The sequence below is a fragment of the Rhodococcus ruber NBRC 15591 genome (assembly GCF_001894945.1).
In the GTDB taxonomy this organism is placed as follows: domain Bacteria; phylum Actinomycetota; class Actinomycetes; order Mycobacteriales; family Mycobacteriaceae; genus Rhodococcus; species Rhodococcus ruber.
In genome coordinates this window covers 1-57,671 of record NZ_BCXE01000035.1, presented here as the reverse complement: position 1 = coordinate 57,671, position 57,671 = coordinate 1, and the positions used below count along the sequence as shown (strand labels likewise).

The following is a 57,671-nucleotide window of genomic DNA, read 5'->3' as shown; positions in this document are numbered from 1 at the left end:
AGCCGGCCGCCGATCACGACCGCGTTGATGTCGATCGTGGCCATCGCGGGGGCGTCGGCATCGTCGCGGCCCGACAGGTCGCCGAGGTCGCCGGCCGGCAGCCAGCCGAGCCCCGCAGCACCTTCGGGGATCTCGCCGGCGTCGATCCGGCCGAGATAGTTGAAGCTGATCTGCCCGGCGGGCAGCGACCCGAGCACGGCTCCGGCGGCGGGGTCGAGGTAGCGCAGCAACCCGTAGCCGATGCCCTTGTCCGGTACGGCGCGCAGGTTCTCCTTGACGGCCTTGATCGCGGTGCCCGCGGCGCGGCCCCCGGCGAACGCGTCGTCGAGATCCACACCGGACAGATCGAGCCGGACCGGGTACATGGTGGTGAACCAGCCGACGGTGCGGCCGAGGTCCGCGCCGGGGACGACCTCCTCCTCGCGACCGTGCCCCTCGAGCCGGACCAGCGCGGACGGCTCGTCGACGCCCCGGTCGCGGCGCCAGCGGGCGACGGCGAGCGCCAGCGCGGCGAGCAGGGCGTCGTTGACGCCGCCGTGGAACCGTGCGGGCAACGTCGTCAGCAACGCGTCGGTCGTCGCGGGATCGACCTGGATCCGCACCTTGTCCACCGTGGAGGCGAGGTCGACCGCTGGATCGAACGGGCGCGCGCCGAGCAGCGGATCGGGGCCCTCGACGATCGAGCGCCACAGCCCGAGCTCGGCCGAACGGGCCGGGACCGCGGTCTCGGCGAGGGCGTGCGCCCAGCGCCGGAACGACGTGCCGACCGGCTGGAGCTCGGGCCGTCCACCGTTCGACAGCTGCGCCCACGCCGTGACGAGATCCGGGACCAGGATGCGCCAGGAGACGCCGTCGACGACGAGGTGGTGCGCGACGACGACGAGCCGTCCGGTGCGCGCCGCGCCCGGGTCGAGCCACACGAACTGCAGCACGACGCCCTCGGCCGGTCGCAGGCGCGACTCGGCCTCGTCGAGTGCCCGCGCGGCGAGGTCGGCGAGCGCTTGTTCGTCCGTCCCGGCCGCGACCTCGACGCGGGTGACGAGCGCATCGACGTCGACGCTGCCCGGCGGCGTGGTCGACAGCTCCCAGTCACCGGAGTCGTTGCGGCGCAATCGGGCCCGGAGCATGTCGTGACGGTCGAGGACGGCCGTGAGGGTTCCCACGACGCCGTCGCGGTCGATGCCGGCCGGCAGTTCCAGCGCGAGCGTCTGGGTGTAACGATCGAATCGGCCGCCGCGTTCGACCATGTACCGGACGATCGGCGTCAACGGGATGTCGCCGACGCCGCCGCCGGGAAGCTCGGCCAGCGCGGGGGCCGCCGCCTCCGCACCGACGCGCGCGACCTCGGCGAGCCCGGCCACGGTCTTGCGTTCGAACACGTCGCGGGGGGTGAAGACCACACCGCGGGCCTTCGCCCGCGACACCAGCTGGATCGAGACGATGCTGTCGCCTCCGAGCGCGAAGAACGAATCGTCGGCGCCGATCCGTTCCACTCCCAGGACCTCCGCGAAGACCTCCGCGATCGCGATCTCGGCGGCCGTGCCAGGGGCACGGGACTTCTTGTCACCCTTGAATACCGGAGCGGGAAGGGCTTTGCGATCGAGCTTGCCGTTGGCGGTGAGCGGCAACGCCTCGAGCATCACGATCGCGTCGGGAACCATGTAGCCGGTGAGGAACCGGGCCACCGAGTCCAGCACCGCCGCAGGATCGAGGTCCCGGCCCGCGCGCGGCACCACGTAGCCGACGAGACGGTCGCCGGTGCGCTCGTCGGTGCGTACGACCGCGACGGCCTGTGCCACACCGTCGACCCCGGTGAGAGCAGCCTCGATCTCCCCGAGTTCGATGCGGAATCCGCGCAGCTGGACTTGCGAGTCGCTGCGCCCGGCGTACTCGAGCATGCCGTGCGCGTTCCAGCGGGCGATGTCACCGGTCCGGTACATGCGGGTGCCGGGAGCGCCGAACGGATCGGCGACGAATCGGCCGGAGGTGAGGTCGGCGCGTCCCAGGTACCCGCGCGTGAGCTGCGCCCCGCGCACGTACATCTCCCCCGGCACGCCGACCGGGACGGGCTGCAGGCGCGCGTCGAGGACATAGATGCCCAGGCCCGGGATGCCGCGGCCGATCACGCTCGCGGCGAGTGTCGTGTCGGCCGCGGAGAGCGGGAGGTGCGAGACGTGCACGGTGGTCTCGGTGATGCCGTACATGTTGACCAACCGCGGCGCATCCTCGGCGTGCCGGGTGTACCAGCCGGCGAGCTGCCGCAGATCGAGTGCCTCACCGCCGAAGATCACGTACCGCAGCGCCGGGAGGCCGGACTCCCCGCCGCCTTCCGCCGCCGCGCGGTCCGCCTCGGCGAGCTGGTAGAACGCCGACGGTGTCTGGTTGAGCACGGTCACCTGCTCCCGGGCCAGCAGGGCGCGGAAGTCCTCGGGCGAGCGCGAGGTGTAGTGATCGACGACGACGAGCCGGCCGCCGTGGAGCAGCGGTCCCCACAACTCCCACACGGAGAAGTCGAACGCGTAGGAGTGGAACATGGTCCACACGTCGTGCTCGCCGAACTCGAATGCGGGCCAGGTGTTCTCGAACAGTTCCAGTACCGTCCGGTGCGGCACCTGCACGCCCTTGGGGCGGCCGGTGGAACCGGACGTGTAGATGACGTACGCGAGGTTGTCGCCGCGTAGCGGGGCCTGTCGTTCGTCGTCGCCGACCGGCGCGTCCGAGATCGCGGACAACTCGAGAGCCGACACGTCGATCGCCTCGACAGCACTGTCGGGCAATGCTTCCCGGTCGGTGCCCGAGACGAGCACGCAGACGGGGGCGGCGTCGCGGAGCATGAACTCGAGGCGGTCGGCCGGATACGTCAGGTCCAGCGGCAGGTAGGCGCCGCCGGCCTGCAGCACGGCGAGGAGCCCGACGACGAGTTCCTCGGTGCGTGGGAGCGCCACGGCCACGAGGGTGTCCGGTCGTACCCCCCGGTCGATCAGGGTGCGGGCGAGGCGGTTCACGCGCGACGCCAGCTCCCCGTAGGTCAGGCTGCGGCCACCGGCGGTGACGGCGACCGCGTCGGGGGTCCGGTGGGCCTGCGCCTGGAACCGGCCGACGAGAGTCCCGTCGGCGGCGCGAGTGCCCGGCGAATTCCATGCCTCGAGCACGGTGGCGCGTTCCTCGTCCGGCAGGAGCGGGATGTCCCCGACCACGGTGGCCGGGTCGGCGGCTACCGCCGTGAGGACGCGGGTGAAGCGCTGGGCGAAGGACTCCATGGTGCCGGCGTCGAACAGATCGGTCGCATAGGTCAACGCCACGGACAGTCCGTCCGGCTCGCCGTCCTCGGTGACCACGTCCGAGACGGTCACCTGCAGATCGAACTTCGCCTGATCGACGTCGAAGTCGACCGGTTCGACGGTCAGTCCCGGCAGTTCGAGGCGGGTGCGCGCCAGGTTCTGGAAGCTGAGCGCGATCTGGAACAGCGGGTGCCGCGCCTGGGACCGCTCCGGATCGAGGACCTCGACGATGCGCTCGAACGGCACGTCGGCATGCCCGAATGCCTCCAGGTCGGTCTCACGGACGCGCCCGAGCAGCGCGGCGAACGTGTCGCCGGGCCCGACCGGCGTGCGCAGCACCAGGGTGTTGACGAACATGCCGATGACGTCGTCCAGTTCGGCCTCGCCCCGCCCGGCGACGGGCGTACCGATCACGATGTCCTCGGTGCCGGACAGCCGCGCGAGCACGGTGGCCAGCGCCGCGTGGACCACCATGAACAGCGTGACGCCGTGCGCCCGGGCGAGCGCCGCCAGCGCCGCGTGCGTGCCGGCGTCGATGGAGAAGCCCGTCAGGGCACCTCGATTCGACGCGACGGGCGGGCGGGGCCGGTCCGTGGGCAGGTCCAGCTGGTCCGGGATGCCCGACAGCGTTCCGCGCCAGTAGCCGAGTTGCTGCGCGAGCACCGAGCGGGGATCGTCCTCGGCGCCGAGAACCTCCCGCTGCCACAGCGCGTAGTCCGCGTACTGGATCGCCGGCGGCGCCCAGTCGGGTTCCCGGCCGGCGGCCCGGGCGGCATACGCGAGCATCACGTCGCGCGTCAGCGGCCCCATCGAGAATCCGTCACCGCTGATGTGATGCAGCACGACGACGAGCACATGTTCCGGACTGGACAGCCGGAACAGCTTCAGGCGCAACGGGACCCCGGTCGTCACGTCGAACCCGGCACCGATCTCGGCGGCGACCGCGGCAGCGAGGCCGGTCTCGCTCACCGGCTCCGGCTCCAGTCCGGCGGCCGGATCCGCCGTGGGCAGTACGACCTGGCGCGGTACCCCGTCGACCTCCGGATACACCGTGCGCAGCGATTCGTGCCGGAACACCACGTCGTCGATCGCCGCCCGCAACGCCTCGACGTCGAGGTTCCCCCGGAGCCGGATGGCCAGCGGAAGGTTGTTCACCGCGGAATCGGGGTCGAAGCGGTTGAGGAACCACATGCGCTGCTGGGCGAGGGACAGCGGGATGATCTCCGGCCGCGGCCGCGCGCGCAGGGCGACGCGTCGGGTCCGGCCGAACTCGGATTCGAGCCGGGTCGCGAGCGCCTCCACCCCGGGGGTCTCGAACAGCACGCGGACCGCCACCTTGGTGTCGAGTGCCGCACCGAGCCGCGCCGCGACCTGGGTCGCGACGAGCGAGTTGCCACCCAGCGCGAAGAAGTCGTCGTCCAACCCGACGCGGTCGAGGCCGAGCACGTCGGCGAAGACGCCCGCGACGATCTCCTCGACGGGTGTGCGCGGACCGCGGAAGCCACGGGTCTCGAACACCGGCTCCGGCAACGCCTTACGATCCAGCTTGCCGCTCGCGTTGAGGGGGAAGGCATCCAGCACGACAAGCGCCGAGGGCACCATGTACGCGGGGAGGGTCTCGGCGACTGCGCCGAGCAGCTGTGCGGTCTCGACCGTCGCACCCGGCGCGGGGACCACATACCCGACCAACTGCTCACCGGTGACGGTGGGGACGACGAGTGCGACCGCCTGGCCGACCGTGGGCTGGGCGAGCAACGCCGACTCGATCTCCCCCAGCTCGATCCGCTGACCACGGAACTTGACCTGGAAATCGGTACGACCGATGTAGTCGAGAACCTGCTGACCGCTCGCGGTGCGGCGCCACCGGACGAGGTCACCGGTGCGGTACATGCGAGCGCCGGGGGCACCGAGCGGGTCGGCGACGAAGCGATCCGCGGTGAGGTCCGGCCGGCCCACGTAGCCGCGCGCGAGTTGCACTCCGGCGAGGTACAGCTCGCCGGGCACACCGACCGGCACCGGATGCAGCCGGCCGTCGAGGACGTAGACGCGCACGTTCCACTCGGGCACGCCGATGGGCACGCTCTGCTGCTCGTCGCCGGCGGGCCAGTACGTCACCGAGACCGCGGCCTCGGTGGGACCGTACAGATTGTGCACCGCGGCAGCGCAGACGCGACGGAAGGCGTCGACGGTCTCGGGCGGGAGGGCTTCGCCGATCACGAACACGTGCCGCAGCGTCGAGCAGGTGCCGGCCGGCGCATGCGCGGCGAACACGCTCAGCATCGACGGCACGAAGTCCGTCAGCGTCACTCCGTGCCGCGCGATCGTCTCGGCGACGTACACGGGGTCGCGGTGACCGTCGTGGGTGGCGACGACGAGGGCGGCGCCGGCGCGCAAGGGCAGGAACCAGCCCCACAGCGACACGTCGAAGGTGGTGGCGGTCTTCTGCAGATAGACGTCGCCGGCGGCGATCTCGTACTCGTGGGCCATCCACTCGAGCTGGTTGACGATGGCCTCGTGTGAGACGCACACACCCTTGGGGCGTCCCGTGGAGCCGGACGTGAAGATCACGTAGGCGGGGGTGCCGGGACGGATCGGACCGGCCAGCTCGTCGTCCCGGATCGGGTCGGGCGCGTAGCCCCGCAGGTCGAGGTCGTCGACCAGGACGGGGGCGACCGTGCCGGGCAGGTCCGCCGCGTCCGCGCGGGTGCTCAGGACGCACACCGGTTGCGCAGTGGACAGGATGTGCCCGATGCGGTCGGCCGGGTGGTCGGGATCGAGCGGGACGTAGGCGCCGCCCGCCGCGACGACCGCGTAGATCGCGACCGGGAGGTCGATTGAACGCCGGATAGCCAGTGCCACAAGGGTTTCGGGTCCGACACCGAGACCGACGAGATACCGGGCGAGCCGGTTGACGCGCGCGTCGAACTGCGCATAGGTGAGCGTCTCGTCGCCGAAGACGACGGCCGCCGCGTCCGGGCGACGGGCAGCGGCGTCCCGGTACGCGGCCAGCAACCCGGCCGCCCGGACCGGATGCACGGCACGGTCGTTGCCCGCGGCGAGGGCGCGGTGCTCGGCGGTGTCGAGGAGGTCGAGGTCGCCCACCACGCGGTCGGTGCCCGCGGCGAGGGCTGCGAGCAGACGGATCAGGCGCCCGGCGAAACCCTGCACCGTGGACTCGTCGAAAAGGTCGGTCGCATAGGTGAACTGCGCCGACATTCCGGCGGGCTTCCCGGCTTCCTCGCGGGGCGAGACGGTCAGCTGCAGATCGAACTTGGCGACGGCCCCACCGAGGTCGACGGATTCGATCTCGACGTCCGGCAGGGTCACCTCGGCGCGGTCGAGGTTCTGGAAGAACAGCGCCACCTGGAACAGCGGGTGGTGCCCGGCCGATCGCACCGGATCGAGCACCTCCACGAGCCGCTCGAACGGCAGCTCCGCGTTGTCGAATGCCGCGAGGTCGACGTCCCTGACCCGGCCGAGCAGTTCGGCGAACGTGGCGTCGGGCTCCACCCGGGTGCGCAGCACGAGGGTGTTGACGAACATGCCGACGAGATCGTCGAGTGCGCGCTCGCCGCGGCCGGCGACGGGTGTGCCGATCGCGATGTCCGCGGTGCCCGACAGGCGCGACAGCAGTACCGCCAGCGCGGCGTGGACGACCATGAACGCGGACGTGCCGGTCGCCTGGGCGGCGGCTTCGACCGCCTCGTGCAGGGCGGCGTCGACCTCGAAGTCGACGGTGGCGCCGCGGCCCGAGGCCTCCACCGGCCGAGGCCGGTCGGTCGGCAGGTCGAGACGGTCGGGGAGGTCGGCGAGGGCGCCCCGCCAGAACTCGATCTCCCGCGCCGCCGGTGATGCGGGGTCGGACTCGTCACCGAGCACGGCGCGCTGCCAGAGGGCGTAGTCGGCGTACTGCACCGCGAGCGGTTCCCACGCGGGGGCCGCCCCGCCGCTGCGTGCGACGTACGCGGTGACCAGGTCCCGCACGAAGGGGGCGATGGAGGCGCCGTCGGCGGCGATGTGGTGGACGACCACGACGAGGACGTGCTCGTCGTCGGCCGACCGCAGTAGTTCGACCCGCAGCGGCACCTCGGACGTGACGTCGAAGCCGGCCGTCGCGAGCCGGGCGACCGCTGCGGCGATCTCGTCGGGCGCCGTCGGCACCGGGTCGAGCGGGTGCGCCGCCTCCTCCGGCGGCAGGATCAGTTGCGATCCGATGCCGTCGTGCTCGGGATAGACGGTGCGCAGCACCTCGTGCCGTGCCACGACGTCGGCGAGGGCCCGCCGCAGGGCATCGACGTCGAGTGCCCCGCGGACGCGCAGCGCGACGGGGATGTTGTTCGCGGCCGACGCCGGATCGAACCGGTTGAGGAACCACATCCGCTGCTGAGCCAGCGACAGCGGGATCGGATCGGGGCGCGGCCCGGCGACGAGCGGTTGCTGCGCGCCCGCCCCGACGGAGGGTTCGACGAGTGCGGCGAGGCCTTCGACGGTGGACGCCTCGAACAACAGCCGCGCGGGGACCCGGGTGGCGAGGCGTTCCCCGAGGCGGGCGGCCGCGCGGGTGGCGACGAGGGAGTTGCCGCCGAGTTCGAAGAAGTCGTCGTCGAGGCCGGCTCGTTCGGCGCCGAGCAGCTCGGTGAACACCTCTGCCACGGCCTGTTCCGTGGCGGAACGGGGTGCGCGGTATTCGTGCGTGGGCAATTCCGGTTCGGGCAGGGCCGACCGGTCGAGCTTGCCGACCGGGGTCAGCGGGATCCGGTCGAGCGGCACGATCACGGCCGGCACCATGTGGGCCGGCAGCCGGTGGGAGACGAACTCGGTCAGGGCGTCGGGGTCGACGTCCGCACCCGGGACGGGATGGACGTACGACACCAGCCGGGCCTCCCCGGAGGGGGCCTCCCGTCCCACCGTCACCGCGAAGTCGGCATCGGGGTGCGCGGCCAGCGCGGCGTCGATCTCCCCGAGCTCGATCCGGAATCCGCGGATCTTGACCTGGAAGTCGTTGCGCCCCATGTAGATCAGCCCGGCCTCGCCCGATCGGACGAGGTCACCGGTCCGGTACAGGCGGGTGCCGCCGACTCCGGCGACGAACCGCTCGGCGGTCAGCGCGGCGCGTCGATGGTAGCCGCGGGCGAGGCCGGGGCCTTCGAGATACAGCTCCCCCACGACTCCGGCCGGGACCGGGTTGAGTCGCTCGTCCAGCACGTGCGCGGTCATTCCCCGGATTGCCCGGCCGATCGTGACCTGCTCGCCGGGCTGCAGCGCGTGCGAGATGTTGGTCATGATGGTGGTCTCGGTGGGTCCGTAGCCGTTGAAGAATCGGCGGCCGGGTGCCCATCGCGCGACCAGGTCCGGCGGGCACGCCTCGCCGCCCACGACCACCATCGCGAGGGTGTCCAGCCCGGCCGGGTCGACGGACGCCAGCGCCGCGGGCGTGACGAAGGCGTGGGTGACCTGCCGGCTGCGCAGCAGCTCCGCGAGGTCCTCGCCGCCGTACACGGACGGTGGGGCGATGACCATGGTGGAGCCCGCACCGACGGCGAGCAGCAACTCGAGGACGGACGCGTCGAAGCTGGGGGACGCGAAGTGCAGGGTGCGCGAGGCCGGGGTCAGCGCGTAGCGCTCGACCTGTTCGGCGCAGAAGCCCTCCAGTCCGGTGTGGGTGACGACCACGCCCTTGGGCCGGCCCGTGGAACCGGAGGTGTAGATCACGTACGCGGGGTGCTCCGCCCGCAGCGTCCGGACCCGGTCTTCGAGCGCGACGGGTGCCGCGGACTGTTCGGCGAGGGCGGCGCGGGTCTCGGTGGAATCGAGGGCGATCCAGGGCACCGAGCCGGGCAGGTCCGGTACCGAGGCGGTGAGGGTCAGTCCGGCGCGGGCTCCCGAGTCGTCGATCATGTGCCGGACCCGGTCCTCCGGGTAGTTGGGATCGACGGGCACGAACGCGGCGCCGGCCTTGGCGACGGCCCACACCGACAGCACCGACTCGATCGACCGGGTCGACGCGACGGCGACCACGTCCTCCGGTCCGATCCCGCGCCGGATGAGCAGTCGCGCCAGGCGGGAGGAGGCCGAGTCGAGCTCGCCGTAGCTCAGGGTGCGGTCCTCGAACACCACCGCGGCCGCGGCGGGATCACGCTCGACTGCTGCTGCCAGGAGCTGGGGCAGAAGGGCGGCGCGGGGTCCGCGCCTGCGGCTGGGTCGCTGCCGGGCCGGCCGGCGGCCTCGTGAGTCGTCCGGTCGTCGGTCCCCCGAACCGTCGACACTCATCCCCGCGTGCTCCGTCGCCGGTCGTCCTGCGCGTGCACACCCAGCATCATCCACCTCGCGTATCCCTCTTCGTCCCGGCCGTCGCCCCCTGCACACGACAGTGCAGGGCGGCACGCGCCAGCCCCATTAGACCATCGGGGTGTCCGGGGCTTTGTTACGGTCGAAACCGGGGGGTCGGGCGCGGATCACACTCCGCGTCCACCGGGAGGACGACGAGCGGTACGGGTCAGCGGGCACCCTCGATCCAGCGGTCGAGCACGGGACCGATCCGGGCGAGGGCCTCCTGCGACGTCATCTTCCAGTGGGTGGCCTGGACCGATTCGACCGCCAGCGTGCCGGTGACATGCGTCCGCCACTGCGGGGCGCGGGCAGCCGAGGTTCCGTCCTCGCCCGCGGCGAAGAACAGCAGGTCCCCGTCGAAGCGGGCGGGCCGGTGCTCCGCGAGCAGCCGGTAGGACCGGCGCACGCCTTCGAAGATGCGCTCGAGGCGGGGCAGGGTCAGCGCGTCGAACGGGGCCGGCAGGTCGGCGACCAGTTCCAGTGCCTGCTCGGGAGTGAACTGCGCCGGGTCGAGGCCGGCCCCGACGTCGGTTCCGATCGCGCCGAGCAGGTCGGCGACGGTGACCGCGGACGGGACCGTCTCGGTGGGGGCACCCGGTGGGTGCGCGTCGAGCAGGGCGAGGGTGGCGACCTCGTGGCCGTCCGCCCGCAGCCGGACCGCGGCGGCGTGGGCGATGATGCCGCCGAGCGACCAGCCGACCAGATGATAGGGGCCGGCGGGCTGGATCCGCCGGATCCGCTCCACGTACCCCGCGGCCCACGCGTCGATGCTCTCGGGCAGCGGTTCGTCGTCGCTCAGGGCCGGCGACTGCAGACCGTAGAGGGGCCGCTCGGGGTCGAGGTGGCGGGCCAGGCCCGCGAAGCTCCACGACAGACCGATCACCGGATGGATGCAGAACACCGGCTCGGCGGCACCGCCCGGGCGCAACGTCAGCACCGCGTCGAACCCGGCGGTGTGATCACCCGGGTCGCCGGCGGATCCCTCGATCCGGGCGGCGAGGGCTGCGACGGTCGGGGTGAGGAACATCCACTGCAACGACACCGGCAGGTTCGTGCGTTCGCGCAGCCGGGCGATCACCCGCACCGCGCTCAGCGACGTGCCGCCGAGGTCGAAGAAGTCGTCGTCGAGACCGACTCGGAACTCGCCGGCGTCCCCCGCCGGCCCGAGAACCTCGCGGTAGGCGGCGGCGACCTCCGTCTCGAGCGGAGTGCGCGGCGGGCGGTGGTGCCGCGGGGCGATCACCGGCTCGGGGAGCGCCGCACGGTCGAGCTTGCCGTGCGGGTTCAGCGGTAGCGCATCGAGGGTGACGACGCCGGCGGGCACCATGTAGGAGGGCAGGGTCTCGGCGAGCGCCGCGCGGAGGCGGGCCACGTCGATCCGCCCGGCGGCCGGAACCACGAAGGCCACCAGCCGGTCCCCGCCGTGGACGGCGACCGCGGCGTCGCGGACCGACGGCTGGGCGCGCAGCGCGGCCTCGATCTCGCCGAGCTCGATCCGGAACCCGTGCACCTTGACCTGGAAGTCGGCGCGCTCGAGATACTCCAGGGTGCCGCGGCCGGGGTCGTCGCCGTCGATGCGCCAGCGCACCACGTCCCCGGTGCGGTAGAGGCGGGTGCCGGGCGCACCGAAGGGGTTGGCGACGAACCGCTCGGCGGTCAGGCCGGGACGGCCCAGGTATCCGCGGGCGAGCTGCACGCCGGCGAGGTACAGCTCACCGGCCACGCCCGGCGGCACGGGATGCATCCGTTCGTCGAGGACGAACGTCTGGGTGTTGGGGACGGGATCGCCGATGGGCACGGAGGTGTGCGTCGGGGCGGTGACCGCGTGCGCGGTCACCGAGACCGCGGCTTCCGTCGGGCCGTACAGGTTCACCAGGTCCGCCTTCGAGGCGCCGAGCGTGCGTCGCGCCGTCGGGGCGGGCAGTACCTCGCCGATGGCGAGGACGCGGCGCAGGGTGCCGGGCAGCGTGCCGGCCGAGTCCTCGAGCAGCGCCTCGAGCATCGACGGCACCACGTGCAGGATCGTGACCTTCTCGCGGCGGATCAGGTCGTTGAGGTAGGACGGGTCGCGGTGCCCGTCGTGGGCGGCGATCACCAGCCGGGCGCCGCACGTGAGTGCGGACCAGAACTCCCACACCGACAGGTCGAAGGTCGCGGCCGTCTTGAGCAGGACCGCGTCGTCGGGACCGAGATCGTAGTGCGCCCGCTTCCAGGCGATCTGGTTGACGATCGCCTCGTGCGGCACGGCCACGCCCTTCGGGCGTCCGGTCGATCCGGAGGTGTAGATGACGTACGCCGTGTTCGCGGCGCGCAGCGGCGCACGCCGGTCGGTGTCGGCGAGCGGCGCGGGATCGAGGTCGCCCAGGTCGAGGCGGTCGACGTCGAGCACCGTCCGGCCCGCCAGGGCGTCGACCCGGTCGGCGGTGGTCGACAGCACGCACTGCGGGGCCGCCGCGTCGAGGATGTACCGGTTGCGGGCCGCGGGGTGGTCGGGGTCCAGCGGCAGGTAGGCGCCGCCGGCCTTGGCGACGGCGTACATCGCCACCACGAGGTCGACCGAACGCCGGATACAGAGAGCCACTGTGGATTCGGGCCCCACACCCTGGGTCACGAGGTGACGGGCGAGCCGGTTGACGCGCGCGTCGAAGTCCCGATACGTGAGGGTGCCGCCGCGGAACACGAGGGCGGGGGCGTCCGGGGTGGCCGCGACCTGCTCGTCGAACAGGTCGACGAGGGTCCGGCCCGCGGAGAGGTCGGCCTGTTCGGCTTCCCATGCCCGCATCATCTCGGCCAGTTCCGCAGAGTCGTGCAGGTCGATGTCGCCGACGACGGCAGCGGGGTCGTCGACGACCGCCCGGAGTATCCGCAGATACCGCGCGAGCAGACGCCGGACCGACGGTGCGTCGAACAGGTCGGTGGCGTAACCGAATTCGATGTCGAAACCGCCCGGGCCGCCGCCCACGGCGTGATCGACCACCGTGACGTGCAGATCGAAACGCGCTGCGTACGAATCGCTCTCGACCGGAGTGATCCGCAGGCCCGGCAGCTCGAGGGCTTCCCGGGCGAAGTTCTGGTAGGAGAACCCGACCTGGAAGATCGGGTGGCGTGCGGTGGACCGGACCGGATCGAGCACCTCCACGAGGCGTTCGAAGGGGACGTCGGCGTGCGCGAACGCGTGCAGGTCGGTGTCGCGGACCTGCTCGAGCAGTGTCGCGAACGAGTCGGCGGCGTCGACGTCGGTCCGCAGGGCGAGCATGTTGACGAACATGCCGATCAGCCCGTCGAGTTCGGGGGCCGTGCGCCCCGCGACGGGCGTGCCGACGACGACGTCGTGCGTGTTCGACACGCGCGCCAGCAGCACCGCGAGGACGGCGTGCAGCACCATGAAGGGTGTCACGCCGCGCTCGCGGGCGAGTGCGCTGATCGCGTCGTAGGTGGTCTCGTCGACGTGCGCCGAGACCCGGTCCCCCGCATGACCGACGACGGGAGGCCGGGGCCGGTCGGTGGCGAGCTCGAGGTGTTCGGGGATGCCGTCGAGGGCGCGCCGCCAGTAGGCCAGCTGCCGGGCCGTGCCCGACCGGGGATCGTCCTCGTCGCCGAGGGCGTCGAGCTGCCACAGGGTGTAGTCGGCGTACTGGACGGGCAGCGGTTCCCACGCCGGTTCCCGGCCCGTCGAGCGCGCGGTGTAGGCGGTGACGAGGTCCCGGACGAGCGGACCCAGCGACGAGCCGTCGCCCGCGATGTGGTGGAGGACCACGGCGAGCACGTGCTCGTGGTCGGCGAGGCGGAAGAGCCGGACTCGCACGGGAACCTCGCCGGTGACGTCGAACCGCCCTCCCGCGAAGGCCGCGAGCCGGGCCGGGGCGTCGGAGTCGGTCGCGTCCTCCGGCCCGAGGTCGAGCGGGACGTCGCCGACGTCGAGGATGCGCTGCTCACCGACGCCGTCGACCTCGGGGTACACCGTCCGGAGCGTCTCGTGTCGCGCGACGACGTCCCGCACGGCGGCCCGCATCGCGTCGACGTCGAGCCTGCCGGACAACCGGACGGCGAGCGGGATGTTGAACACCGCCGAGTCCGGGTCGAGGCGGTTGAGGAACCACATGCGCTGTTGCGCGGGCGAGAGCGGGATCCGGTCGGGGCGCGGGCGCCGCGGCAGCAGGCCGCGCGCGGCCGTCGGCGCGGCCGCCACCCGGGCTGCGAGCGCCTCGACCGTGGTGGCGTCGAACAGGTCGGCGGCCGACACGGTGACGCCGAGCGCTGCCCTGATCCGGCCGATCACCCGCGTGGCGAGCAGCGAGTTGCCGCCCAGGTCGAAGAAGTCGTCGTGGACCGAGACCCGCTGCACCCCGAGCACGTCGCCGAACGCCTCCGCCACGGCCACCTCCGCGGCGGAGGCCGGCGCCCGGTACGGAGCCGACGCGATCTCGGGCTCGGGCAGAGCCGCCCGGTCGAGCTTGCCCACGGGCGTCAGCGGGATGGTCTCCAACGCGATCACCGACGACGGGATCATGTGGGCCGGCAGCCGCTCGGCGACGAACGCGGTGAGCACGGCGACGTCGATCGCGGAACCGGCGGCGGCGTGCACGTACGTGACGAGACGGGTGTCCCCCGTCGCGCCCCGGTGACCGACGGTGGCGGCGAAGTCGACGGTGGGATGCGCGGCGAACGCCGCGTCGATCTCCCCGAGCTCGATGCGGAAGCCACGCACCTTGACCTGGAAGTCGTTGCGGCCCAGGTACGTGATGCCCTCTCGTGCCGAACGCGGGGACCGTACCAGGTCGCCGGTGCGGTACCGCCGGGCGCCGCCGGGGGCGGCGACGAAACGGGTGGCCGTCAGTCCGGGTCGCTCGTGATACCCGCGGGCGAGGCCGGATCCGGTCAGGTACAGCTCGCCGGCCGTGCCCGCCGGCACGGGCCGCAGGCGGGTGTCGAGGATCCGGGCGGCGACTCCGCGAACGGGCCTGCCGATGGTGACGGGTGCCCCGGGGGCGAGCGGCCCGGAGATGCTGGTCATGATCGTGGTCTCGGTGGGGCCGTACCCGTTGTGGAACCGGCGGCCGGGCGCCCAGCGCGCCACCAGGTCCGGAGGGCACGCCTCGCCGCCGACCACCACCGTCTCCAGATCGTCCAGGCCCGTGGGATCGACCGAGGCGAGGGCGGCCGGCGTCACGAACGCGTGCGTGACCCGTTCCCTCCGCAGCAGCTCGGCCAGGTCGTCGCCGCCGTACACGGACGGCGGAGCGACGACCATCGTCGATCCGGATCCGACGGCGAGCAACAGTTCGAGCACCGATGCGTCGAAGCTGGGGGACGCGAAATGCAGGGTCCGGGCGGCGGGGGTGAGCCGGTAGCGCTCGACCTGCTCGGCACAGAAGTCCGCGAGTCCGGCCTGGGTGACCACCACCCCTTTCGGCCGTCCCGTCGAGCCCGAGGTGTAGATGACGTATGCGGGATGGTCGGGGCGCAGTGGACGTACGCGGTCGACGAAGGTGAGCGGGTCGGCCGGGCAGGCGTCGAGTTCCCTCCGGGTATCGGGCTCGTCCAGGACGAGGGTGTCGAACCCCTCGGGCACGACCCCCCGGTGTGCGACCACCGTGAGTGCGAGACGGGCGTCGGAGTCCGACAGCATGTACCGGACCCGATCGGCTGGATAGAGCGGGTCCACCGGGACGAACGCGGCGCCCGCCTTGGCCACCGCCCAGACGGCGAGAACGGACCGGATCGAGCGGGTGAGAAGCACCGCGACGCGGTCCTCGGGGCCGATGCCCCGCGCAATGAGCAGGCGGGCGAGCCGCGACGATTCGGCGTCGGCCTCCCGGTAGGTGAGGGTGTGTCCCTCCGCCGTGAGGGCGGGCGCTGCGGGGTCGCGTTCGACGGCGGCCGACAGCAGGTGCGGCAGCATCGTCGTGGGCGTCCGGCGCCGGGACGCGCGGAGCTTGCCACGGACGGTTGGGTAGACCACCTTGCTGTCCCCTCCGAATTCCGGATCCGTTGTGCGCGTGCGCATGCCGGGTCCGCTCATCGCCGGGGTAGCACGAACTGCCGCCACATCCGCCCTCCCCGGCGGACGCCGCTTCGCTGTCGTCTCGCGCACCGGAACCCCGACGATTCCCGGCGCAAGAGCACTTCGTCACCATTCCACACGAAAACAAACCGTGCCACCTGTTCGTACGTCCAGTAACTAAGTTACCGGCAGGTAGACCGGCATTCCGGACAGCGCCCGCCCGTGCCCGCGCGGCCCGTGCGGATGCCCGATTCGTCGCACGCCGCAGCGCCGTTCCGGAGTCGCCCCACGCGTGAGCGGCGCCCGCAAGCCTCCGCCTCCCCGCCGGGGCAGACCCGTCACCTGTGGTTTCGGAAAGAGACGCGGAACGCACGGCGGGAGACGCCCGTGTCGATCCGGCAATTCGATCCGGCAGCCTCGGTCGCCACCCGGCCGGTGCCGACACCGTCCCCGGTTCGTCCACCGATTGGACAATTCACTTTCGGCGTCCGACGTGACCTCGGACACAGCGGGCGCGCGCAGGCCACGCCCGCGGAATGCCGCACCCCTACGAGTCAGCGCGCGGCACACCCGCATTCCGGGCAGGAACCGTCCGACGTCCAGCCTGCCAACAGCGGTCCGAGACGAGTACACGCCCTCGGCCCGGTCATCTCCCAGTGCGAGACGGAAAGGTCGTGCCGATGCACCTCGTCCGCGACGTAGGGCGCCCAGTCCCGGCCCGAGTCCGCGTCCGGCCCGGCCTGCGACGCGGCGCCGACGAACAGCATGCGCCCCTCGTACCGGCCCGGAACATGCCCCTCGAGCGCATCGAACGAGCGCTCGATGCTCGTCAGGACGGACGCCGACAGATCCGGGTCGATGTCGTCGGCGAGCACCTCGAGACCGTCCTCGACCCCACCGGGTCCGCCACCGTGGCTCGCATTCAGGGCCACTGCCGCCACCGAGACCGGATCGACCGAGGAGCGCACGGCGTCGGGCAGGGAGGAGTCGAGGAGCACGAGCGAACCGACCTCGAGTCCGGCCCGCTGGAGCTGGACCGCCATCTCGTGCGCGATCACTCCGCCGAGGGACCACCCCACCAGATGGAAGGGACCGTCCGGGTGGACCCGCCGGACCTCCGAGACGTACCGGCCCGCCCAGGACGCGATCGAATCGGGGAGATCCGACTCGCCCGACAGTGCCGGGGACTGCAATCCGTAGACCGGGCGGCCCGGCTCGACGTACCGGGCGAGCGATGCGAAACTCCAGGCGAGCCCGATCACCGGGTGCACGAAGAACACCGGATCGCGCCCCTCGTCGCCCTCGCGCAGCGGCAGCAGCACGGCCAGGGCCGAGTCGGAGCCTCCGCTTGCCGCCGGCTCCTCGTCCGCCGACCGCTCGATCCGGGCCGCCAGGTCGGCCACCGCCGGATGAGCGAACACCCATTCGAGCGGGATCGGACGATCGAGTCGGCGGGTGAGCTCACGGGTCACCCGCACGGCCACGAGGGACGACCCGCCGAGAACGAAGAAGTCGTCGTCGGATCCGACCCGGTCCGCGGCGAGGACGTCCGCGAACACCTGCGCAACCGCGCGCTCGACCGGCGTCGCCGCAGCCCGGTAGGACGCCCGCGCGGGCATCGGCACGGGCAGCGCGCCACGATCGACCTTGCCCGTCGCCCCGACGGGGAGCCGGTCCAGGCGCACGATCGAAGCCGGCACCATGTAGTTCGGCAGTTCGTCCGCGAGCTCGCTGCGTAGGGACGTCGCATCGAAGTCCGATTCGTTCTGTGCAGCAACGACATACGCGACGATCCGCGCGCCGGTCGCCGCGTCCTGATGCACCGTCGCGACCGCGGCCGACACGATGGGCAGGCGCAGCAGCGCGGCCTCGATGTCGCCGAGCTCGATCCGGAATCCGCGAAGCTTGACCTGGGAGTCGCCACGCCCGACGTGCTCGAGGACTCCCTCAGCGGTCCACCGGGCCAGATCGCCGGTGCGGTACAGCCGTCCCCCGGCCCCGAAGGGGTCGGCAACGAACCGGTCCGCGGTCACCCCGGGGCTTCCGCTGTATCCCCGCGCGAGCTGCCGGCCCGCCAGATAGAGCTCACCGGTCACTCCGGTGGGCACGGGGCGCAGCCGCCGGTCGAGTACATAGACGCGGGTGTTCCACTCGGGCACCCCGATCGGCACCTGGTCGGCGTCCGCCGCCGTGACCCGGTGCGCCGTGACCGACACGGCCGCCTCGGTGGGTCCGTACAGGTTGACGAGTTCCGCCCGGCTCGACCGGCGGCACGCCCCGGCGACAGCCCCCGGGAGCGTCTCCCCGATCGAGAGCACCCGTCGCACCGAGGTGGGCAGCTCTCCGCCTGCACCAGAGATCAGGGCGCTCAGCAGGGATGGAACCAGGTACAGCGTCGTGACGGCTTCGCGTTCGACGAGCGCGAGCAGGCGGTCCGGATCGCGGCGGGACTCGGGATCGGCAACCACCAGCCGGCCGCCGCATGTCGTGGCGCCCCAGAACTCCCACACCGACAGGTCGAACGTGGCCACGGTCCGCTGTACCGTCACCTCCCCCGGACCGAACTCGAACTCCGCATGCAGCCAACGCAACTGGTTGACCACCGCGCCGTGGTCCACCGCCACGCCCTTGGGCACACCCGTCGATCCCGACGTGAACAAGATGTAGGCGAGGTTCGCGGGATGCAGCGGCGCAGTCCTGTCCGCGTCGGTCACCGGGGCCGCCGAGTGCTGCGACAGATCCACCCTCGAGACATCGAGAACCCGGACCGGCTCCGGCACCACCTCGCTCGCGACGCCGGCGGATGCCGCGGACACGAGCACCGTCGCCGGCCGCGCCGCCGCGACCATGCGCACCAGCCGTGCGGCCGGAAGCGACGGATCGAGCGGAACGTACGCGCCCCCGGCGGCGGACACCGCGTACATCGCGACGACGAGCTCCACCGATCCGGGAATCAGCAGACCGACCCGGACCTCCGGCCCGACACCCACCGCCACCAGCGCGCGGGCCAGCCGGGCGACGCGGTCGCCGAGCTCACCGTACGTCAACTGCACCCCGTCCCCGACGAGCGCGACCTCGTCCGGGCGTTCGCGTACCTGGCGCCGGAGCAGATCGGGCAAGCAGTCGCCGACCGCACAGTCGCCGCCCGCACGGTCGCCGCCCGGACTGTCGACGCGGGTGTCGTTCGCGGCCTCGAGCAGCGCCTGTCGTTCCCCGTCGACGAGGAGATCGGCGTCGCCGACCGCGCGGTCGGGAGCCGAGACCAGTTCGCCCAGGATCCGGACGAACCGGTCCGCGACGGACGCCGCCGCGTGGCCGTCGAAGAGATCGGTGGCGTACGACAGATGCCCGCCGATCCCCGCCGGCGTCCCGTCCGCCGCGTAGCTGTCACCGACGATCAGGTGCAGGTCGAACTGGGCGATCTCCCCTGTGACGTCGACCCGGGCCGCCGTCAGGCCGGGGAGTTCGAAATCGACCGCTCCGAGGTTCTGGAACGACAGGCCCACCTGGAACAGCGGATGCCGCGCCATGGACCGGGCCGGCGCCAGCGCCTCGACGAGCTGTTCGAACGGGACGTCCGCGTGGGCCAGGGCCTCGAGGTTCTTCTCCCGGGCCTGCGCGAGCAGCGAAGTGAAGGAGGCGGCCGGGTCGACCCGCGTCCGGAACACGAGGGTGTTCACGAACATCCCGATCAGGTCGTCGAGGGCTGCCTCGCCTCGGCCGGCCACCGGGGTGCCCACGGCGACGTCCTCGGTGCCGGACAGCCGGGCCAGCAGCACCGCGAAGGCGGCGTGCACGACGGTGAACGGCGTCGTCCTCGTTGCCGCCGCGAGTGCCGCCACCCTGCCGTGCAGGTCCGCGTCGATCGTGACGGGAACCCGGTCGCCCCGGTAGGACTGAACCGGGGGCCGCGGCCGGGTCGTGGGCACCGGCAACTGGTCGGGCAGACCGGCCAGTTCGTCGGCCCAGAAGGCGAGCTGGCGGGAGACACGCGACGCCGGGTCGGTTTCGCTGCCCAACAGGTCCCGCTGCCACAGGGTGTAGTCCGCGTACTGCACGGGAAGTGGCTGCCACGCAGGTTCGCGGCCCGCCTGGCGCGCGCTGTACGCGTGGGCCAGATCACGGACGAGCGGCGCCACGGAGTATCCGTCCGCTGCGATGTGGTGCACCACGACGAGCAGGACGTGTTCGGCCGGGGACAACCGGAACAGCCGCACGAGGACCGGCACGGACCTGGTGACATCGAACCGGGTCGCCGCCGCCGACCGGACGGCGGCGCGGAGTGCCGGTTCGTCGACGTCCGTCGGGTCCAGGGCGGGCGCACCGGCGCCGGCGGGCAGTATCTGCTGGACCGGCACCCCGTCGACCTCGGGGTAGAAGGTCCGGAGGACCTCGTGGCGGGCGACGACGTCGGCGATCGCCGACTGCAGCGCCGCCCGATCGAGTCGCCCGGTCAGCCGCACAGCCATCGGAATGTTGTAGGCCGCGGCGGTCGCCTCGAACCGGCTGAGGAACCACATCCGCTGCTGGGCGGGCGACAGCGGAATCCGTTCCGGACGCGGCCGGGCGGCCAGGGCGGGCGAGCCGCCGGACCCGATGCGGCGTTCCACGGCTGCCGCCAGCGACTCGATCGTCGACGCCTCGAAGATCACGCGCACGGGGACCGACGCGTGCAGCGCCGCCCCGAGCCGGGCGACGACGCGCGTGGCGATCAGCGAATTCCCGCCGAGCGCGAAGAAGTCGTCGTCGAGACCGAGTCGCTCCGCGCCGAGCACCTCCCCGATCACCGAGGCGACGGTCCTTTCGACCGCGGTGGCGGGCGGGCGGAACTCCCGGACGGCCGGGACGGGTTCGGGCAGGGCTCGGCGATCCACCTTCCCGGAGGTGGTGAGCGGGAGCGTCCCGAGCACGGTCACCACGTCGGGCACCATGTACCGCGGCAGCACGCGTCCCACGGCCGCACGAACGGTGGCACCGTCGACCGCGGCACCGTCCGCCGGCACGACGTACGCGGTGAGCTGCGCACCGTGGGTCCCGTCGTGGACGGTCACGGCGGCCTGCGCGATCTCCGGCTGCGCCAGGAGTGCCGCCTCGATCTCCCCCAGCTCGATTCGCAGGCCGCGCACCTTCACCTGGAAGTCGTTGCGGCCCAGGAATTCGAGGGTTCCGTCCGGCAACCATCGGACCCGGTCGCCGGTGCGGTACATCCGCGCCCCGCCGGGGTGCGCGACGAACCGTTCCGCGGACAGATCCGGTCGGCCGTGGTAGCCACGGGCAAGTTGCACCCCACCGAGATACAGCTCCCCCGGCACCCCGATCGGCACCGGGTTCAGCCGCCCGTCGAGAACGTAGGCGGTGGTGTTGCGGATCGGGTGGCCGATCGGAACGGTGCCGGCATCGCCGCGACGTCCGTCGCACCGCAGCACGGTCGCGGTGACGGTCGCCTCGGTCGGACCGTACGTGTTGTCCAGCAGCGCATCCGAGCGTTCCGCGAATCGTGCCGCGAGCTCGGCGGGCAGCGCCTCGCCACCGACGGACAGATACCTGAGCGTCGCCGGAAGTTCGAGGTCGGGATCCGCGAGGAACAGGGCGAGCATCGTCGGGACGAACTCGAGGATGCCGACGGCCCACTGCCGCGAGAGACGGGCCAGGTAGTCCGGGTCGCGATGGCCTCCCGGTGCCGCGATCACGAGGCGTGCACCGACCTGCAACGGGAAGAACAGCTCCCACACCGACGCGTCGAACGTGACAGGGGTCTTCTGCAGAGCCGTGTCCCCGACGCCGAAGTCGTAGCGTTCGCGCATCCAGGTCATCTGGTTGACGACGGCGCCGTGGGTGACGGCTACCCCCTTGGGCCGGCCCGTCGACCCGGAGGTGTAGAGCACGTAGGCGATGTGCGCCTCGTGCGGCGGCGCCAGCCGCTCGTGGTCGGCGAACTCGGTGACCGGCGTCGGTGCGACGTCCGATTCGTCGACCACGAGCACCGGGACGGATCCGGGGAGCGTGCCCCGGTCGTGCGTCGTGGTCAGTACCAGCACCGGCTCGGCGGTGTCGAGGACGTACGCCGTTCGCTCGGCGGGATGCTCCGGGTCGAGCGGCACGTACCCGCCACCGGCCCGGAGCACCGCATAGATGCCGACCATCATCTCGACCGATCGGCTCATGTGGACACCGACCAGGCGCTCGGGACCGACGCCGCACGCGACGAGACGCCGTGCGAGCCGGTCCACCCGGGAGGCGAACTGCGCGTAGGTCAGCGCGGTGTCCTCGAAGACGACTGCCGTCGCGTCCGGGGTGCGCCGCGCCTGCCGGGTGAACGCGTCCAGGACCGACCGGTCGCCGAGCGGCGCAGCCGTCCGGTTCAGCTCGTCGAGCCGGGCGCGTTCCTCCGCCGTGCACAGGTCGATGCCGCCGACCGCAACGCCCGGATCGGCCGCCGCCACCTCCAGGATCGACACGAGCCTCGCAGCGAACGTCCGCACGGTGCCCTCGTCGAACAGGTCACAGGCGTAGACGACGGACCCGGCTATCCCCTCGCGGCGACCCTGCTCGTCGCGCATCTCGGTCAGGTGGAGCTCGAGGTCGAGTTTGGCGCCGCCCGGGGGCGTTCCGACCGGCGCGATCTGCAGGTCCGGCAGTGCGATCTCGGAGCGGGCGAAGTTGTGCACCACGAGCAGCACCTGGAACAGCGCCGAATGCGCGGTGGACCGGACGGGATCGAGGACCTCCACGAGACGTTCGAGCGGAACGTCGGGGTTGCCGAACGCGGCGAGGTCGACCTCTCGCACGGCGGCGAGGATCTCGGCGAAGGTGGCGTCCGGGTCGATCCGGGTACGCAGCACGAGGGTGTTGCCGAACATCCCCACGAGATCGTCCAGTGCCTCCTCGCCGCGGCCGGCGACCTGTGCCCCGACGGGGATGTCGTCGGTACCGGACAGGCGGGCCAGCAGGACCGCGAGCGCGGCGTGCACGAGCATGAAGAACGTCACCCCGTGGTCCCGCGAGAGCCGATCGAGCCGGGCGGCCGACGACTCGTCCAGTGTGAAGTCGACGCTCGCGCCGCGTCCGGTCTGCACGGCGGGCCGCGGGCGGTCGGTCGGCAGCTCCAGCAGGTCCGGCAGGCCCGCCAGCGCCGTGGTCCAGTAGTGCATCTGACGCGAGAGCAGCGAGTCGGGGTCGTCCTCGGATCCCAGCACATCCTGTTGCCACAGTGCGTAGTCGGCGTACTGGACGGGCAGGGGTTCCCACGCCGGCTCGTCGCCCGCTCTCCGGGCCAGGTACGCGGTGGCCAGGTCCCGGGCCATCGGGGCCCGGGATCCGCCGTCGCCGGCGATGTGGTGGACGACGACGACCAGCACGTGGTCCCGGTCGGTGAGGCGCAGCAGGGCCGCCCGGACGGGTACCGCGGCGGTGACGTCGAAGCCGCGGGAGACGAGTGCGGCGATCCGCGAGGGCAGCTCGTCCTCGGTCACGTCCCGCGGCGCCGGATCGACCGGTACGTCCTCGACCGGCACGATCACCTGGAACGGTCCGGCATCGGAGTCGGGGAAGACGGTGCGCAGCGCCTCGTGCCGGGCGAGCAGGTCGCGCAGTGCCGCCTGCAGGGCGGGCACGTCCAGCTCGCCGGTCAGTCGCAGCACGAGCGGGATGTTGAAGGCGGCGGAGTCCGGGTCGAACCGGTTGAAGAACCACATCCGCCGCTGCGCGAGCGACAGCGGAATCCGCTCGGGGCGCTGCCGGCGCCGCAGGGGCGTCCGGGACGGGACGGCGATGGGGTCCCCCATCCGCGCCGCCAGGGCCGACACCGTGGGCGCCTCGAACAACGTCCGCACCGGCACCCGGACGCCGAGGGCGGCATCGAGCCGCGCGACGACCTGCATCGCGAGCAGCGAGTTGCCGCCGAGCGCGAAGAAGTCGTCGGCGCGGCCGACCCGCTCGAGCCCGAGCACGGCGCCGTACACGTCTGCGACCGCCTGCTCGTCGTCCGTCGCCGGGGCGCAGTACTCGGTCGACTCGGGCTGCGGCACCGGCAGTGCCCGCTTGTCCAGCTTGCCTCCGCCGGTGAGGGGCAGGGCGTCGAGCACGACGACACGGCCGGGCACCATGTGGTGCGGCAGCTTCCCGGCGAGGAACTCGCGCAGGTGTGCAGGGTCGGGCACGGCGCCGGCGGCGCCGACGACGTAACCGACCAGCCTGTCCCCGCCGTGCGGATCGGGGTGCAGCACCGTCGCCGCCTGCGCGACCGACGGATGCCGCTCGAGCGCGGCGTCGATCTCGCCGAGTTCGACCCGGAATCCACGCAGCTTGACCTGGGAGTCGCCGCGCCCGAGGTATTCCAGCTCGGCGACCGCACCGGTGCCGCGCCATCGCACCAGGTCACCGGTTCGGTACATCCGGGTGCCCGGCGTCCCGAACGGATTCGCCACGAACCGCGCGGCCGACAGGCCGCTGCGCCGGTGGTATCCCCGAGCGAGAGCAGTCCCGGCCAGGTACAGCTCGCCCACGACGCCGGTCGGCACCGGCCGCAGCCGGGAGTCGAGCACCAGTGCGGACACTCCCGGGACGGGCCGGCCGACGGTCACCGGACGCCCGGGCTGCAGCCGCGCGAACGAGGAGATGATCGTCGTCTCGGTCGGCCCGTAGCCGTTGAAGTACTTCCGCCCCGGCGCCCACCGTGCCAGCAGGTGCGGCGAGGTCACGTCCCCGCCGACCGATACGGCCTCGAGGCTCTCGAGGCCCGACGGATCGACCGTCCCGAGGACGGCCGGGGTGATGATGGTGTGGCTGACCCGTTCGGCCCGGATCAGTTCCGCCAGTTCCGGCCCGCCGACGATCGTGGACGGCACCACGACCAGCGTCGCACCCTGGGAGAACGCGACCATCCATTCGAGCACCGACGGGTCGAAACTCGGCGAGCACACGTGCAGGAAGCGCGCCCGCGACGTCACGCCGTACAGGGTCACGGCGGTCTCGAGGAGCGGGTCGAGGCCGGCGTGGGTGACCACCACTCCCTTGGGCTGCCCGGTCGACCCCGACGTGTAGATGACGTATGCCGCGTGCTGCGCCGACAGCGGCCGTACGCGCTCGGGCACCCCGGCGGCGGATCGTGCCGCGACGGCCCGCGCGAACTCGGGATCGTCCAGTTCCAGCCGGACCGCGGATCCGGGCAGCGCGGAGGCGTATTCGCCGGAGGTGAGGCACACCGCCGCACCGGAATCGGCGAGCATGTACCGGACCCGGTCCACCGGATAGGACGGGTCCACCGGAAGGTGCGCGGCGCCGGCCTTCGCGACCGCCCACACCCCGAGCACCATCTCGTACGAACGCGGGAACGCCAGGGCCACGACGTCGTCGGGGCCGATGCCGCGTGCGGCCAGCTCCCGCGCGAGCCGCGACGACGACTCGTCGAGTTCGCGGTAGGTGATCGTCCGGTCCCGGTACCGGACGGCCGGCGCCTCGGGGTTGCGGGAGACCGCCGCCGTCAGGATCTCGGCAAGCGTGCGGGCACCGCCCGGCGCGGCGTCCGGGACCCGCGTGAGCCGGGCGGCCTCGTCGCCGGTGAGGAGCGCGAGGTCGCCGACCGGCACGGCCGGCTCCGCCACGGCGCCGGCCAGCAACCGCACGAACCGTCGCGCGAATCCGGCCACCGTCTCGTCGTCGAACAGATCCCGGGCGAAGACGAGCTCCGCCGACATTCCCGCCGGTTCCCCGTCGAGGTCCGTGTGCTCGCGCAGGGTCAGCGACAGGTCGAACTTCGCGGTGGTCACCTCGAACGGCACCGCCGCCAGGCTCAGGCCCGGCAGCTCGAGCCCCGCCGGGGGCAGGTTCTCGAGTGCGAGGGCCACCTGGAACAGCGGGTGCCGCGCGGTCGAACGCTCCGGCGCGAGCAGTTCCACCACCCGCTCGAAGGGGATCTCCGCGTGGGCGAACGCCTCGAGGTCGCTGTCGCGGACTCGTGCGAGGTGGTCCGCGAACCCGGAACCGGGATCGATCCGGGTCCGCAACACCAGGGTGTTGACGAACATGCCGACCATCTCGTCCAGCGCGGCGTCACCGCGGCCGGCGACCGCGGTACCCACGGCGATGTCGTGCGACGACGACATCCGGGCGAGGAACACCGCGAGTGCGGTGTGCAGGACCATGAACAGGGTCGACCCGTTCTGCCGCGCCAGTTCCGCGGCCCGCCGATGCGTCGGAGCATCGATGGCGAAGGCGATCCGGCCGCCGGCGAAGGACTGCACCGGGGGGCGGGCGCGGTCGGTCGGCAGGTGCAACTCCTCGGGCAGATCCGCGAGGACCCGCTGCCAGTACCGCGCCTGCGCCGCGAGTGGACTGCCGGCGTCCCCCTCCGATCCGAGCGCCTCGCGCTGCCACAGCGCGAAGTCCGCGTACTGCAGCGGCAGCGGCTCCCATCCGGGTTCCCCGCCGGCGGCACGCGCGGCATACGCGGTCATCAGATCTCGGGTCAGCGGCGCCATCGACCAACCGTCGGCGCTGATGTGGTGTGCCACGAACACGAGCACGTGCTCGTCGTCCGCGACGCGGAACAGCCGCACCCGGAACGGCACTTCGGCGGTCACGTCGAAACCGGTGGCCACCGCGTCGGCGATCCGGTCCGCCAGATCCGTCGGCCGCACCGACTCCGACACCCAGTCGGGCGTGTACCCGGCGACGGGAACGATCGCCTGGTACGGCAGCCCGTCCCGCTCCGGATACCGGGTCCGCAGGACCTCGTGCCGGGTTGCGATGTCGTACACGGACTCTCGCAGGGCACCGACGTCGAGTCGGCCCGTCAGCCGGATCGCCACCGGGATGTTGTCGGCCGCGGAGGTCGGATCGAACCGATTGAGGAACCACATCCGCTGCTGCGCGAACGACAGCGGCACGTGGTCCGGACGCTCCCGCGGCGTCAACGGAACCGACTGGGCCGCAAGGCTACCCGACTCCAGGTGCGCCGCCAACGCGGCCACGGTCGGCGCCGCGAACACCACCGGCACCGGCACCCGGGTCTCCAGGGCGGCGCCCAGGCGCGCCACCAACCGGGTCGCCAGCAGGGAATTCCCACCCAGCTCGAGGAAGGAATCGTCCAGTCCGACGCGCTCGCGGCCGAGCACCTCGGCGAACACCGACGCGACGGTCTCCTCGACCGGGGTGCGCGGCGCCCGGTATTCCCGTTGGGCGAACACCGGTTCGGGCAGCGCCGCCCGATCGAGCTTGCCCACCGGCGTGAGCGGCACCGCGTCGAGCACCGTCACCAGGGCAGGCACCATGTGGGCGGGCAACGTCTCGGCCAGCCCGGCGAGCACCGCCGGCACCTCCAGCCGGGTTCCGGCCGCCGGCAGCACGTACGAGACCAGTGCCGCCTCCCCGGACGGCAGCACCTTCCCGAGGGTCGCCGCGAACTCGATGTCGGGCCGCGCCGTCAGCGCGGCGTCGATCTCTCCCAGTTCCACCCGGAACCCGCGGATCTTGACCTGGAAATCGCTGCGCCCGAGGTACTCGATCGGACCGTCGGCCGCGCGGCGGACCAGGTCCCCCGTCCGGTACATCCGGGTTCCCGGATCCGACCCGAACGGATCGGCCACGAACCGCTCCGCCGTCAGCCCCGGTCGACGGTGGTAGCCGCGCGCGACCTGAGCGCCGGCCAGATACAGCTCACCGACCACCCCCGGCGGCACCGGCCGCAACCGGCCGTCGAGGACGTACGCTCCCACACCCGGGATCGGGGTGCCGATCGTGATCGGCTCGCCGGTCACCAGCGGCGCGCTGCTGGTGGCCAGGATCGTCGCCTCCGTAGGCCCGTACGCGTTGAAGAACCGCCGGCCGGGAGCCGACCAGCGGTTCACCAGTTCCGGTCCGAACGCCTCCCCGGCTGCCACCACGACCCGCAGGTCCGTCAGCCCCGCGGGATCCACCGAGCTCAGCGCCGCCGGGGTGATGAACACGTGCGTCACCGCAGCGGCAGCCAGGACGTCGGCCAGGTCGGCGCCGCCGCCCACCGATGCCGGCGCCACCACGACCGTCGCACCCGCGGAGAATCCGGTCAGCAACTCGAGCAGGGAGACGTCGAAGCTCGGCGAGCACACGTGCAGCACCCGCGCGTCCGCATCGACCTCGTAGTGCCCGCGCTCGGCGGAGATCACGCCGGCGATGCCGGCGTGCGTGACCGCCACCCCCTTGGGGCGGCCCGTGGAGCCGGACGTGTAGATCATCCACGCGATGTCGAGGCCCTCGAGCGCGCGTGTCCGGTCGGCGTACGAGATCGGATGCCCGGGCAACTGTCGGACCTGCCCGGCCGTCGCCGCGTCGTCGAGCCGCACCTGTTCGACCCCGGCGGGCACGGCGGCGGAGAAGTCGTTCACCGTCAGGCACAGGGCCGCGCCGGAGTCGGCCAGCATGAACTCCACCCGCTCGAACGGGTAGCGCGGATCGACGGGGACGAACGTCGCCCCCGACTTCGCCACCGCCCACAGCGCGAGCACCGACTCCAGGGAACGAGGTATCGCCACCGCGACCGCATCCCCCGGCCCGACGCCGCGACCGATCAGCCACCGTGCCCACCGCGACGACGTCTCGTCCAGTTCCCGGTACGACAGGGAGCCGCCCCCGGCGGCGCACACCACCGCCGGGTGGTCGCCGCGCTGTTCCACCGCAGACGTCAGCAGAGTCGGCAGCGGTGCCACGCGCGCGGCCCGGCTACGCGAACGGCCTGGTTCCCGGCGCCGCACCCCCGACTCCCGCCTCACGCGCCCGGACCTCGCTCTGCCCGGACCGGGCTCCTGCGTTGCACTACGGAACAGCTCCTTCCACGCGCGGGAAGAGAATGGAGAACTCGTCCCGCCCGCAGGCAATCTACCGGCCGGTATTCAGTTCCGCATACTCCACGGGTCGACGGCGGCCACTGTCGCCCACTCGTCACCCGCTGCGGCGGACCCCGCGGGAACCTCGTCGCGGTCGGTGACGACCACGACCCGAAGGTCCTCGGCCGGCGCGTCGTTCAATGCTTCTACCTGCGACGACGCGACGAACGCGTGGGTCACCCACTCGTCGGTCACCACGGCGGCGAGGTCGGCGTCCGGCTCGGGCACCACCACCACCGCACCGGCGATCCCGGCCGCCAGGATCGCGAAGACGCGCCACTGCTCCGCCGTACCGTCGCACACCAGCAACCGTGACTCGTAGTCCAGCTTCCCCGCCGCCCCTCCGCCGCGGGCGAGGGCGACCAGTTCGCCGTGGTCGACCACACGGCCGGCCACCCACAGCGCGGGGTGCTGCGGCTGCAGGACCCGGACCCGCTCCGAGTAGTCGACCGGACGGGCGGACAGCGCCGCCACGGTGGCCACCGTCGCCGGCTCGTCGAGGTACAGCCAGCGCGCAGCGGCGGAGGGCCGGACGTCCGCCCCGTGCGTCGCCAACCCGAGCCCGGGTGTCTGCGCGGCCGTGGAGCCGGAGACAGCAGGCACGATCGCGGCGCCCGCCTTGGTGATCGCCCAGAGCGCGATGACCAGTTCCGGCCCGGCCGGCGCGGCGACCGCGACACCGTCGCCGGGCCCGACACCCTGGGCGATGAGATACCGGGCCCACTGCGACGACCGGCGCTCGAGCTCGAGATAGGTGACCTCGGCACCGTCCGCGACGAACGCCGGGGCCTCCGGGTCGGACTCCACCGCGACCTGCCACTCCTGCGGCACGGTCCGCTCGACCCGGTCGGGGGCCGCCACCGGCTCGGGCTCGATGTCGGCGGGCGCCGAGCGCTCGGTCTCGGTCCGGATGTCGATGTCTCCGACCACGGCCCGAGGGCTCTCCGCGACGGCGCGCAGGACGGTCAGGAAACGTTCGGCGAAGGTGGCGACGGTGCCGGCGTCGAACAGGTCCACGGCATAGGTGAACCCGACGTGCATGCCGGCGGCCGTCCCGCCCGGGTGCTCGCGCGGATCGACCGTCACCTGCAGGTCGAACTTGGCGGCGAGGTCGCCGCCGTCGAGCGCCTCGACGGTGAGATCCGGCAGTTCGAGCCGCGCTGCCTCGGTGTTCTGGAACGACAGCACCGTCTGGAAGACCGGATGCCGGGCCGGGGAGCGCGCGGCGACCACGTCGTCGACCACCCGCTCGAACGGCACGTCGGCGTGACCGAACGCCTCGAGGTCGACCGCGCGGGCCCGGTCGAGCAACTCGGCGAAGGACGCCGCCGGGTCCACGTCCGTACGCAGCGCAAGGGTGTTGACGAACATCCCGACCAGGTCGTCGAGGCGCCGGTCGCCGCGGCCCGCGACCGGCGTGCCGACGACGATGTCGTGAGTGCCGCTGAGGCGGGCCAGCAGCACCGCGAGGGCCGCGTGGACCACCATGAACAGCGACGCCCGGTGCGCGAGCGCAAGCGCGTCGAGCCGCTGCCGGATCTGCTCGTCGACCTGCACGGCCACCGTGCCGCCGCGCAGCGACGGCTGCGGCGGCCGCGGCCGGTCCGTGGGCAGATCGAGGAGCTCGGGCACGCCCGTCAGGCGGGAACGCCAGTAGGCGAGCTGGGCACCGGCCGGGGACTGCGCGTCGTCGGCGTCGCCGAGGACCCGGCGTTGCCAGAGCGCATAGTCGGCGTACTGCACCTCGAGCGGCGCCCAGGCGGGAGCATCTCCGGACAACCGCGCCGCGTACGCGGTCATCAGGTCCCGCGCCAGCGGCGCCAGCGACGCACCGTCGGCGGAGATGTGGTGGACGACGAGAGCGAGCACGTGGTCGTCGGCGCCGACCGAGACGATCCGGCCGCGCACCGGCACCTGCGACGAGACGTCGAACCCTTCGGCAGCGAGGGCGACGACCTCGGCGAGCGCCTCCTGCTCGGATGCGGCCTCGACCGGCACCACCGCGGGCACGACGGCGTCGGCGTCGAGGATGCGCTGGTAGGGCCCCGTCTCGTCCTGCGGGTACAGGGTGCGCAGCGACTCGTGCCGGTCGATCACGTCGCGCACGGCCGCGGTGAGCGCCGCGGTGTCGAGGCGGCCGCGCAGCCGGATCGCGAGCGGGATGTTGTAGCTCGCGGAGGCGGGGTCGAGCTGGTTGAGCACCCACATGCGCTGCTGGGCGAGGGAGAGCGGCACCCGGTCGGGGCGGGACCCGGCGGTCAGCGCGGGCCGGGCCACCGATTCCGCGTGTGCGTCGGCCCGGGCGGCGAGTTCGGCCACCGTCGGCGCCTCGAACAGCTCACGGATCGCCAGGGCGGTTCCCAGCGACTCGTTGACCCGCGCGATCACCCGCGTCGCGATGAGCGAGTTGCCGCCGAGGTCGAAGAACGAGTCGTCCGCCCCGGCTCCCTCGACGCCGAGCACGTCGGCGAAGACCTGTGCGACGACGTGTTCGGCGTCGGTGACCGGCTCGCGGCGCGTGCCCGCGGTGGTGGTCGCCCGGGGCACCGGCAGGGCGCGCCGGTCGAGCTTGCCGTTGACGGTGAGGGGCAGCTCGTCGAGAACGACCACGACGTCCGGAACCATGTAGCCGGTGAGGAAGGCGCCGAGCTGCTCGCGCACGCGGGCCACGTCGAGGTCCTCCCCGGCGCGGGGCACCACGTATGCGACCAGCCGATCGCCGAGACCGTCGTCGCGGACCACCGCGACCGCCTGGGCCACCCCGTCGACACGCACCAGCGCCGCCTCGACCTCGCCGAGTTCGATGCGGAATCCCCGCAACTGCACCTGCGCGTCGCTGCGCCCCGCGTACTCGAGCTCACCGTCGGCGTTCCACCGGGCGACGTCGCCGGTGCGGTAGAGCCGGCCCGACCCGAACGGGTCGGCGACGAACCGGGCGGCGGTCAGCCCCGGACGACCGAGGTAGCCACGCGAGAGCTGATCGCCCGAGACGTACACCTCGCCCGGCACGCCCACCGGGACGGGCTGCAGCAGCCGGTCGAGCACCCGCAGCCGCAGACCCGGCAGCGAGCGGCCGATCCGGCTGGCGGCACCGGCGCGGGCGTCGCCGCGGTCGAGGGCCCGGAACGACACGTGGACCGTGGTCTCGGTGATGCCGTACATGTTGACCAGGGTCGGGGCCACGGGCCGGCGCCCGTACCAGCCCTCGAGCCTGCCGAGGTCGAGGGCCTCGCCGCCGAACACGACGTAGCGCAGGGCGAGCGGACCGGCGTCGGGGCGCTCCACCGACGCCACCCGGTCGGCCTCGTCGAGCTGGAGGAACGCCGAGGGGGTCTGGTTCAGCACGGTGACCCGCTCGGTCCGCAGCAGCTCGAGGAACTGCTCGGGCGAGCGCGACGTGAGGTAGTCGACGACGACGAGCCGGCCGCCGTACAGGAGCGGTCCCCACAGCTCCCACACCGTGAAGTCGAACGCGTAGGAGTGGAACAGCGTCCACACGTCGTCGGAGCCGAACCCGAACAGCGGTTCGGCGTTGGCGAACAGGGTCAGCACGTTGCGGTGGGTGACCGCGACGCCTTTCGGGCGGCCCGTCGAGCCGGAGGTGTAGATGACGTACGCACGGTTGTCCGCGCGCAGCGGCGCGATCCGCTCGGCGTCGGTGACCGGCCCGCTCGGCGCGTGCGGGTCGTCGTCCTCGACGTGCACCCGTGGCAGGCCGAGGTCCGGCAGGACACCGCCTGCGTCGGTGAGGAGGCAGCGCGGCCGGGAGTCCTCGAGCATGTACCGCAGCCGCTCGGCGGGATAGGTGGTGTCGATGGGCAGATACGCGGCACCCGACTTGAGTACCGCCAGCAGTGCCACGATCAGGTCGGCCGACCGGGGCAGCGCGACGGCCACGAGCTCGTCCGGGCCCGCTCCGGCCGCGACGAGCCGCCGGGCCAGGCGGTTGGCCCGCGCGTCGAGCTCGGCGAACGTGAGGGTGCGTCCGGCGAACGTGACGGCCGGGGCGTCGGGGCTGCGGCGGACGACGGACTCGAAGCGGTCGACGAGGGTCGCCTCGGCAGGCACCGGGGCGCCGGGTCCGAGGCTGCTCCACTCGGTGAGGATCCGCTCGGCCTCGGCGTCGCCGAGGAACGGCAGCGTGCCGATCGGGGTGGCGGCGGACGTGGCGACCCCCCGCAGGATCCGGGTGAATCGGTCGGCGAAGGACGTCATCGTGGGGGCGTCGAAAAGGTCGGTGGCGTAGGTGAGTTCGACCGTCATCCCGCCCGGCGCGTCGCGGTCCGAGACCTGCTCGGCGACGGTGACCTGAAGGTCGAACTTCGCGATCGCCGTGTCGAATTCGACGCCGGAGATGCGCAGATCCGGCAGCTCGAGGGTGGACTGCGGCAGGTTCTGGAACGTGAGCATCACCTGGAACAGCGGGTGCCGGGCCTGCGAGCGGGGCGGGTCGAGCACCTCGACGAGGCGTTCGAACGGCACGTCTGCGTTCGCGAATGCCTCGAGGTCGGTGCCCCGCACCCGGGCGAGCAGGTCGGCGAACGACTCACCGGACACGACGGCGGTGCGCAGCACCAGGGTGTTGACGAACATGCCGATCACGTCGTCCAGAGCAGCCTCGCCGCGGCCCGCGACGGGGGTGCCGACGGCGATGTCGTCGGTGCCGGACAGGCGGGCCAGCAGCACGGCCAGCGCGGTGTGCACCACCATGAACACACTCGCGTTGTGGGTGCGGGCCAGCTCGGCGAGCGCGGCGTGCACTTCCTCGTCGATCGGGAGGCGAAGGGCGGCACCGCGATTGGAGGCGACGGCGGGGCGGGGACGATCGGCCGGGAGGCCGAGCTCCTCCGGCAGGTCCGCGAGCTGCGCGCGCCAGTAGGCGAGCTGCCGGGACAGCACCGACTCGGGATCGTCCTCGTCACCGAGCACCTCCCGCTGCCAGAGTGCATAGTCGGCGTACTGAACCGACAACGGCGGCAACGGGTTCGGCTCGTTGCGGGTACGCGCCCGATAGGAGGCGACGATGTCACGGGTCAGCGGCGTCATGGAGAAGCCGTCGCCGGAGATGTGGTGCACGACGAAGACGAGTACGTGCTCCTCGGCCGAGATCCGCAGCAGGGCGACGCGCCACGGCACGGCGGCGGTGACGTCGAACCCGGTGCCGACCAGTTCGAGGACCCGGGCGGGAACGTCCTCGATCTCGACGTCGACGGGCGTGAGATCCGGGACGGCCTCGGCCGCCGGCAGCACCACCTGGTAGCCGTCGCCGTCGATCTCCGGATACACGGTCCGCAGCGACTCGTGCCGGGCGACGAGGTCGGCGACCGCCCCCTGCAGGGCATCGACGTCGAGGTGTCCCGCGAGCCGGATCGCGACGGGGATGTTGTCGACCGCCGACTCGGGCGCGAAGCGGTTCAGGAACCACATCCGCTGCTGGGCGAGCGACAACGGGACCTGCTCGGGGCGGTCGCGGGCGACGAGCGGCAGGGCCCCGGAACCGGCCTGCGCCTCGAGCCGGTCGGCGAGCGCCTGCACCGTCGGGGCCTCGAACACCAGCGGCACCGGCACCCGGGTGTCGAGGACGGCGCCGAGCCGGGCGACGAGCCGGGTGGCGACGAGCGAGTTGCCACCGAGGTCGAGGAAGGAATCGTCGAGGCCGACTCGCTCGACGCCGAGGACGTCGGCGAAGACGTCGGCGACGGCCTGCTCGGTCGGGGTCTGCGGCGCCCGGTACTCGCGGACCGCGAAGACGGGGTCGGGAAGGGCCGCGCGGTCGAGCTTGCCGACGGGGTTGAGCGGCACCTCGGGGATGGGGACGACTGCCGCCGGCAGCATGTAGTCGGGCAGGAAGCCGGCCGCGAATTCGACGAGCGCACCGGTGTCGAGGTCCGCGGCCGCACCTGCCGGTACGACGTAGGAGACGAGCGCGGTCTCCCCGGACGGCAGCGGGCGGCCCACGGTGGTGGCGAACTCGACGTCCGGGTGCCGGACGAGGACCGCGTCGATCTCGGTGAGTTCGATGCGGTAGCCGCGGATCTTGACCTGGAAGTCGGAGCGGCCGAGGTACTCGATCGCACCGCCCTCGTCGCGGCGCACGAGGTCGCCGGTGCGGTACATGCGCGCCCCGCCGTCGGCGAACGGGTTGGCGACGAACCGGTCGGCGGTCAGACCCGGCCGGGCGTGGTATCCGAGCGCGAGCTGTGCGCCCGCCAGGTACAGCTCGCCGGTGACACCGGCGGGGACCGGCCGCAGGTGGGTGTCGAGCACGTAGGCGCCCACGCCGGGGATCGGGGTGCCGATGCGGATCGGCTCACCCGGGTGCAGGGCGGCGCTGCTGACCGCGAGGATGGTCGCCTCGGTCGGGCCGTAGCCGTTGAAGAAGTCGCGGTGGGGTGCGGCCCACCGTTCGACGAGATCGGGTCCGAAGCTCTCCCCCGCCACCACGACCACGCGCAGGTCGTCGAGTCCCCGAGGGTCCACCGACCCGAGGGCGGCGGGGGTGATGAACGTGTGGGTGACGCGCTCGGCCGCGAGCAGCTCCGAGAGGTCCGCGCCGCCGACGATCGTCGGCGGCGAGACCACGAGGGTCGCGCCCGCGCCGAAGGTGGCCAGCAGCTCGAGCATCGACACGTCGAAGCTGGGCGAGCAGATGTGCAGCACCCGGGCGTCCGCGGTGACCCGGTAGTGCTCACGCTCCGCGGTGATCAGCGAGCCGATGCCGCTGTGCGGGACGGAGACGCCCTTGGGCAGGCCCGTCGACCCGGAGGTGTAGATCATCCACGCCGGATGCAGCTCCGACAGGGGGCGGAGCCGGTCGGCGTACGACACCGGGTGGCTGGGGCGGGACGCGATGTCGGCGGCCACGGCGGGATCGTCGAGCGCGGTCCACTGCGTCGATCCCGGGAGAGCGCCGGAGAAGGCGGCCAGGGTCAGTCCGACGGCCGCACCCGAGTCGGACACCATGTGCTGAACCCGCTCGGCGGGGTACTTCGGATCCACGGGCAGGAAGGTCGCGCCCGACTTGGCGACCGCCCAGACGGACAGGACGGACTCCACCGAGCGCGGCACGGCAACGGCCACCACGTCGCCGGGCCCGATGCCCCGGGCGATCAGCACTCGCGCCAGCTGCGACGACCTCGCGTCCAACTCCCGGTACGTGAGGCCCGTTCCGCCGGGCGTGACGACCGCCGGATGGTCGCCGCGTTCCTCCACGGTCGACGCCAGCAGCTGGGGCAGCAGTGCCACCTGGGTGCGGGCACGCGCGCCGCGCTGGGGGCGGGCCGGCGCCGGTCGGCGGCTGCGGGCAGGGCGTTCGCGGTGCCTCCCGGCGGACGGCTCCGGAGCGATCGCCGGATCGCTCTCGCCCGGACTGCCGTCGTGTCGAGAAGACCGCATGTAGGTGCCCACATCCTTCGCTTCGATTCCGTTGCCAGCACGCGCGAACGATCAAGCATAGTCACTGCGCCCGGCGTCCTCGGCGGGACCGTACCGGCCGGTAGCCGCCACCCGTTCATCCACCGAGACGCCCGCGACGTTACCTTTACGGGCCCCACCTGCCCGAACGTGGTGGGGCTCCCCTCGACCGAGGGGAGCCCCACCACGCCGGCACGGCGTCAGACGACGACGACCCGATGTGCCGCGCGCCACCGCTCGAGCAACTCGTCCGGTGCGCGGTCGACGACGACCACCACCGCCAGATCCTCGAGTCCCCCGGGTTCGAGGGTGTCGAGCGCGTCGGCGGTCAGGTGGGCGTGGGTGACCCACTCGTCGTACAGGGCCGCGTCGAGGGCCTCCCCCGAGTCGGCGCCCTCCGGCACCACGACGACGGTCGCGCCGGTCGCCGTGACCAGCAGCGGCTCGAGGACCCCGCCCTCCGCCGCCGGCGAGCCGACCGCGGCGCTGCGCGACTCGTACGTCAGGCCGTACCGCTCGCGCAGCTCACCGATCCGGTCGATCACCTCCGCCTGGGTGAGCGTGCGCGTCGCGGTCACCAGGGCCGGGCTCTCGGGCTCGACCGGGCGCAGCCGGTCGGCGTAGGAGACCGGGTGCGCGGCCTGCGCCGCCTGCTCGGCACGCAGCTCCTCGTCGTCGAGCTGCAGCCACGGGACGGCGGGCAGGCCGGTGACGCCCGTCACCGTCAGACCCAGCGTCACCCGGGCCGGGTCCGGCATCGTGGCTGCCGGGTCGGCGGGATCGACCATCAGCAGGGCCGCCCCGGTCTTGGCGACCGCCCACTGCGCCACCACGGACCGGACCGACCGAGGGACGGCGACGGCGACCACGTCGCCGGCACCGACACCCCGCGCGACGAGCACCCGCGCCAGCCGCGAGGACCGCGCGTCCAGTTCGCGGTACGGCACCTCGGTGCCGTCGACGGCGACGGCCGGGGCCTCCGGATCCTCCTCGACCACGTTCGCCAGCACCGCGGCGAGCGTGCGGCCGGTGCTCGTGACCGGAGCCGCCGCGGGCTCGGCCTCGGCGACGAGGTGCGCCCGCTCCGCCGCGTCCATGAGGTCGATGTCTCCCACCACGGCCTGCGGATCGGCCACGAATGCCTCGAGGACCCGCACGAACCGCTGCGAGAGCACGTTCACCTCGGACTCGTCGAAGTACCGCTCGAGGTACTTGAAGGTGAACACGATCTCCGACTGCGCGAGGGTGAGCAGGGTCAGCGGGTAGTGCGTCGCGTCGTCGAGCCGGACGTCCCTGACGGTCATCCCGTCGAGGTCCGTCGCGGCCGCCGACAGGGCAGCCCGGTCGATCGGGTACGACTCGAACACGAGCAGGGTGTCGAAGCCGATCCGGCCGCCGGCCCGCTGCTGGATCTCGGTGAGACCCAGGTAGTGGTGGCCGAGCAGGTCCGCCTGCTGTGCCTGCACGCGACGCAGCAGCTGCGCGATCGTCTCGTCGTCGTCCGTGTCCACCCGCACCGGCAGGGTGTTGATGAACAGACCGACCATCGACTCGACGCCGGGCAGCTCGGCCGGGCGGCCGGAGACGGTGGCACCGAAGGTCACATCGGAACGACCCACGATCCGGCCGAGGAGCACCGCCCAGGCCGCCTGCACCAGGGTGTTCACGGTGATGCCGAGGCTCGAGGCCAGGGCCGACACCGCCGCGGCACGTTCCTCGTCGAACACCACGTGCACCGAGGAGATGGCGTCCGCGTCCGGTCGGCGCACCGACGGGGCGAGGACCGTCGGTTCCTCGACACCGGCGAGTGCCTTCGCCCACACCTCGAGCGACGCCTCCCGGTCCTGTTCGGTGAGCCACTCGAGGAACTCCCGGTAGGAGTGGGCGGCGGGAAGCGCGGTGACATCCCCGCGTGTGACGTACAGCGCCATGAGGTCCTGCATGAGGACCGGCATGGACCAGCCGTCGAGCAGGATGTGATGGACCGTCACCGCGAGCAGCGAACGACCCTCGGCCACGTCGACGAACAGGAACCGGATCAGCGGAGCCTGGCCGAGGTCGAAGCGCCGGACCTGCTCGTCGCGCAGGACGCGGGCCAGCTCGGCGTCGCGGGCGTCCTCGGCGAGGTCGCCGAGGTGCTCGTGCCGCCACTGCACCTCGACGTCGCCCAGCACCAGCTGCACCGGGTCGCCGCTGTCGGTGACGAACACCGTCCGCAGGTTCGGGTACCGGTCCAGCAGTGCCTGCGCCGCGGCGCGCAGCCGCTGCGGATCCACCGCCCCGCCGAGCTCGAGCACCGCCTGCATCGTGTAGACGTCCACGCTCGCCTCGGTCATGAGCGCGTGGAAGTGCAGTCCCGCCTGCAACGGCGACAGCGGCCACACGTCGGTCACCGAGGGGTACCGCGACTGCCACACGTCGAGGTCGTGCTGGGCGACCGGGACGAGCGGCACGTCCGACGGGGTCAGGCCGCCGGCGCCCGGCCCGCGGACGTGGCGGGCCAGCGCCGAGAGCGCCTCGTGCCAGTGCTGGGCCAGCTCCTCGATCTCCGAGCGCTCGACCACCCCGGCGGGGAAGCCGAAGTGCGCCTCGAGCCGCCTGCCGTCCGGTCCGTACGAGACGGTCGCGGTGACGTCGACGGTCGTGGTGACCGGCGTCCCGGCGGGACGGACGGTCCGGTCGCCGGGTGCCGCCGTCAGGGACCACGCGCCGCCCTCGACGGACGCGACCGGCTCGCCGAAGTGGAGGGCGACCTGCGGCCGCGGAGCGCTCAGATCCCCGGCGGAGTCGGGGTCGAGGTACCGCAGCAGACCGAAGCCGGCACCGTCGTCGGGCAGGGCCCGCAGCTGTTCCTTGACCGCCTTGACGGCGGCGCCCATCGCCGGTCCCCCGGAGAACGCGTCGTCGACGTCGATCCCTCCGAATCCCGCACGGAACGGGAAGGAGATGGTGAGGCATCCGACGGTCCGAGACAGGTCGGCTCCGGGGACCACCGTGGAGTCGCGTCCGTCCCCGTCCAGCTCGAGCAGCGTGGCCGTCTCGTCGATGCCCCGGTCCCGGCGCCACCGCACCAGGGCCAGACCCAGCGCGGTGACCAGACCGTCGCGGACGGTGCCGTGGAACCGCTCGGGCACCGCGACGAGCAGTGCCTCCGCGTCCGCAGCCGGCACCGTGGTGTGCACGTGCTCGACCGTGGTGCCGACATCGACGGCGGGATCGAGCGGACGGTCCCCGATCGGGAAGTCCGGCGTGTCCAGGATCGACCGCCACCGGTCGAGTTCCGTTCGGCGCTCGGTGCGGCCGGCCGCCTCGACCAGCCCGTGCGCCCAGCGGCGCAGGGAGGTCCCGACCGGCGGCAGCACCACGGGCTGCCCGGCCGCGAGAGCGTCGTACGCGGCGGCCAGATCGGCGATCAGGATGCGCCGGGACGTGTCGTCGGCGACGAAACGGTGGGCGACGATCAGCAACGTCTCGCCGCGCCCGTCGTCGATGCGGACGAACTGCACCATCCGGCCCGCGGCGGGGTCGAGTCGCTCGACCGCCGCCGCGAGGGCCCGCTCGGCGCGGGTTTGCAGGTCGTCGGGCACGCCGGGCGCCGGTTCCCCCTGTGCCAGCAGGGTTTCCGGGTCGACGGTGCCGGGGGCCCGCACCCGCAGGGTGACGGCACCGTCGGCGTCACGTTCGACGATCGCGCGTAGCGCGTCGTGGTGATCGACGACCGCGCCGACCGCACCGGCCAGCGCGTCGGCGTCGACGCCGGCGGGCAGGGTCACCGCCGTCGACACGGCGAGCCGATCGACGTCGCCGGAAGCCTCGAGGGCTGCACGCATCACCGGAGTCAACGGGACGTCCCCGATGCCGCCGCCGGGCAGTTCGGTCAGTGTGCGCTCGGCACCGCCGGTGAGGGTGGCGATCTCCGCCAGCCCCGCGACGGTCTTGCGTTCGAACACGTCCCGCGGGGTGAACACCACGCCGCGGGCCTTCGCGCGCGAGACCAACTGGATCGAGACGATGCTGTCACCGCCGAGGGCGAAGAAGTCGTCGTCGAGACCGACCTGCTCGAGACCGAGGACCTCGGCGAACACCCGCGCCACGGCCTCCTCCGTGACGGTGGTCGGGGCCCGGAACTCCCGCGCCTCGAACACCGGCGCGGGCAACGCCTTGCGGTCGAGCTTGCCGTTGACGTTCAGCGGCAGCGCCTCGAGCACCACGAACGCCGCCGGCACCATGTACGACGGCAACTGCTGCGCCAGGGACGACTTGAGTTGTGCCGCATCGATTTCCGCACTTCCGGCCGGAACGACGTAGGCCACGAGCTGCGCGCCGCCGCGGTCGTCGTCGCGCGCGATCACCGCCACGTCCCGGATGCTGCCGAGTCCGCGCAGCGCGGCCTCGATCTCGCCGAGCTCGATCCGGAAACCACGCACCTTGACCTGGAAATCCGTGCGGCCCACGTACTCGAGCCGGCCCGCCGCATCCCACCGCACCAGGTCACCGGTGCGGTAGAGCCGCTCACCGGCACCGAACGGGGACGCGACGAACCGCTCCGCCGTCAGATCCGCCCGCCCGTGATAACCGCGGGCCAGCTGCGCACCCGCCAGATACAGCTCGCCGGACACCCCGACCGGCACCGGCCGCAGCCGCCCGTCGAGCACGAACACCCGCGAGTTCCATTCCGGCACACCGATCGGCACCGACACACCCGCGGCGTCGTCGACCTCGTGGAAGGTCACCGACACCGCCGCCTCCGTCGGACCGTACAGATTGTCCAACCGGGCCGCGTTGTGCGCCAGGAACCGACCCGCCGTCGCCGCCGGCAACGCCTCACCGATCGCGAGGACCCGTCGCACCGACGCGGGGAGACGGTCCTCGCCGTCGACGAGGAGCGTCTCGAGCATCGAGGGCACCACGTGCAGCGTCGTCACGGACTGCTCGGCCATCAGGGTGTTCAGATAACCCGGGTCGCGGTGCCCGTCCGGCGCCGCGATCACCACCCGGCCACCACAGACCAGCGCCGACCAGAACTCCCACACCGACAGATCGAACGTCGCCGCCGTCTTCAGCAGCACCGCATCGTCGGCACCGAGCGCATACTCCGCCCGCTTCCACACCAACTGGTTCACGACCGCCCCGTGCGGCACCGCCACACCCTTCGGCCGACCCGTCGACCCCGACGTGAAGATCACATACGCCGTGTTCGACGCCCGCAACGGCGCCCGTCGCTCCGCATCGGCCACCGGAGCACCCGACAGCTCACCGAGGTCGAGGGTGTCGAGGCTGAGCATCGGGATCGTCTGTCCCGGCACCTCGAACCCGTCGCGCCCGGTGGTCAGCACCACCACCGGCGCCGCCACCTCGAGGACGTACCCGGTCCGCTCGGCCGGCTGATCCGGATCCAGCGGCACATACGCACCGCCGGCCTTGGCCACCGCGTACATCCCCACCAGCAACTCCACCGACCGGCGCATCGCCAGCGCCACCGTCGACTCCGGCCCCACCCCGACAGAAATCAGGTGCCGGGCAAGGCGATTGACCCGCGCATCGAACTCGCCGTAACTCAGCGTCGCACCCTCGAACACCAACGCCGGCGCCTGCGGTGCCCGCCGCACCTGCTCGTCGAACAGATCCACCAACGTCGCCGACGCATCCACCTCGTGACCGGTCTCGTTCCACGCCTCGAGCACCCGCACCCGCTCGGCCGCCTCGAGAATCTCGATATCCCCCAGCGCCACCGACGGATCCGCCACGACCGCCTCGAGCACCCGCACGAACCGCTCGGCGAACACCACGACGGTCGGCTCGTCGAACAGATCCGTGGCGTACGTGAGCACGCTCGTGATCCCCTCGGGAGCACCGTCGTCGGCGTACCGGTCGGTGACCACCAGGTGCAGGTCGAACTGCGAGGTCTGCAGATCCGCGTCCACACCGGACACGGTCAGTCCCGGCAACTCGAGACTCGTCGTCGCGAGGTTCTGGAACGACAGGCCCACCTGGAACAGCGGGTGCCGGGCCGTCGACCGCTCCGGGTTGAGCACCTCCACCAGGCGCTCGAACGGCACGTCGGCGTGTGCGAAGGCCTGCAGGTCCCGCTCCCGCGCCTGATCGAGCAGGTCCGCGAAGGACGCACCGGACTCGACCCGGGTACGGAAGACCAGCGTGTTGACGAACATGCCGATCAGATCGTCGAGTTCACGCTGACCGCGACCCGCGATCGGCGTGCCGATCGCGATGTCCTCGGTGCCCGACAGCCGCGCAAGCAGCACCGCGAACGCGGCATGCACGGCCATGAACAACGTCGCGCCCCGGCCGCGGGCCAGCTCGACCAGCTTCCGGTGCAGATCGGCATCGATCGTGAAGTCGATCTTGCCGCCCGCGAAGGACTGCACGGCCGGCCGCGGCCGGTCGGTCGGCAGATCCAGCTGGTCCGGCAGATCCGCCAGGGCCTGCTTCCAGTACGTCACCTGCTTCGCGGCCACCGACGCCGGGTCGTTCTCGTCGCCGAGCACCCGTCGCTGCCACAGGGCGTAGTCGGCGAACTGCACGGGCAGCGGCATCCAGTCCGGGGCGTTGCCGGTCGACCGGGCCACGTACGCCGTCACCAGATCGCGGGTGAGCGGCCCCATCGAGGAGCCGTCCGCCGAGATGTGGTGCACGACGAACGCGACGATCGTCTCGTCCTCGCCGACGGTGAACAACCGCACCCGGATCGGGGCCTCCGACGTCACGTCGAACCCCGTGTAGGCCAGCTCGCGGATCCGGTCGGCCACCTCGTCCCAGCTGGTGGCCACCGGCGTGAGGTCCGGGACCACCGCCGTCACCGGCAGCACGACCTGGACCGCGCCGTCCTCGGTCTCCGGGTACGCCGTGCGCAGCACCTCGTGCCGGGCGAACACGTCCCGGATCGCATCCTGCAGCGCGGCGACGTTCAACCGGCCCGACAGCCGCAGCGCCACCGGCAGGTTGTAGGCCGCCGACTCCGGGTCGAAGCGGTTGAGGAACCACATGCGCTGCTGCGCGAGCGAGAGCGGGACCCGATCCGGCCGCGGCCCGGCCACCAGCGGCACCGACCCGCCGGAGCCGGCGTGCTGCTCGACGTGCGCCGCGAGCGCCTCGACCGTGGAGGCGTCGAACAGCACCCGCACCGGCACCCGCGAATCCAGCGCCGCACCCAGACGCGCCACCAACTGGGTGGCGATCAGGGAGTTGCCGCCGAGCGCGAAGAAGTCGTCGTCGAGACCGACCCGTTCCACGCCGAGCACCTCGGCGAAGATGCCCGCGACGATCTCCTCGATCGGGGTCGTCGGTGCCCGGAACTCGCGCGCGGCGAACGTCGGTGCCGGCAGCGCCCTGCGATCGAGCTTGCCCGAGGTGTTCAGCGGGAACTCCGCAAGCACCACGATCGCCGCCGGCACCATGTACGACGGCAGCGTCCGCGACACGAACTCGATCACCTCGCCGGCATCCACCTCGCGGCCCGGGGCGGGAACCACATACCCGGCGAGCTGGTCGCCGGTCGGGGTCGGCACGACCAGCACCGCGGCCTGGTTCACCGACTCGTGCGCCAGCAACGCCGTCTCGATCTCGCCGAGCTCGATGCGCTGACCGCGGAACTTGACCTGGAAATCGGTGCGGCCGATGTACTCGAGCTCCCCCGCCTCGTTCCACGTGACCAGGTCGCCGGTGCGGTACATCCGCTCCCCCGGCGCCCCGAACGGGTTCGCGACGAACCTGTCGGAGGTCAGGTCCGGGCGACGGACGTAGCCGCGTGCCAGCTGCACGCCCGCCAGATACAGCTCACCCGGGACACCGACCGGCACCGGCCGCAGCCGGCCGTCGAGGACCAGCACCCGCACGTTCCACTCCGGGACGCCGATCGGCACCACGTCGACCGGTCCGTCGGCCGGTGCCTGCCAGAACGTCGCCGACACCGCCGCTTCGGTCGGGCCGTAGAGGTTGTCGATCGCGGCGGTGCTGATGCGCCGCACGCCCTCGATCGTCTCCGGCGGCAGTGCCTCGCCGATCACGAAGATGTGGCGCAGCGTGGTGCACGACTCGCGGTCGACGTGGGCGGCGAACACCGTGAGCATCGACGGCACGAAGTCGGTGATCGTCACCTTCTCGCGGGCGATGACGTCCGCCACGTAGACGGGGTCACGATGCCCGTCAGGTGTCGCCACGACCAGCTTCGCCCCCACGCTCAGCGGCATGAAGAAGCCCCACAGCGACACGTCGAACGTCGTGGCCGTCTTCTGCAGGTAGACGTCCCGCGCCGTCATCTCGAACTCGTCGAGCATCCACGCCATCTGGTTGACGATGGCGCGGTGGGTGACGGCGACGCCCTTGGGCCGGCCGGTCGAACCGGACGTGAAGATGGCGTAGGCCGTGTTGTCCGGGCGCAGCGGCGCCCGCCGGTCCCGATCGGTGACGGGCGCATCCGAGATCGCCGACAGGTCCAGCTCGTCGACCAGGACGGCGTCGACGGTGAGTCCGTCGGGGACGGTGAACTCGTCGCGGGCGGTCGTGACGATGCACACCGGATCGGCCGTGTCGAGGATGTGCCGGACGCGGTCGACCGGGTGATCCGGATCGATCGGCACCCACGCGCCGCCGGCCTCGACGATCGCGTACATGCCCACCAGCAGGTCGAACGACCGCCGGATCGCCAGGCCCACCAGGGACTCCGGTCCCACACCCTGCGAGATCAGGTGCCGCGCGAGCCGATTGACACGGGCGCCGAACTCGGCGTACGTCAGCTCGGCCCCCTCGTAGGCCAGCGCCACCGCATCCGGGGTGCGCCGGACCTGCGCCCCGAACCGGGACAGCAACAACTCGGTGCCGTCGAGAGCATGGTCCGAGGCGTTCCACCCGTGCAGGATCTGCTCGAGCTCGGCCGGATCGAGCAGCTCGACGTCGCCGACCGGCAGCGCCGGCTGCCCGGCGATCGTCTCGAGGACGCGCACGAACCGCGACAGCAGCGTCTCGACCTGCCGTGCGTCGAACAGCCGACGCTGGTAACGCAGGTCGAGTTCCATGCCGGATCCGACGTGGACGAACAGGCTCAGCGGGTAGTGGGTGGCGTCGTTCGTGCCGACACCGGTGACCGACATGCCGTCGATCGACGCCGCCTGTTCGGCCAGCCCCTTCTCGTCGAGCGGGTAGGACTCGAACACCGTGAGGGTGTCGAACGCGACGGCCGGCCCGGCGACCCGCTGGATCTCGGTGAGTCCCAGATGATGATGCTCGAGCAGCTCCGCCTGTTCCCGCTGCAGACGATGCAGGAACCGCTCGATCGGCTCCTGCGGATCGAACGTCACCCGCACCGGCAGGGTGTTGATGAACAGGCCCACCATCGACTCCACACCGGGCAGGTCTGCCGGCCGGCCCGACACGGTGGCGCCGAAGACGACGTCGTCGCGTCCGGTCGACCGGCCGAGCAGCACACCCCAGGCCGCCTGGACGAGGGTGTTGACGGTGACCCCGAGCCGGGCTGCGGCCGAGGCGATCTCGGCCGTGCGGTCGTCGTCGAGCAGCAGCCGTACGCGGTCGGCGCCCTCGGCACCGGGGTGCCGGTCGGTCGCCGGGGCGAGCAGCGTCGGCTCCTCGAACCCGTCGAGCACCCGCGCCCACGTGGCGCGGGAGGCGTCGAGGTCACGCTCGGCGACCCACGCCAGGAACGACCGGTAGGAGCGGGCCCGAGGCAGCGGCGACTCGTCCCCGCGGGTGGCGTACAGCATCATCATGTCCTGCATCAGCAGCGGCATCGACCAGCCGTCGACGAGGATGTGATGCACGGTCACGCCGAGCTGGTAGCGGCCCCCGCCGAGCGACGCGAGGACGAACCGGATCAGCGGCGCCTCGTCCATCGCGAACCGTCGCGCCTGCTCCTCCCGCCAGAACGGCACCGTCGCGCGCACGCCCTCGTCGGCGACGAGCTGCGACAGGTCGGCCTCGCGCCACGGCACCCGCACATCCGACAGCACCACCTGCACCGCGGCACCGGCGGCGTCGTTGACGAACACCGTCCGCAGGTTCGGGTACCGGTCGAGCAGCGCCTGCGCCGCGCCGCGCAGCCGCTGCGGATCGACCACACCGTCGAGGTCGAGCACGGCCTGGATCGTGTAGACGTCCACGCTGGATTCGTCCATGAGGGCGTGGAAGAGCAGGCCCGACTGCAGCGGCGACAGCGGCCACACGTCGGTCGCCGACGGGAAGCGCGCCTCCCACACCTCGAGGTCCTGCTGCGTCACCGACACGAGCGGCACGTCGGACGGGGTCAGGCCGCCGGCGCCGGGCTCGTTCGCGTACCGCGCCAGCGCCGCGAGCGCGTCCACCCAGTACGCGGCGAGGGACTCGATGTCCTCCGGATCGAGAAGCCCTGTCGGGAAGGCGAACCCGGCGGCGAGCCGAGGTCCGTCCGCACCGTCGGACACGATCGCGTTGATGTCGACGACGGCGTTGGCAGGCATGTCCGCGTCGAGGGCGGCGTCGACTCCACCGAGCGCGTCCGTGGGAACCCAGCCGATCGCGGCGAGTTCCTCGGGCACGTCCGCCGCCGACACCCGGCCGAGGTAGTTGAAGCTCACCTGCGGCTGGGTGGGGTACGCGGCCAGGACCTGCGAACCGACCGGGTCGAGGTGGCGCAGCAGGCCGTAGCCCATGCCCTTGTCCGGAATCGCCAGAAGCTGTTCCTTGACGGCCTTGACCGCGGATCCCATGGCACTCCCGCCGGCGAAGGCGTCGTCCACGTCGATTCCGGTCAGGTCCACCCGCACGGGATGCGCGCTGGTGAACCAGCCGACGGTGCGCGACAGGTCCGCACCCGGCACGACCGTTTCTTCGCGGCCGTGGCCCTCGAACTTCAGCAGTGCGGACGTCGCGTCGATGCCGCGGTCGCGTCGCCACCGGGTCAGGGCCAGGCCGAGAGCGGCGATGAGCCCGTCGTTGACGCTGCCGTGGAACAGCGCGGGCACCGAGGTCAGCAGGGCGTCGGTGTCGGCCGCGGGGACGGTCACCTCCAGCCGTTGCACGGTCGACGCGACGTCGACCGCCGGGTCGAACGCACGAGCGCCGAGCAGCGGATCGGGTCCGTCGAGCACCGACCGCCACAGCTCGAGCTCCGCCCGGCGTTCGGGCGCGCGCGCCGCGTCCGCCAGACCGTGGGCCCAGCGGCGCAGCGAGGTGCCCACGGCCGGCAACGCGACGTCCTGTCCCGCGGCCGTCTGACCCCACGCGACGGCGAGGTCGGGCAGCAGGATCCGCCAGGAGACGCCGTCGACCACGAGATGGTGCGCGACGACGAGCAGCACGCCGGCGCGGTCGCCGGGTCCGAAGTCGAACCACACGAACCGCAGAACGCGTCCCTCGGTGGGCGCGAGCCGGTCGAGCGCGGCGTCGAGCTCGCGTGACGCGACCGCGGTGAGCGCGGCGGCGTCGATGTCGGCGGGCACCTCGACGCGGGTGACGAGTTCGTCGGCGTCGACCGTGCCGGCGGCCCGCACCCGCAGCGCGGGGGCGCCGTCGGCGTCGTACTCGAGGATCGACCGCAGCGCGTCGTGGTGGTCGACGACGGCGCCGACGGTGCGCACCAGCACGTCCCGGTCGATGTCCTTCGGCAACGTCACCGCCACCGACTGGGAGAAGCGGTCGAAGCCGCCACCCCAGCCGAGCACCTCACGCATGATCGGGGTGAGCGGGACCTCCCCGACGCCGCCGCCGGGCAGTTCCTTCAGACCGCCCGGGCCCTCCCCCGCGGTGGTGCGGGTCGCGACCTCGGCGAGCCCGGCGACGGATCGCCGCTCGAACACGTCCCGGGGGGTGAACACGACACCGCGGGCCTTGGCGCGCGAGACCAGCTGGATCGACACGATGCTGTCGCCGCCGAGCGCGAAGAACGACTCGTCGACGCCGACCCGGTCGAGGCGCAGCACCTCGGCGAACACCTCGGCGATGATCTCCTCGAGGTCGGTACTCGCGGAACGGAATTCACGTTCCTCGAGCTCCGGCTCGGGCAGCGCGTCGCGATCGAGCTTGCCGACCGGGGTCAGCGGGATCTTGTCGAGCACCACGATCGCGGACGGCACCATGTGCGCCGGCAGCGACCGGCCGACGAACTCGGTCAGCGCGGCGGTGTCGACCGTCGCGCCTGCCTTGGGCAGCACGTACGAGACGAGCACGGTGCCGCCGGAGGGTGTCGTGCGGCCGAGCGTGGCCGCGAACTCCACACTTTCGTGGGACGTCAGCGCCGAGTCGATCTCGCCGAGCTCGATGCGGAATCCACGCACCTTGACCTGGAAGTCGCTGCGCCCGACGAACTCGAGCTCGAGCCGGTCGTCGTCCATGACACGCCAGCGCACCATGTCGCCGGTGCGGTACATCCGCGCACCGTCCGCCGCGAACGGATCGGCGACGAACCGCTCCGAGGTGAGCACCGAACGCCGGTGGTAGCCGCGGGCGAGGGCGGCACCCGACAGATACAGCTCACCCGCGACGCCGACGGGGACGGGGCGCAGCCGGGAATCGAGGACGAGGGCGGTCGTGCCGCGCACGGGCCCGCCGATCGTGATCGGGTCTCCCGGCAGAACGTGCGCATAGGTCGAGATGACGGTCGCCTCGGTCGGGCCGTAGCCGTTGAGCAGCGTGCGGCCGGGCGCCCACCGGTTCACCAGCTCCGGCGGCAGTGCCTCACCGCCGACGACGACCACCTCGAGGCTGTCGAGGCCGTCGGGGTCGACGGTGCCGATCACCGCGGGGGTGATGATGGTGTGGGTGGGGCGTTCGGTGCGGAACAAGTCCGCGAGGTCGGGGCCGCCGATGATCGTCGACGGCACGACGACCAGCGTCGCGCCCTGCGAGAACGCCGCGATCCACTCCATCACCGATGGGTCGAAGCTCGGCGACATGATGTGCAGGAACCGGGAGCGGGACGTCAGGCCGTACAGGTCGATGATCGTGTCCAGCAGGCCGCCGAGACCGGTGTGGGTGACCACGACGCCCTTGGGCCGGCCCGTCGACCCCGAGGTGTAGATCAGGTAGGCGGGGTGCTGCGGGCGCAGCGGCCGGACACGGTCGGCGTCGGTGACCGGGGCCGCCGACCGGGTCGCGACGTCGGAGGCGAGGCCGGGTTCGTCGACGACCAGCCACTCCGCGTCGTCGGGCAGGCCGGGCCGGTGAGCGGTTCCCGTGATGCCCAGGGCGGCACGGGAATCGGAGAGCATGTAACGCACGCGCTCCGGCGGGTACGACGGGTCGACCGGCACGTGTGCGGCACCGGCCTTGGCCACCGCCCACACCGCCCGGACCATGTCGTAGGAGCGCGGGAACGCCACGGCCACGATGTTCTCGGGGCCGACGCCGCGCTCGACCAGCAGCCGCGCGAGCCGGGACGAGTCCTCGTCGAGCTCGCGGTAGGTGATCGACCGTCCCTCGTACCGCACGGCGGTCGCGTCCGGGTCGAGCGACGCGCCGGCCGTCAGGAGGTCGGCGAGGGTTCCGCCGCTGACGACGTCGGTACCGCGCACGTGGGTCAGCCGCTCGAGTTCGTGCGGCTCGAGCAGCGGCAGGTCACCGACGGGCAGTGCCGGGTCGGCGACGGCCGCGTCGAGGAGGTGCGCGAATCGAGCGGCGAAGCCCTCGACGGTGTCGGCGTCGAACAGGGACCGCGCGTAGGTGAACTCGGCAGAGATCCCGTCCGGCCCGCCGTCCGCCGCGGTGTGCTCCCGCAGGGTCAGCGCGAGGTCGAACTTGGCGCTGTCGACGTCGAACGGGACCGTGGACACGCTCAGGTCGGGCAGTTCGAGGCCGGTCTCGGGCAGGTTCTCGAACGACATGGCGACCTGGAACAGCGGGTGCCGGGCCGTGGACCGCTCGGGGTTGAGGATCTCGACGAGCCGTTCGAACGGAAGGTCCGCGTGGGCGAACGCCTCGAGATCGCTCTCGCGGATGCGCCCGAGATGCTCGGCGAACCCGGCGTCGGCGTCGATGTGGCTGCGCAACACCAGGGTGTTGACGAACATGCCGACCATCTCGTCGAGTTCGGCCTCACCGCGGCCGGCGATCGGCGTGCCGATCGCGATGTCGTCGGCGGCGGACATGCGCGCCAGGAACACCGCGAGGGCGGTGTGCATGACCATGAACAGCGTCGTGCCGCTGCGCCGGGCGAGGTCGGCGGCCTGCCGATGGGTGCCCGCATCGATGCGGAACTCGATCTTGCCGCCCTCGAAGGCCTGCACCGACGGTCGCGGCCGGTCGGTGGGCAGGTTCAGCTCGTCGGGCAGGCCGGCGAGCGTCCGCTTCCAGTAGTCGGCCTGCGCGGAGACGAGGCTGTCCGGATCGTCCTCCGCGCCCAGCACCTGACGCTGCCACAGCGCGAAGTCCGCGTACTGCACCGGCAGCGGCGCCCGGTTCGGTTCGTGCCCGGCCGCGCGCGCGACGTACGCGATCATCACATCGCGCGTCAGCGGTGCCATGGACCAGCCGTCGGCGCTGATGTGGTGCGCGACGAACACCAGCACATGATCGTCGTCGGCGACGCGGAAGAGCCTGGCCCGCAAGGGGATCTCGTCGGTGACGTCGAAGCCCGCGGAGACCACCTCAGTGACCCGGGCGACGAGGTCGGCCTCGGACACCGGTTCGGGTGTGAGGTCGGGTGCCGCCTCGGCGACCGGCAGGACCACCTGGTAGGCGTGCCCGTCGGACTCCGGGTAGACGGTGCGCAGCACCTCGTGCCGGGCGACGACGTCGCGCACCGCGGCCCGCATGGCGTCCACGTCGAGCATGCCGGTCAGCCGGACGGCGACCGGGATGTTGTTCGCCGCCGATTCGGTGTCGAACCGGTTGAGGAACCACATGCGCTGCTGGGCCAGCGACAGCGGCACCCGGTCCGGCCGCGGCTGCGGCACCAGCGGCGGACGCCCGCCACCGCCGGCGTGCTGCTCGACCGCGACGGCGAGCGCCCCGGCCGTGGTCGCCTCGAAGACGGCCCGGACCGGGATCTTCGCGTCGAGCGCGGCGCCGATGCGGGAGACGACCTGCGTGGCGAGCAGCGAGTTGCCGCCGAGCTCGAAGAAGTCGTCGTCGACACCGACCCGGGTGAGACCGAGCACGTCGGCGAACACGCCCGCGACGATCTCCTCGACGGGGGTGCTCGGAGCGCGGAACTCGCGCGCTTCGAACACCGGCTCCGGCAGCGCCCGGCGATCGAGCTTGCCGTTGACGTTCAGCGGCAGCGCCTCGAGCACCACGAACGCCGCCGGCACCATGTACGACGGCAACGCCCCGGCGAGCCCGGACTTCACGTGCGCGAGGTCGAGCACCGCGCCCGCCTCCGGCACCAGGTACGCCACGAGCTGCGTGCCCGTCCGATCGTCCTCCCGGGCGATCACCGCGACGTCGCGCACGTCGTCGGCACCGCGCAGCGCGGCTTCGATCTCGCCGAGCTCGATCCGGAATCCGCGCACCTTGACCTGGAAGTCGCTGCGGCCGAGGTACTCCAGGCGCCCGGCCGAGTCCCATCGGACGAGGTCGCCGGTGCGGTAGAGCCGTTCGCCGTCGCCGAACGGCGAGGCGACGAACCGTTCCGCCGTCAGATCCGCACGGCCGTGGTAGCCGCGTGCCAACTGCGCACCGGCGAGATACAGCTCGCCGGACACCCCGACCGGCACCGGGTGCAGACGCCCGTCGAGCACGTAGACCCGCGAGTTCCATTCCGGCACGCCGATCGACACCGAGGCCCCGGAGACATCGGCCACCTCGCCCGCGGTGATCGACACCGCGGCCTCGGTCGGGCCGTAGAGATTGACCAGCTGCGCGGTGTTGTGCTGCAGGAATCGCTGCGCCGTCGCCGCCGGCAGCGCCTCACCGATCGCGAGCACCCGGCGCAGAGACCTGGGCAGCACCCCGTCGGAGTCGACGAGCAGCGCCTCGAGCATCGACGGCACCACGTGCAGGGTGGTGACCGCCTGCTCGGCCATCAGGGTGTTCAGGTAGCCGGGATCGCGGTGGCCGTCCGGCGTGGCGATCACCAGGCGGCCACCGGAGACCAGCGCCGACCAGAATTCCCACACCGACAGGTCGAACGTCGCCGCGGTCTTGAGCAGCGCCGCGTCCTGCGACCCGAGCCCGAAGTGCTCGCGCTTCCACAGCAACTGGTTCACGATCGCCGCGTGCGGGACCGCCACCCCCTTCGGCCGGCCCGTCGACCCCGAGGTGAAGATCACGTACGCGGTGTTCGACGCCCGCAGCGGCGCCCGCCGCTCGGCGTCGGTGACCGGGTCACCGGTGTAGTGCGCCAGGTCGGCCGTGTCGATCGCCAGGTGCGGGACAGAGCTGTCCCCCGGTAGCTCGAACGCGTCCCGCTCGGTGGTCAGTACCACCACCGGTGCCGCGGCATCGAGGATGTATCCGGTCCGCTCGGCCGGCTGGTCCGGGTCGAGCGGCACGTACACGCCACCGGCCTTGGTGACGGCATACATGCCGACGAGCAGCTCGGTCGATCGGCGCATCGCCAGGGCGACCGTCGATTCGGGACCGACCCCCGTCGAGATCAGGTGCCGGGCGAGCCGGTTGACGCGGGCGTCGAACTCGCCGTAGGTGAGCGTCTCGCCCGCGAAGAACAGGGCGGGGGCGTCGGGGGTGCGGTGCACCTGCGCGTCGAACAGGTCGGCGAGGGTCGCCGAGGTGTCGACGGCGTGACCGGTGTCGTTCCAGCCCTCGAGCACCCGGAGCCGCTCGGTGTCGTCGAGCAGCGGCACGTCGCCCACCGGCAGCGCCGGGTCCGCCACCACGGACTCGAGCAACCACAGGAAGCGCCGGGCGAATCCGGCCACCGTGGACTCGTCGAACAGGTCCGTGGCGTAGGTGAAGAAGCCGGTCACGCCGGCCGCGGCGCCGTCCTCGGCGTGCCGGTCGGTGACGATCAGATGCAGATCGAACTGCGAGATCTCCATGTCCGCATCGACGTTCGCGATGGTCAGACCGGGCAGCTCGAGGCGGGACTGAGCGACGTTCTGGAACGACAGGCCCACCTGGAACAGCGGGTGCCGCGCGGTCGAGCGGACGGGGTTGAGGACCTCCACGAGCCGCTCGAACGGCACGTCGGCATTGGCGAATGCGCCCAGGTCGGCCTCGCGCGCCTGCGCCAGCAGTTCCTCGAACGCCGCATCCGGACGAACCTGCGTCCGGAAGACCAGGGTGTTGACGAACATGCCGATGAGGTCGTCGAGGGCCCGCTCGTCACGGCCCGCGATGGGCGTGCCGATCGCGATGTCGTCGGTGTCGGACATCCGTGCGAGGAACACCGCGAGGGCGGTGTGCATCACCATGAACAGCGTCGTGTTGCTGCGACGCGCGAGCTCGATCAGGCGGGCGTGCAGTTCGGGGTCGACGGCGAACCCGGTCCGGGCGCCGGCGAAGGACTGCACGGCCGGACGCGGCCGGTCGGTGGGCAGGTCCAGCTGGTCGGGCAGACCGGCCAGGGCCTTCTTCCAGTACGCCACCTGCTTCGCCGCGATCGACTCGGGATCGTCCTCGGAGCCGAGGACCTCCCGCTGCCACAGCGCGTAGTCCGCGTACTGCACCGGCAGCGGTGCCCACGCCGGGAACTCGCCCTGCGAGCGCGCGATGTAGGCCTGCATCAGATCCCGGGTGAGCGGACCCGCCGACGAACCGTCGGCCGAGATGTGGTGGACGACCAGCGCGAGCACGTGGTCGTTGTCGGCAAGCCGGAACATCCGCAACCGCAACGGCACCTCGGTGGTGACGTCGAAGGTGGTGGACCCGAGTTCGTGGACGGCCGCAAGGATCTCGTTCTCGGCGACGGGGACCGGGGTGAGGTCCTGTTCGGCCTGGGCGGCGGGCACGACGACCTGGATCGGGCCGTCGGCCGTCTCCGGGTAGTAGGTGCGCAGGATCTCGTGCCGGGCGACGAGGTCTCCGACCGCCGCCTGCAGCGCCGCGACGTCGAGCGTCCCGGTCAGCCGGATCGCCATCGGCACGTTGTACGCGGCGGTGTCCGTGTCGAAGCGGTTGAGGAACCACATGCGCTGCTGCGCGAGCGAGAGCGGGATGCGCTCGGGACGCGGCCGCGCCTCGAGCGGGCGCCGTGCGTCGGCACTCTGATGCTGGACGGACACCGCGAGGGCTTCGACGGTGGGCGACTCGAACAGCGCGCGGATCGGCACCCGGACGTCGAGAGCGGCACCGAGCCGGGAGGCGACCTGGGTGGCGAGCAGCGAGTTGCCGCCGAGGGCGAAGAAGTCGTCGTCGAGACCGACCTGCTCGAGACCGAGGACCTCGGCGAACACCCGCGCCACCGCCTCCTCCGTGACGGTGGTCGGAGCCCGGAACTCCCGCGCCTCGAACACCGGCGCGGGCAACGCCTTGCGGTCGAGCTTGCCGTTGACGTTCAGCGGCAGCGCCTCGAGCACCACGAACGCCGCCGGCACCATGTACGACGGCAACTGCTGCGCCAGGGACGACTTGAGTTGTGCCGCATCGATTTCCGCACTTCCGGCCGGAACGACGTAGGCCACGAGCTGCGCGCCGCCGCGGTCGTCGTCGCGCGCGATCACCGCCACGTCCCGGATGCTGCCGAGTCCGCGCAGCGCGGCCTCGATCTCGCCGAGCTCGATCCGGAAACCACGCACCTTGACCTGGAAGTCCGTGCGGCCCACGTACTCGAGCCGGCCCGCCGCATCCCACCGCACCAGGTCACCGGTGCGGTAGAGCCGCTCACCGGCACCGAACGGGGACGCGACGAACCGCTCCGCCGTCAGATCCGCCCGCCCGTGATAACCGCGGGCCAGCTGCGCACCCGCCAGATACAACTCACCCGGCACCCCGACCGGCACCGGCCGCAGCCGCCCGTCGAGCACGAACACCCGCGAGTTCCATTCCGGCACACCGATCGGCACCGACGCACCCGCGGCGTCGTCGACCTCGTGGAAGGTCACCGACACCGCCGCCTCCGTCGGACCGTACAGATTGTCCAACCGGGCCGCGTTGTGCGCCAGGAACCGACCCGCCGTCGCCGCCGGCAACGCCTCACCGATCGCGAGCACCTGCCGCAGCGAGTTCGCCAGGCTTCCGCCGGTCTCGACGAGCAGCGCCTCGAGCATCGAGGGCACCACGTGCAGCGTCGTCACGGACTGCTCGGCCATGAGCCCGGCGAGGTAGCGAGGGTCGCGGTGCCCGTCCGGCGCCGCGATCACCACCCGGCCACCACAGACCAGCGCCGACCAGAACTCCCACACCGACAGGTCGAACGTCGCCGCCGTCTTCAGCAGCACCGCATCGTCGGCACCGAGCGCATACTCCGCCCGCTTCCACACCAACTGGTTCACGACCGCCCCGTGCGGCACCGCCACACCCTTCGGCCGACCCGTCGACCCCGACGTGAAGATCACATACGCCGTGTTCGACGCCCGCAACGGCGCCCGCCGCTCCGCATCGGTCACCGGAGCACCCGACAGCTCACCGAGGTCGAGGGTGTCGAGGCTGAGCATCGGGATCGTCTGTCCCGGCACCTCGAACCCGTCGCGCCCGGTGGTCAGCACCACCACCGGCGCCGCCACCTCGAGGACGTACCCGGTCCGCTCGGCCGGCTGATCCGGATCCAGCGGCACATACGCACCACCGGCCTTGGCCACCGCGTACATCCCCACCAGCAACTCCACCGACCGGCGCATCGCCAGCGCCACCGTCGACTCCGGCCCCACCCCGACAGAAATCAGGTGCCGGGCAAGGCGATTGACCCGCGCATCGAACTCGCCGTAACTCAGCGCCTGCCCCTCGAACACCAACGCCGGCGCCTGCGGGGCCCGCCGCACCTGCTCGTCGAACAGATCCACCAACGTCGCCGACGCATCCACCTCGTGACCGGTCTCGTTCCACGCCTCGAGCACCCGCACCCGCTCGGCCCCGTCGAGAATCTCGATATCCCCCAGCGCCACCGACGGATCCGCCACGACCGCCTCGAGCACCCGCACGAACCGCTCCGCGAAACCGGCCACGGTGCCCTTGTCGAACAGATCCGTCGCACACGTGAACGTCGCGTCGATACGAGCCGGCGTCCCGTCCTCGTCGTAGCGGTCGAAGACGGTCAGCTGCAGGTCGGTCTTGGCGAGCTCGAGCTCGAAGTTGGTCGGGGAGACGGTCAGCCCCGGCAGTTCCAACTTCGTCTGTGCGAGGTTCTGGAAGGACAGGCCCACCTGGAACAGCGGGTTCCGGGCCGTCGACCGCACGGGATTGAGCACCTCCACGAGGCGCTCGAACGGCACGTCGGCGTGCGCGAACGCACCGAGGTCCGTCTCCCGGACCTGAGCCAGGAACTCGTCGAATGCGACATCGGACTGCACGCGGGTGCGGAAGACCAGCGTGTTGACGAACATGCCGATCAGGTCGTCGAGCACCCGCTCGCCGCGGCCCGCGATCGGCGTACCGATCGCGACGTCCTCGGTACCCGACAGCCGTCCCATCAGGGTCGCCAGGGCGGCGTGCACCACCATGAACAGCGTGGCGTTGTGGCGGCGTGCCAGATCCTGCAGACCCCGGTGCAACTCGGCGTCGACGGTGAAGTGCAGCGAGTCGCCACGGAAGCTCTGACGCGGAGGTCGTGGGCGGTCGGCGGGGAGATCGATCTGGTCGGGCAGACCGGCCAGGGTCCGCTTCCAGTACTCGATCTGCTGCGCGGCGACGGAGTCGGGATCGTCCTCCGAACCGATGACGTCGCGCTGCCACAACGCGTAGTCCGCGTACTGGACGGGCAGCGGCTCCCACCCCGGGGTCTCCCCGCGGGACCGGGCCTCGTAGGCGATGGTGACGTCGCGGGCGAGGGGTGCCATCGAGGCGCCGTCCGCGGAGACGTGATGCACGACGAACGCCAGGACGTAATCGGTGTCGGTGATCCGGAAGATCCGCGAGGCCACCGGCACCTGACGTGTCACGTCGAAGGTCGTGGACATGAACGCGACGATTTCCTCGGTGAGGTTGTCCTCGGTGACGTCGTACGGCGTCAGATCGGGCAGCGCATCGTCCACGGGGAGCACGATCTGGTGCGGTCCGCCGTCGGGATCCGGGTAGTAGGTGCGCAGCATCTCGTGCCGGCCGATCACGTCGCGCACCGCCGCCTGCATCGCGGCGAGATCCAGCTCGCCCTGGAGTCGCACCGCGAAGGGAATGTTGTCCACCGCGGAGGAGGTGTCGAACTGGTTGAGGAACCAGTACCTCTGCTGGGCGAGCGACAGCGGCACCCGCTCGGGACGCGGTGCCGCCTCGAGCGGGCGCCGGGCACCGGTACCGATCTGGCGGCCGACCTCCGCGGCGAACGCCTCGACGGTGGAGGTCTCGAACAGCACCCGCAGCGGCACCGACGCGTCGAGCGCCGCCCCGATCCGCGAGACCACCTGCGTGGCGATCAGCGAGTTGCCGCCGAGCGCGAAGAAGTCGTCGTCGAGACCGACCCGCTCGAGACCGAGCACCTCGGCGAACACACTCGCCACGATCTCCTCCACCGGAGTCGTCGCGGCACGAAACGCCTTGACCTCGAACACCGGCTCCGGCAACGCCTTCCGGTCCAGCTTGCCCGACGCGTTCAGCGGCAACTCCGCGAGCACCACGAACGCCGACGGCACCATGTACGACGGGAGGTGCGCCTCGAGGGTGCGACGAGCGAAGGCGTCGTCGAACGCTCCGGCCGCCGGGACGACGTACGCCACCAGCTGCTCGGCACGGACCAGCGCGACCGCCTGGGCCGCCTCGGTGTGTTCGACGAGGGCGGCTTCGATCTCG

At 72.2% G+C, this 57,671-nt stretch carries 5 protein-coding genes (1 of these 5 running past the window's edge); all 5 read right to left on the bottom strand.

The genetic code is table 11. From position 1 onward, the window contains the following. A protein-coding gene (locus RR3_RS20875; RefSeq protein ID WP_064066053.1) for a non-ribosomal peptide synthetase crosses the window boundary here: on the bottom strand, window positions 1-9,551 show its 5' portion. The gene continues 4,108 nt to the left of window position 1, outside the view; the window shows 9,551 of its 13,659 coding nt (coding positions 1-9,551); the start codon lies at window positions 9,549-9,551; its stop codon lies beyond the left edge, outside the window. A gap of 226 nt (window positions 9,552-9,777) precedes the next feature. Further along, window positions 9,778-15,618, bottom strand: coding sequence for a non-ribosomal peptide synthetase (locus RR3_RS20870; protein ID WP_255325555.1), 5,841 nt, complete (start codon window positions 15,616-15,618; stop codon window positions 9,778-9,780). A 551-nt stretch (window positions 15,619-16,169) separates the two neighbouring features. After that, a complete protein-coding gene (locus RR3_RS20865) occupies window positions 16,170-28,298 on the bottom strand; it encodes a non-ribosomal peptide synthetase (RefSeq protein WP_072786552.1) in 12,129 nt (4,042 codons plus the stop codon). 183 nt (window positions 28,299-28,481) lie between these two features. Next, window positions 28,482-35,870: a non-ribosomal peptide synthetase gene (locus tag RR3_RS20860; protein ID WP_234420100.1), complete on the bottom strand. Its 7,389-nt coding sequence runs from the start codon at window positions 35,868-35,870 to the stop codon at window positions 28,482-28,484. A 218-nt stretch (window positions 35,871-36,088) separates the two neighbouring features. Continuing rightward, on the bottom strand, window positions 36,089-57,671 hold a 21,583-nt coding region (locus RR3_RS20855; protein WP_139278885.1), incomplete at its 5' end, for a non-ribosomal peptide synthase/polyketide synthase.

Excerpts from the sequence above, each read along its gene's own strand:
- RR3_RS20860 (WP_234420100.1), bottom strand. The coding sequence starts at position 35,870 with ATGCGGTCTTCTCGACACGACGGCAGTCCGGGCGAGAGCGATCCGGCG.
- RR3_RS20870 (WP_255325555.1), bottom strand. The coding sequence starts at position 15,618 with ATGCGCACGCGCACAACGGATCCGGAATTCGGAGGGGACAGCAAGGTG.